A 57671-nucleotide genomic window follows, 5' to 3' on the forward strand; every position below is an offset into this window, starting at 1 on the left:
ATCTTCCGGATTCGCTTTGATCACGCCGGTAACGCGCGGTACACCGTGCAGGTACAGCAAATCACTCATGCGCTTTCCGCCTTCACCAGCAACGCTACCGCTTCACAGGCAATGCCTTCGCCACGCCCGGTAAAACCCAGTTTTTCCGTGGTGGTAGCTTTAACATTGACCTGATCCATATGACAGCCAAGATCTTCGGCGATATTCACCCGCATCTGCGGCACATGCGGTAACATTTTCGGAGCCTGGGCAATGATGGTGACGTCGACGTTACCGATGCGGTAACCCTTCTGCTGAATACGACGCCAGGCCTCACGCAGCAGCCCACGGCTGTCTGCACCTTTGTATGCCGGATCGGTATCAGGGAACAATTTGCCGATATCCCCCATCGCCACCGCACCCAGCAGCGCATCAGTCAATGCGTGCAGGGCCACATCGCCATCAGAATGGGCAATAAAACCGTGTTCGAAGGGAATACGCACCCCACCAATCACCAGAGGCCCTTCGCCTCCAAAGGCGTGGACATCAAAGCCGTGACCGATACGCATCATGCGCTCTCCTTTAACTGAATCTGGGTAAGATAAAAGGCCGCCAGAGCCAGGTCTTCTGGCCGCGTCACCTTAATGTTATCACTGCGGCCACTCACCAGTTCGGGATGATAGCCGCAGTATTCCAGCGCCGAAGCCTCATCAGTGATAGTCGCGCCCTCAGTTAGAGCGCGCGTCAAACAGGAAGTCAGCAGCGCATGGGGGAAAAATTGTGGCGTCAGCGCGTGCCATAAATCCTCGCGCTCGACGGTATGCGCAATAGCAGCTTTACCCGGTTCAGCGCGCTTCATGGTATCGCGCACCGGTGCCGCCAGAATCGCGCCCACTTTGCTGTGCTGGCGCACCGCCAGCAGACGCGCTAAATCATCCGGATGCAGACACGGACGTGCCGCGTCGTGTACCAATACCCATTCGCTCTGCGTCACCGCCTGCAAACCTGCCAGCACCGACTCAGCCCGCGTCTCACCGCCGGTGACCCGCAGCACGCGTGCGTCCTGTGCCAGCGGCAGGGCATCAAACCAGCCATCATCAGGGCTGATAGCGACAATCACCTGTTTGACAGCAGGATGCGCCAGCAGGCGGGCAACGCTATGTTCGAGAAGGGTGAATTGACCGATGGTCAGATATTGTTTTGGGCAGGCAGCCTGCATGCGGCTGCCAATACCGGCAGCGGGCACTACGGCGATCACATCCGCAGAGAAAGAGTGGTTGTTCATGGTTTATCGTTGTTGATTTTGCGCAGCTTGTTGCGCGTTACGTTTGCTCTGGTCCGGCACCAGGCGATAGAAGGTTTCACCAGGCTTGATCATGCCCAGTTCATTGCGTGCGCGCTCCTCGATAGCCTCAGAACCGCCGTTGAGATCGTCAATTTCGGCGAACAGCTGATCGTTACGCGCTTTCAGTTTAGCGTTATTCGCCTGTTGTGACGCAACATCATCATTGACGCGCGTATAGTCGTGTATCCCATTCTTGCCCAGCCACAACGAATACTGAAGCCAGCCGAGCAAAACGAGTAGTAATAGCGTCAGTTTTCCCATCCCAGCCCCCTGAAAAACGGCTCAATCATCCCATAACTTCGCGCCGGACTCCACTCCAGCAGCGAAAATGCCGTTCACGGACGATTGTCCGTACAAATAATGATTCACTGGTGCGGAAATCTGCAGGTAAAGTTTTGTAACCTGCCGACGCGTTTGCACATCAGGCACGGCCTACCAGCCGGAGAGAAATGAGAAGAGTAGCCAGAACAGACACACCACCACGATCGCCGTCACCACCCCGCTCCAGAACAGATGGCCACGCATCATCAGGCTGAGGACAATGCCAATCAGCACCGAAACCGGCAGCAAAGCAAGGAAGAACGGCCAGGTATAGAGGAAGAAAAACAGCGTATTGGAACCGTAGAGCAGGAACGGAATTGCCAGCGCACACCAATACGAGAGAAAACCAATCACACCACCCGGTAGCGACGAGCGAGACTCATCCTGGGTGTGTTCATCTTTGCGTGCCAGCATAGGGGTAACGTTCTGCATAGAGTTCCTGTTGACGCTAATCGCGGCAAACCATAACGATTTGCCGCTGTCTATTCAGGATCTGATGATATCGCGGTGGCGCAGCAGGTCTAACAATTGGGCGGTCAGTTTTGTAACCAATTGTTCACCATCAAGGTGGATTTCCGGCGTCTCTGGCGCTTCATAAACGCTGTCGATGCCAGTGAAATTACGCAGTTCTCCGGCACGCGCTTTTTTATACAATCCTTTCGGATCGCGCGCTTCACACACCGATAGCGGCGTGTCGACAAACACTTCAATAAACTGTCCTTCCGCCAGCAGGTCACGCACCATCTGACGCTCGGCGCGATGCGGTGAAATAAAGGCGGTCAACACCACCAGCCCGGCATCCACCATCAGCTTTGCCACTTCACCGACACGACGAATATTTTCCTTACGATCGTCATCGCTGAAGCCAAGGTCACGGCACAGGCCGTGACGCACATTGTCACCATCCAACAGATAGCTGCTGACGCCAACCCGATGCAACGCTTGCTCCAGGGCACCTGCCACTGTGGATTTACCGGAGCCAGACAGCCCGGTAAACCACAACACCACGCCCTGATGGCCATGCTGCTGCTCACGCTCAGCGCGCGTCACCGGATGGTCGTGCCACACCACGTTTTCATCGTGTTGCGCCATTACTGACCACCCAACAGATCGCGTGCATTCCAGTGCGGGAAGTGACGACGAATCAACGCATTCAGCTCCAGCTCGAACTCACTGAACTGGCTCGCCTGGGCGCGGTTGGCGGTTTGCGGTGCTTCAATCAATCCGGCACCCACGGTGACATTGCTCAGGCGATCGATAAAGATCATGCCACCGGTCACCGGGTTGTCACGATATTTGTCCAGCACCATCGGCTCATCAAAGGTGACTTCCACCAGACCGATACCGTTGAGCGGCAGGCTGTCGGCGCTGCGTTTTTCCAGCGTGTTGATGTCGAACTGATGGATCACTTTTTCCACCCGACCACGCGCTTTCTTACCGGCAATCTTCACGTCATAGCTCTGGCCCGGTTGCAGTGGCTGCTCGGCCATCCACACCACGTTAACCGTAGCGGATTGCACCGATTGCAGTTCGGCAGCAGCATCTACCAGCAGGTCACCACGGCTGATGTCGATTTCGTCTTGCAGCACCAGGGTAATAGCTTCCCCGGCTGCGGCTTCCTGCAGATCGCCATCAAAGGTCACGATACGCGCAATCGTTGATTCCACGCCCGATGGCAGCACTTTCACGCGCTGGCCCACGGTTACCACGCCTGACGCCAACGTACCGGCATAGCCACGGAAATCGAGGTTCGGGCGGTTAACGTACTGCACCGGGAAACGCATTGGCTGATGATCCACCACGCGCTTCAGTTCCACGGTTTCCAGCACGTCGAGCAAGGTTGGACCGCTGTACCACGGCATGGTCTCGCTCGGCGACGCGACGTTATCCCCTTCCAGCGCCGACATCGGCACGAAGCGAATATCGAGGTCTTCCGGCAACTGTCCGGCGAAGTCGAGGTAGTCCTGTTTGATCTGCTCAAAAATGTCCTGTTTATACGCCACCAGGTCCATTTTGTTGATCGCCACCACCAGATGCTTGATCCCCAGCAGCGTGGAGATAAAGCTGTGGCGGCGGGTCTGATCCAGCACGCCTTTGCGCGCATCAATCAACAGGATCGCCAGGTCACAGGTAGACGCGCCGGTCGCCATATTACGCGTGTACTGCTCGTGTCCCGGCGTATCCGCGATAATGAATTTGCGCTTCTCGGTCGAGAAATAACGATAGGCCACGTCAATGGTGATGCCCTGCTCGCGCTCGGCCTGCAAACCATCCACCAGCAGCGCCAGATCGAGTTTCTCTCCCTGGGTGCCATGACGTTTGCTGTCGTTGTGCAGCGAAGAGAGCTGATCTTCATAGATCTGGCGGGTATCGTGTAGCAAACGGCCAATCAGCGTGCTTTTGCCGTCATCAACGCTACCGCAAGTGAGGAAACGCAGCAGGCTTTTGTGTTGTTGCGCGGTCAGCCAGGCTTCCACGCCGCCCTGATCGGCAATCTGTTGTGCAATAACGGTATTCATCTGCGTCTCCTTAGAAATAACCCTGACGTTTCTTCAGTTCCATCGAACCGGCCTGGTCGCGGTCAATCACACGGCCCTGGCGTTCGCTGGTAGTGGAGACCAGCATCTCTTCAATAATTTCCGGCAACGTTTGCGCTTCGGATTCCACCGCACCCGTCAGCGGCCAGCAGCCGAGGGTACGGAAACGCACCATCCGTTGTTTGATCACTTCACCCGGTTGCAGGTCAATACGGTCATCATCCACCATCATCAACATGCCATCGCGCTCCAGTACCGGACGCGGTGCCGCGAGATACAGCGGCACAATCTCGATGTTTTCGAGGAAGATGTACTGCCAGATATCCAGTTCAGTCCAGTTGGAGAGCGGGAACACGCGGATGCTCTCACCTTTATTAATCTGGCCGTTGTAGTTGTGCCACAGCTCCGGGCGCTGGTTTTTCGGGTCCCAGCGGTGGAAGCGGTCGCGGAACGAATAAATACGTTCTTTGGCGCGAGATTTCTCCTCGTCGCGACGTGCGCCACCAAAAGCGGCATCAAAGCCGTATTTGTTCAGCGCCTGTTTCAGACCTTCGGTTTTCATGATGTCGGTATGTTTAGCGCTGCCGTGCACAAACGGGTTGATGCCCATTGCCACCCCTTCCGGGTTGCGGTGCACCAGCAGTTCCGCGCCCATTGCTTTGACGGTGCGATCGCGGAATTCGTACATTTCACGGAATTTCCAGCCGGTATCAACATGCAGCAGCGGAAATGGCAGCGTGCCTGGATAAAAGGCTTTACGTGCCAGATGTAGCATTACCGAGGAGTCCTTGCCGATGGAGTACATCATCACCGGATTACTGAACTCGGCCGCCACCTCGCGGATGATATGGATACTCTCTGCCTCCAGCTGGCGCAGATGAGTGAGTCGATTTTGGTCCATAATTTTTCCTCAAGCCAAATTGACAACGGCGGACTCGCGAGTCCCCTGCTGTGCTGAATGTTGAAACCAGGCGAGTTGCCCGTGCAAATTCACAACTTCACCAATCACCAGCAAGGCTGGCGTCGGCGCGACGGCGGCCAGCGCCTCCAACTGGTCTAAGGTGCCGGTCAGCACCTGTTGATCCTGGCGCGTACCGCGACCAATCACCGCGACTGGCGTCGCCGGATCGCGTCCGTGTTCAATCAGTCCGGCAGCAATTTCTGCCGCCTTCACCGTACCCATATAGATCGCCAGCGTTTGGCGCGCGCGCGCCAGCGACGGCCAGTCGATACCGCTGCTGTCTGCCCGGCACTGACCAGTAATAAACATCACGCTTTGCGCATGGTCACGGTGGGTTAAAGGGATACCCGCATAGGCGGTCGCACCGGCTGCGGCGGTAATGCCGGGCACCACCTGAAAAGGAATGCCCGCAGCTTTCGCCGCCTGCAGCTCTTCGCCGCCACGGCCAAAAATGAAGGGATCGCCGCCTTTCAGGCGAACCACGCGTTTACCTTCCTGCGCCAGTTGCACCAGCAGTCGATTGGTCTCTTCCTGCGGCACAGAATGCGCGCCAGCCCGTTTACCGACACAAATACGGTCAGCATCGCGACGCACCAGTTCCAGCACCTCGTCGCTGACCAGATGGTCATATAGCACCACATCGGCCAATTGCATCACCTGCAAGCCACGCAACGTCAGCAATCCGCTGTCACCAGGACCCGCGCCCACCAACGTGATTTCCCCTTGATTGTCGCTGTCATTCTCCAACTCGCGATCAAGGGTGCGACGCGCTTCATTAATGTTTCCCGCCGCCATCTGGCTGGCGAACAGGCCGTTAAAGGCACGCTCCCAGAAACGGCGGCGTTCTGACATCTGGCGGTAACGCTGTTTCACTTTGTCACGCCACTGCCCGGCAACCTCGGCCATTTGCCCAAGGTTAGCCGGCAGCAGCGCTTCAATTTTTTCCCGCAGCAGACGTGCCAGCACCGGCGCAGTGCCGCTGGAAGAGATCGCCACCACCAGCGGGGAGCGATCGACAATCGAGGGGAAGATAAAGCTGCATTTCGGCTGGTCATCCACCACGTTCACCAGCTTGTGACGCGCGTTGGCGGCCTCGAAAACCTGGCGGTTGAGCGCGTTGTCATCGGTGGCCGCAATCACCAGAAATACGCCATCCAGCTGCACCGCATCAAAGGTCTGGGCAATCCACTCAATCGCCGCAATCTGATGCAGCGCCTGCAACTCATGGCCCAGCTCACGCGCAGCGACCCGCACACGTGCACCGGCACGCCGCAGCAGTTCGATTTTGCGCGCAGCGATGTCGCCACCGCCGACAACCAGCACCGGACGGTTTTTGAGATCGGCAAAAAGAGGCAGATAATCCACGTTAACCTTGTCAGTTTTACAATAAGTTAACGCGACTATACGTCCCTGCCTTCTGGCAGATGAAATTACGAATTGGAATGAGTAGTTACCGAATGGAATAACGACCCAGGATTACTGAGAACATTTTGTGCTTAGCAAATGATATTGCTGGCGTTTCGGAGCAATTCAAATTGTGTAATAGCGGTCACAGTTTCATACTAAAGCAGATTTTTTTTAGCATGACGGGATGTCAGAAAAGGACACACTATGTTTGCCACCCTCCGCCGCGCCCTGCTGGTCGCAGTGATAGCGAGCGGTTTTCCTCTCCTTGCTCAGGCGACGAACAACGTACCGGGGCAGTTTGCCGAACAACAATTGCGCCATATCGCAACCTATTTCCCTGGCCGCATGAGCGGCAGCCCGGCAGAGCTGATGACGGCGGATTATCTGCGTCAGCAGTTCACCCAGTTGGGTTATCAGAGCAATACCCGTCAGTTTAATACCGGCTATAACTGGCGGGAAAAACAGGGCCAGATGCGCTGGCATAAAGTCACTGCTACCTCGGTGATCGCCGCGCGTGCCGGTAGCGCACCGCAGGAGATCCTGATTGTCGCGCATCTCGATACCTGGACACCGCTCAGCAGCCGTGAAGCCGACAACAACCTCGGCGGCCTGCGTTTACAGGGCGTGGATGACAACGCCTCCGGCCTTGGTGTAATGCTGGAGCTGGCACAGCAGCTGAGCAAAATGCCGCTGCATTATGGCGTGCGCTTTGTGGCGTTAAGCGCCGGTGAGACTGGGCTGCACGGGATGGATGATTATCTGTCGCGTATGGATGCCAAAGAGAAGAAAAACACCCTGCTGGTGATTGATCTGAACAGTTTGATCGTGGGCGATCATCTCTACTTTAACAGCGGGATGAACACCCCCTCAGCCGTGCGTAAGCAAACCAGCGTTCGCGCACTCCAGCTGGCGCATCATCAGGGGATCTCCGCCGCAACGCATTTGCTGACCGCTCGTGATTTTCCGGGTGAAAATCCTTTCGATAAAGCAGGTATGCCACTGCTGGATGTGACTGCCAGCAACTGGGCGCTGGGTAATAAAGATGGTCAGCAGCAACGTGCACGCAGCCACCACTTCCCGGATGGAACCGTTCGCCACCAAACCGAACGTGACAGTCTGAACTATCTCGACCACTGGCTACCAGGACGCATCACTCAACGCACGCGTGATAGCGTGAAAATTCTGTTGCCACTGCTCAACGAGCTGGCGAATCCGACAACCTGAGGAATTGATATGTACGTGGTTTATCTGAACTATTTCCGCCCGGTGGCAGAAGTGGAAACGCTGCTCGCACCACATATTGCATGGCTGGATCGCTATTTCGCCAGCGGCGCGTTTATTGCCGCCGGACGTAAAGATCCGCGCACTGGTGGCATGGTGCTGGTGAAGGATATGGAACGCGCTGAGTTGGATGCGATCCTTGCGGAAGATCCCTTTGTGGCAGTAGCAAACTACGATGTGACCAAGGTGAATGTGACGCGTGCGGGTGAAGCGTTTGCGGCGTTAACCGGTATTTAATCAGATCCGTAACGGCACGATAAATCGGGCCGTTACGGGTGAAAAGATTAACCTTCGTGCAGACCGCACTCGCGCTTCAGACCAAAGAAACGCGTCTCTTCTTCCGCCATCCCCGGTTCCCACTTCTTAGTGGTATGCGTATCGCCGACGGACAGATAACCTTCATCCCACAGCGGATGATATTTCAGACCATGCTGTTTAAGGTACTGATGCACCTGGCGATTATCCCAGTCGATAATCGGCAGCACCTTAAACACGCCACGCTGAATCGCCAGCACCGGCAGATGCGCACGGCTGCCGGACTGATCGCGCCGCAGGCCAGCAAACCAGGTTTGCGCTCCCAGCGTTTCCAGTGCGCGGTTCATGGGTTCCACTTTGTTGATCTGGTTATATTTCTCGATCCCTTCAACACCTTGTTCCCACAGCTTACCGTAGCGCGCTTCCTGCCAGGCCGGAGAAGTTTCAGCACGGAACACCTGGAGATTCAGGTTGAGCTTCTCGGTCAACTCATCGATAAAACGATAAGTTTCCGGGAACAGATAACCGGTATCAGTGAGGATCACCGGAATATCTGGCTGTTGCTGGGTGACCATATGCAACAACACCGCCGCCTGGATACCAAAACTGGACGACAGCACAAACGCGCCTGGCAGTTGCTTTAGCGCCCAACCCAGGCGATCTTCTGCCGATTGTTTTTCCAGCTGCGCATTGGTTTCCGCCAACGCCATGACACGATCAATTTTTGCTAAATCATTCAGTGCTGCGAGATCGAGTACCGTCATACTGCCTCCGGGTCCCAAAAATCACGGGCGGGATCAACCACTGGCTTCACGACGCCCGTGCGAATCACGAAGTCGCCAAAACCTTCTTCACCCTTACGCTCTTTCGCCCAACGCCCTACCAGCTCATCAATGCTGGCGAGGATCTCCCCTTCCGTGATGTTCTCACGATACATACGCGGAATACGGGTGCCGATGCGGTTGCCACCAATATGCAGGTTGTAACGTCCTGGTGCTTTGCCCACCAGACCGATTTCGGCCAGCATGGCACGGCCACAACCGTTAGGACAACCGGTAACGCGTAACACTATGTGCTCATCACCGACGCCATGGCTGTGCATAATCTCTTCGACTTTAGTCACAAACGATGGCAGGAAACGCTCAGCTTCGGCCATTGCCAACGGACAGGTCGGGAAGGAGACGCAGGCCATCGAGTTTTCACGTTGCGGCGTCACCTGCTCCATTAAACCGTGTTCACGCGCGATAGCTTCAATCTGCGCCTTCTGCTTCTCCGGTACGCCCGCCACAATCAGGTTCTGGTTGGCGGTAAGGCGGAAATCACCCTGATGCACTTTGGCGATTTCGGCGATGCCGCGCTTCAGCGGACGGCCCGGATAATCCAGCAGACGGCCGTTTTCAATAAACAGCGTCAGGTGCCACTTCTTATCGACGCCTTTGATCCAGCCAATGCGATCGCCACGGGTGGTGAATTCGTACGGACGCGTCGGGCCGAAAGTAATACCGGCACGTTTTTCCACTTCGGCTTTGAAGGTTTCCACGCCCACGCGTTCCAGCGTGTATTTGGTTTTGGCGTTTTTACGATCGGTACGGTTGCCCCAGTCACGCTGAGTGGTCACCACCGCCGCCGCGACGTCAAGGATCTTCTCCACCGGCAGGAAGCCAAATTCGCTGGCGGTACGTGCGTAAGTGGCTTTGTTGCCGTGGTCGATCGACAGACCTCCGCCCACCAGCAGGTTAAAGCCCACCAGCTTGCCCTTCTCAGCGATAGCGATGAAGTTGAGATCGTTGGCGTGCAGATCCACGTCGTTATGCGGAGGGATCACCACCGTAGTTTTGAACTTACGTGGCAGGTAAGTTTCACCGAGGATCGGTTCCTCATCAGTAGTAGCAACCTTCTCCTGATCCCACCAGATCTCGGCATAGGCGCGCGTCTTCGGCAACAGATGCTCCGACAGTTTCTTCGCCCACTCGTAAGCTTCCTGGTGCAGCGCCGACTCCACCGGGTTCGAGGTGCACAGCACGTTACGGTTGACGTCATTCGCAGTCGCCAAGGCGTCGAGGCCAACTTCATGCAGCATCTGGTGCGTTGGCTTCACGTTCTTCTTCAGAATGCCGTGGAACTGGAACGTCTGACGGTTGGTCAGGCGAATGCTGCCATAAATGGTTTTATCGGTAGCAAATTTATCAATCGCCAGCCACTGGGTTGGCGTGATAATGCCGCCCGGCAAACGGCAGCGCAGCATCATGGCATGACGCGGTTCGAGTTTCTGCGCCGCACGTTCCGCACGGATATCGCGGTCATCCTGTTGGTACATGCCGTGGAAACGGATCAACAGGAAGTTATCGCCGTTAAAGCCACCAGTCAGCCCATCGTCGAGATCTTCGAGAATAGTGCCGCGCAGATAATTGCTTTGTTTTTTCAGACGCTCGGCGTCAACAAGTTTGCCTTCAACGACCAGCGGTCCAGGGTGTTTTTCACTCATTAGTAAACGTCTCGCTGATAACGGCGCTCAATGCGCAGCTCACTTAAAAACTCGTCAGCCGTTTCACGATCCATTGCACCGTGCTCGACCACCACATCCAGTAATGCCTGCTCAACGTCTTTCGCCATGCGATTGGCGTCGCCGCAAACATAAAGGTGCGCGCCCTCTTCAATCCAGCGCCACACTTCCGCGCCTTTCGCACGGATTTTATCTTGTACGTAAATCTTCTCAGCCTGATCGCGCGACCAGGCAAGGTCGATGTTGGTCAGCAAGCCGTCTTTGACATACTTCTGCCACTCAACCTGATACAGGAAATCGTCGGTGAAGTGCGGATTGCCGAAGAACAACCAGTTTTTACCACCTGCGCCATCATTATCACGCTGCTGCATAAAGGCGCGGAATGGCGCGATACCGGTACCCGGCCCGATCATAATGACCGGCGTTTCCGGGTTGGCAGGCAGACGGAAGTTGTCGTTATGTTCGATAAACACCCGGATGTCGCTGTCTTCTTCCAGACGATCCGCCAGCCAGGTGGAAGCACCGCCACCACGCTGACGATCATCGATCTCGTAACGCACCGCGCCAACCGTGATATGCACTTCGGTCTCGGTCTCAGCCTGTGAGGAGGCGATGGAGTAAAGACGCGGTGTTAAAGGGCGCAGCAGGCTGGTCAGCTGTTCCGCATTCAGTTCGGTCGGAGCCTGACGCACCATATCGACAATCGGCAGGCTTTGCGCGTAGTGCTGGAGTTTCGGTTTATCGCCGACCAACGCCAGCAGCGCATCATTACGTGACAAGGCAGCATATTGTTCGACGATCTGCGGTGTGTTGACCGTCAGCTCAAAATGACGTTGCAGCGCCTCCGTCAACGACAAGGTTTCACCGTGGATCGCCACTGGCTCATCGCCTTTCAGCCACAGCAGTTCCAGCAGCTCTTTGACCAGCGCCGGATCATTTTCAAACCACACGCCAAGCGCATCACCCGGCTGGTAACGCAGCCCAGAATCGCCGAGATCGATTTCAATATGGCGCACGTCTTTGTCGGAATCACGGCCGGTAATCTTCTGGTTTACAGCAAAACTGGCGGTCAGCGGCGCTTCTTTGCTGTACGGGCTGCTGTGAATTTCATTGACGCTTCCCGCAGCGGTGGCTACCAACTGGACTGGCGCTTCGCTCGGTACACGCGCTTTCAGGATGTCGGTGATCTGCTTACGCCAGGCGCTTGCCTGCTCCGCATAGTCCACATCAGCATCGACGCGATCCAGCAGACGTTCGGCCCCCAGTTCTGCCAGGCGGCTGTCGAAGTCCTTACCGGCTTTGCTGAAGAATTCGTAGGAGGTATCGCCGAGGCCGAACACGGCAAAGGCCGCGCCATTCAGAGTGGGCGCTTTTTTCGACATCAGGAATTTGTGCAACGCTACCGCCTCTTCTGGCGGTTCACCTTCACCCTGGGTGGAGGTCACCACCACCAGCAGCTTTTCCTGACCGATTTGTTTGAATTTGTAGTCGCCAGCGTTCACCAGATTGACGTTCAGTTTTGCTGCCAACAGGTCATCACGCAGTTGTTCCGCCAGGCGACGTGCATTGCCGGTTTGCGATGCGGAGATCAACAGGATGGTCGGCACGTCGGCCTGCACCGGTGCCGGTGTGGCGACGGCACCTGGCGTCTGGTTAACCATTCCCCAGAAATAACCCGAAAGCCATGCCATTTGGGTGGTAGAGAAATCGGTAGTCGCCGCCTGTAGGCGCGCGAGTTGCTCCGGGGTTAGCGGCAGCAGTGAACCTGGGGGTGCCTGAGTCGTCATCGCGTTAAAAATTCCAGTATCAGAAGTCCGGACCGTAAAATGGCGGAAGAGTGAATAGGTTACCGGCCCGTATATTAACGATTAAATAAAGCTTCGACATAATAAATAACCAAAATGACTAAGTGGTTTTTCGGGTAATGCTAACCAGCAAAAGTGGTAAATAAAGCAATTTATATTCAATGAGTTAATTTATCACCTCATCAGGCTGAGTGCGTAAAATGCCCTGTTCAGCGGTAACGGGTGCTAAAAATCTGCATTTCAGGTAGACTTCAGCGGATTTTATTTTGAGGCCACTATGTCTACCACGTTGTTTAAAGAGTTCCAGTTTGAAGCGGCGCACCGCTTACCCCACGTGCCTGAGGGGCATAAATGCGGTCGTTTGCACGGCCACTCCTTTCTGGTGCGGCTGGAAATTACCGGGGAAGTGGATGCCTATACCGGTTGGGTTATGGATTTTGCAGAGTTGAAAGCGGCCTTTGCACCGCTCTATGACCGCCTCGATCACCACTATCTGAATGACATTCCCGGTCTGGAGAATCCCACCAGTGAAGTGCTGGCGAAATGGATTTGGGATGAGATGAAGCCGATTCTGCCGGAATTGAGTGCGGTGATGATCAAAGAAACCTGCACCGCAGGCTGTGTCTATCGCGGATAACGCTCCGCATCGTAGCGGCGCGATTTATCGCGCTGTTGTTTTGGTGCTGTCGCTAAAAAGAGCGCGATAAATCGCGCCGCCACAAAATGCAGGCGTCAGGCAATATTCAAATATTTGTGGGTCTGCATCGACAAGCGCCAGTTACGGGCGATGCAAGTTTCAATGCACAGTTTGGTCGCCGCATCACCACGGCTGATCGGCTGCAACGCGATGATCCGCGCTTTCTCGTCATCCAGTCCCGCCAGCAGCGCATCCAGCGCTTCAACATCACGCATACGTGCCACCGGATGTTTGATCTCATCCGCCCGCTGCAACGCCTGCGGCAGCACATCATAACCACCACGCATATTCACCTTGGGTGAAACCGTCACCCAGGTGGTGTCGGAACAACGAATTTCATGGGTGCCACTGGTTTCAATCTGGCAGGCAAAGCCCGCCGCTTCCAGCGCGTTGGTGAGCGGACGTAAATCGTAAATGGCCGGTTCACCTCCAGTGATCACCACGTGGCGCGCGGTCCAGCCCTGACGTTGGATCGTGTCAATCAGCATCGCCGCATCGGCATTGCCCCAGGCATCGCTTTCGACGGTTTTGATCAGAATGTCACCGAGCGAGGTTTCCCGATCTGCCAGCTTGTCCCAGGTATGTTTGGTATCACACCAGCTACAGCCGACCGGACATCCCTGCAAACGGATGAACAACGCCGGAACGCCCGTGTAAAAACCTTCGCCCTGTAGTGTCTGGAACATTTCGTTAATCGGGTAGTACATTTTTTACTCACTTTACTCATTTAAGGCGCAGATTATGGCAGATCTGTCACCGGTAACAACAGCGGCTTTACGTCAAAAATGCAAAAGCCCCGCACGAGGCGGGGCTTAGCATCAGGCGATACCGCTTTATGGCAGCATCAACAGGCGATTACGCCTGGCCTTTAACTTCTTTCAGACCGTTGAAAGGTGCTTTCGCGCCCAGTGCTTCTTCGATACGAATCAGCTGGTTGTACTTAGCAACGCGGTCAGAACGGCTCATGGAACCGGTTTTGATCTGGCCAGCCGCAGTACCGACCGCCAGGTCAGCGATGGTCGCATCTTCGGTTTCACCTGAACGGTGAGAGATCACCGCGGTGTAGCCTGCATCTTTCGCCATCTTGATAGCAGCCAGAGTTTCGGTCAGAGAACCGATCTGGTTGAATTTGATCAGGATGGAGTTAGCGATGCCTTTCTCGATACCTTCTTTCAGGATCTTGGTGTTGGTTACGAACAGATCGTCACCAACCAGCTGGATTTTGTCGCCCAGCACTTTGGTCTGGTAAGCGAAGCCCGCCCAGTCAGACTCGTCCAGACCGTCTTCGATAGACACGATCGGATACTGTTTGGTCAGGTCTTCCAGGAAGTGGGTGAACTCTTCTGAAGTGAACGCTTTGTTGCCTTCACCCGCCAGCACGTATTTGCCATCTTTGTAGAATTCAGACGCTGCGCAGTCCATCGCCAGGGTGATGTCTTTGCCCAACTCGTAGCCTGCTGCTTTTACCGCTTCAGCGATAACCGCCAGAGCTTCGGCGTTAGAACCCAGGTTCGGCGCGTAGCCACCTTCGTCACCCACCGCGGTGTTCATGCCTTTGGCTTTCAGTACTTTTGCCAGGTGATGGAAAACTTCAGAACCCATACGGATGGCTTCTTTCACCGTTTTCGCGCCAACCGGCTGAATCATGAATTCCTGGATGTCGACGTTGTTGTCGGCGTGCTCACCACCGTTGATGATGTTCATCATTGGCAGCGGCATAGAGTATTTGCCTGGGGTGCCGTTCAGTTCAGCGATGTGCTCATACAGCGGCTGACCTTTAGAGGCAGCAGCTGCTTTCGCCGCAGCCAGAGAAACGGCCAGAATGGCGTTTGCACCGAAGTTGGATTTGTTCTCAGTACCGTCCAGCTCGATCATGATCTTATCGATGTTCGCCTGGTCTTTGGCATCTTTGCCTTTTACCGCGTCAGCGATCGGACCGTTAACCGCCGCAACCGCTTTGGTCACGCCTTTGCCCAGGAAACGAGATTTGTCACCGTCACGCAGCTCCAGCGCTTCGCGAGAACCGGTTGATGCACCTGATGGCGCAGCAGCCAGACCAACGAAACCACCTTCCAGATGCACTTCTGCTTCTACAGTCGGGTTGCCACGGGAGTCGATAATTTCGCGACCGATGACTTTTACGATTTTGGACATTCGATTTTCCTCAGTACAAGTTAGTCAATCCTAAGACAAACAACGCGCGAAAACCTCGCGCGCTGCTCGTGAAACTTACTTCGCTAACCGCTTCTGGTATTCCTGTGCCGCTTTCACAAAGCCAGCAAACAGCGGATGACCATCACGCGGGGTCGACGTGAATTCCGGGTGGAACTGACAGGCCACAAACCACGGATGGTTTGGAATCTCAATGATTTCGACCAGTTGATCGTCACCGGAACGGCCCGCAATACGCAGACCCGCCGCTTCAATCTGCTTCAACAGCATATTGTTTACTTCATAACGGTGGCGGTGACGTTCAGTGATCACGTCTGAGCCGTACAGCTGGCGTACTTTGCTCTCCGGCGTAAGCTGGCACTGCTGGCTACCCAGACGCATGGTGCCGCCCAGATCGCTCTGCTCGCTACGCATTTCGACATTGCCTTCTTCATCACGCCATTCGGTGATCAGCGCAACCACCGGGTACTTACAGTCTGGCACAAATTCAGTTGAGTTGGCGCCAGCCATACCCGCCACATTGCGGGCAAATTCCATCAGCGCAACCTGCATTCCCAGGCAGATGCCGAGGTAAGGCACGTTGTTTTCACGCGCGTATTGCGCGGTCATCAGTTTGCCTTCCACACCACGGTAGCCAAAGCCGCCAGGGATCAGAATAGCATCCAGATCTTTCAGTAATTCGACACCGCGAGTTTCAACATCCTGCGAATCGATCAGCTTGATGTTAACGGTGACGCGGTTTTTCAGGCCGCCGTGTTTCAGTGCTTCAATCACGGATTTGTAGGCATCCGGCAGTTCGACATATTTGCCGACCATACCGATGGTCACTTCGCCGCCCGGATTGGCTTCTTCGTAAATTACCTGCTCCCACTCGGCCAAATTGGCTTCCGGGGCATTCAGGTTGAAGCGTTTGCAGATGTAGTCATCCAGACCCTGCGATTTCAGCAGGCCCGGGATCTTGTAAATGGAGTCGACATCTTTCAGTGAAATAACCGCTTTTTCCGGTACGTTACAGAACAGCGCGATTTTGGCGCGTTCGTTAGCCGGAACGGCGCGGTCAGAACGGCAAATCAGCACATCCGGCTGAATCCCGATGGAAAGCAGTTCTTTTACCGAGTGCTGCGTTGGCTTGGTCTTCACTTCGCCTGCGGCAGCCATGTACGGCACCAGTGTCAGGTGCATATACATGGTGTGTTCACGGCCCACATCGACCGCCATCTGGCGAATCGCTTCGAGGAACGGCAGAGACTCGATATCCCCGACGGTGCCGCCGATTTCCACCAGAACGACGTCGTGACCTTCGCCACCTTCAATGATGCGTTCTTTGATGGCGTTGGTGATGTGTGGGATCACCTGGATGGTCGCGCCCAGATAGTCGCCGCGACGCTCTTTGCGCAGCACTTCTGAGTAGATTCGGCCAGTAGTAAAGTTGTTGCGGCGCGTCATTTTGGTGCGGATGAAGCGCTCGTAGTGACCCAAATCCAGATCGGTCTCGGCCCCGTCATCGGTAACGAAAACTTCACCGTGCTGAGTTGGGCTCATGGTACCCGGATCGACGTTGATGTACGGATCGAGTTTCATGATGGTCACATTCAGACCACGTGCTTCAAGGATGGCTGCGAGGGAGGCTGCGGCAATGCCTTTCCCCAGAGAGGATACGACCCCGCCGGTCACAAAAATATAGTTCGTTGTCATGCTGAACCTGAGAGTTTAGGTTTAAAGACGATGGAATAACCAGGACGGGAAAACAGTATACCTGAAGTCGTCACCTGCCACAATTGATCAATCACCACCCTCTCCTCCTACGCAGTGCAGCGGGTAACATAGCGGATAGCCAGGGATGAAATGTTGATGCACGTCACAAAGTTGCCGCATGGCTGAATCGAGTAAGCTCAAGCGGCGATTTTATGCGCACTGCTGGAATAATCAACAAATCGTCAGTGTTCGCGTTAGTCCTTGTTCTCGCTAACTTTCACCTGCTGCCAGGCTTCTTCCATCTGTTCCAGTGTGGCATCCGTCATCGCCATGCCCTGCGCGCTAATCAAGGCTTCCACCTGACGAAAACGACGTTCAAATTTATCATTAGCCTTCTGAAGCGCCACCTCGGCTTTGCTACCCAGATGACGCGAAAGATTTACCGTCGCGAATAATAAATCGCCGATTTCTTCCTCAAGTTTGGCGCTATCGACCACCGCCTGCTGCGCTTCGTGCATCACTTCGTCAATCTCTTCATGCACTTTATCCAGCACCGGGCCAAGGTTATTCCAGTCGAAACCAACATTACTGCATCGCTTCTGGATTTTGTGCGCACGCATCAACGCGGGCAGAGCTTTAGGGATATCATCCAGTGCCGAATGCTGGGCTTTTTCTGCCCGCTCGCTGTGTTTGATTGCCTCCCAGTTCTTCAGCACTTCCTGCGCATTTTCTGCTTTGGCATCGCCGAAGATATGCGGGTGACGGCGTTCGAGTTTATCGCTGATAGCATTGCAGATATCATCAAAGTTGAAGCGTTGCTGCTCGCTGGCCATTTGGGCGTAAAACACCACCTGGAACAGCAGATCGCCCAATTCTCCGCGCAGATCGTCAAAATCTTCACGCTGGATGGCATCAATCACTTCATAGGTTTCTTCCAGCGTATAAGGCGCGATGGAGGCAAACGTTTGTTGGCGATCCCACGGGCAGCCACACTCAGGATCGCGCAGAGTTTGCATGATGGTGAGCAGGCGTTGAAGGGCATTCATGGGCAGGTCCTTTGGGAATATTTCGTCGCGGCGCGATAAATCGCACCGCGACGGTATGGGCATGGGGTTTAATGCAGACGGCGCGCGTCGATAATATCCGGCACCTGATTCAGTCGGGCGAGCACGCGGCCCAGCACCTGCTGGTTATAGATTTCAATATCCATATCGATGGTCGCCAGCTGCTTACGGGTATCGCTGCGGCTGGAGACGCCCAGCACATTCACCTTCTCATTCGCCAGAATGGTGGTGATATCGCGCAGCAGGCCGCTGCGGTCGTTCGCCGTGACGCGCACCACCAGCGAATAACCGCTGGAATAACTTTCGCCCCACACCGCATCAACGATACGCTCCGGCGCGTGGGAGATCAGTTCCGCCAACTGGTCACAATCCGCCCGGTGAATTGAAATGCCGCGTCCCTGGGTAATAAAGCCGACAATATCGTCGCCCGGAATCGGCTGGCAGCAACGGGCGATATGGTGCAGCAAGTTGCCGACACCTTCCACCACCACGCGCCCGCTCTCTTTGCGCGCCGATGGCGTATAGGATTTCTGCGTCAGTTGGCGCAGCGCTTCGCGATCTTCCTCCTCGGCGCTTGGCTTATTCAGCTTACCTTGCAGGAAGTTGACCATCTGGTTGAGGCGAATATCACCACCGCCAATCGCCGCCAGCAGTTCCTCCAGCGACGTGACGTTATAACGCGGCAGCAACAGCTTCTCCGCCTCGCGCAGGCTGATATCCAACTGGGTCAATTCAGTATCGAGAATCTGACGACCGGCGATAATATTCTTGTCGCGATCCTGTTTACGGAACCAGTTGTGTATTTTGGAACGACCACGGCTGGTGGTGATATAGCCGAGGTTCGGGTTAAGCCAGTCGCGGCTTGGGTTCGGCTGCTTCTGGGTGATGACCTCAACCTGATCCCCCATCTGTAACTGGTAGGTGAACGGTACGATGCGTCCGCCAATTTTCGCGCCGATGCAACGGTGGCCGATATCGCTGTGAATGTGGTAAGCGAAATCGAGCGGCGTTGAACCTGCAGGCAGGTCCACCACATCGCCTTTCGGGGTAAAGACATACACGCGGTCGTCAAACACCTGGCTGCGGACTTCTTCCAACATCTCGCCAGAATCGGACATCTCTTCCTGCCAGGTGATCAACTTACGCAGCCAGGCTATACGTTCTTCATGGCCCGCAGCACCACGCGTGCTGCTGCTGGTCGGCCCCTCTTTGTATTTCCAGTGCGCCGCGACGCCCAGTTCGGCATCTTCATGCATCTGGCGGGTACGAATCTGGATTTCGACCGTTTTGCCCTGCGGCCCCAATACCACGGTATGGATGGACTGATAACCGTTGGGTTTCGGGTTGGCGACGTAGTCATCAAACTCGCTGGGCAGGTGGCGATACAGGGTATGCACCGTACCGAGCGCACCATAGCAATCTTGCAAACGTTCCGCCACGATGCGTACCGCGCGCACGTCGAATAACTCGTCAAACGCCAGCGATTTTTTCTGCATCTTGCGCCAGATGCTGTAGATGTGTTTCGGACGGCCATACACCTCGGCACGCACGCCCTCTTTCTGCATCTCTTTACGCAGGTTATCGACAAAGTTATCGATGTACTGTTCACGATCGATACGCCGCTCATGCAGCAGCTTGGCGATACGTTTGTATTCATCGGGATGGAGATAGCGGAAGCAGTAATCCTCCAGCTCCCATTTGAGCTGACCGATGCCGAGGCGGTTAGCCAGTGGCGCATAGATATTGGTGCTTTCTTTCGCGGCGAGGACGCGCTCATCTTCCGGCGCGTCTTTCATTTCACGCAGGTGAGCGATACGCTCCGCCAGTTTGATCACCACGCAGCGAAAATCTTCCACCATCGCCAGCAACATGCGGCGCACGTTATCGACCTGCTCGGAGGCCATCGAGTCGTTATGGATCGCCTTCAGCTGACGGATCGCATCCATATCGCGCACGCCATGCACCAACGAGACAATGCCTTTGCCAACGGTCTGCTCCAGTTCTTCTTCGCTGACCACATCGGCATTTGCCAATGGGAAAATCAGCGCGGCGCGCAGACTGTCGATATCCATACTCAGCATTGAGAGGATTTCCACCATCTCAATACCGCGCCACAGCAGCTGTGCCTGATCAGGATGGTCGTGCGTTTCGGCTTCACAGTAGCGCCAGGTGTCAGCCAGACGCTGACAGGATTGCGGGTTGGCAATGCCTAAACTGGCAATCCACTGGTCGAGGGCAAATTCCCCCGCCGTATTTAAATGCGCACTTCTAACCGCAACCATATCCTCTCCTGCCACAGCGACTTAGGTGTCGCTTATGTTTTGCTGAACAGCACCATGGATTCGAGATGACTGGTATGAGGGAACATATCCAGCATCGCGACCCTTTCCAAATGGTAACCCGCCGACAGTAATGTCTGACTGTCGCGGGCAAGTGTTGTTGGGTTACAAGAAACATAGACCACGCGTTCCGGCGCAAGTTTAACAATGTGCGACATCACGCCTGCCGCCCCGGCACGCGCCGGGTCCAGTAACACCTTATTAAATCCCTGCGCAGCCCATGCCTGGCGCGCAACGTCTTCTTCCAGGTTATGCTGGAAAAAGCGGACATTTTTCAGATTATTCAGGTCTGCATTATACGCTGCCTGCCGTACTAATGCTGCAACGCCCTCCACACCAACGGCATTTTCTACGAACTTTCCTACAGGTAAGGTAAAGTTTCCCATACCGCAAAACAGATCCAACACCCGGTCCTGTGGCTGTAAGTCAAGCCAGTCAATGGCTTTCGCCACCATCTGCTGGTTTACCCCATCATTCACCTGAATGAAATCTTGTGGGCTGAAGGTCAATTGCAGGTTGAATGAACGATAAAACGGCGCATCGGGCTGCAAGGTCGTCAGATCGTCGCTGCCGTCAGCGAGATACAGCATCACATCATGTTCATGCGAAAAGCGTTCCAGTTTTGCACGATCGTCAGCGGACAATGCATCAAGATGGCGCAATACCATCAGCGGACCATTATCCGCCAGCACCAGCTCAACATGGCCCAGACGCTTCACCGTATTTAAACCACTGAGGCAGCGGTGCAGCGGCAGCAACAACGCTTCAAGTTCGGGCGCCAGAATAGGGCATTGCGTTAACTCCACCAGATCGTTACTGGCCGCTTTGCGAAACCCCATCTGTAAACGCTGCTGTTTTGGCTGCCACTGCAACCCCAGACGGGCGCGACGACGGTAACCCCAGGCATGACCACTGATGATTTCATCAACACGTACCGGTAAAGGCGCGTCACGGCTTAGCATCCGTTCCAGCGCTTTAGCTTTGCTTTGTTCCTGCAACGCCACCGAAACATGCTGCTGCTGGCAACCGCCGCAGACACCAAAGTGCGGGCAACGCGGCGTCACCCGCTCCACACTGGGGTTGGTAATGCGCGTGGCTTTAGCACGCACGTACTGGCGTTTATCTTCCAGCACCGACACCTCAGCCTGCTCACCGGGTAATGCGCCGCTGACAAACATCGCTTTGCCATTATGGCGCGCAACACCTTGTCCAAAGGGATCAAGGTCTTCGATGGTGACGGTAATACGCTGTCTGGTCGTCACCCGCTGTTTTGCGGAGTAAAATTGCGCCATAGTGTTGTAAATTCTCTATTCTGAATGGGTTGTGCCGTTTGCACAGGGATAAACTTGCCAGGAGTCGCCAGGCCTTACTATGACCAAATACAGCCTGCGGGCGCGAATGATGATTCTGATACTGGCGCCAACGCTGATGATTGGCCTGTTGCTCAGTACTTTTTTCGTGGTTCACCGCTATAACGAATTGCAGCATCAGGTCCAGGATGCGGGTGCGAACATTATCGAGCCGTTGGCGGTTTCCGCCGAATATGGCATGACATGGCACAACCGCGATGCGATACGCGAACTGGTCAGCCTGCTGCATCGCCGCCATTCCGATATTGTCCGTGCGATTACCGTTTTCGACAACAACAATCACATCTATGTCACTTCAAATAACAACCAGAATCTTAGCCTGGTGCAGAAAGAGGATATCTCCACCCTGGGGGATGGCGTCTCGGTTGAACGCCGTGGCAACCTGATGGTCCTGCGCACTCCGATCGTGGCAGAGCGTTATTCCGTCGATGAACTGCCGCAGGAAGATGCGAAACCTAACGGCAATCCGCTAGGATATGTGGCGATTGAGCTGGATCTGCAATCGGTACGTCTTGAACAGTACAAAGAGGTGTTTGTTGCCACCCTGCTGCTGCTGTTTTGTCTGTGTATCGCCATGTTGTTTGCCTATCGCCTGATGCGCGACGTCACCGGTCCGATTCGTAATATGGTGACCACCGTCGACCGCATTCGTCGTGGTCAGCTCGACAGCCGTGTCGAGGGTTATATGCTGGGCGAACTTAGCATTCTGAAGAACGGTATCAACGCTATGGCGATGTCGCTGACCGCCTACCACGAAGAGATGCAGCAGAATATCGACCAGGCGACTTACGACCTGCGTGAGACGCTGGAGCAGTTGGAGATCCAGAACGTCGAGCTGGACCTGGCGAAGAAGCGCGCCCAGGAGGCGGCACGCATCAAATCCGAGTTCCTGGCCAATATGTCGCATGAACTGCGCACGCCATTAAACGGCGTCATCGGCTTCACCCGCCAGATGCTGAAAACCGGTCTCAGCACCAATCAACGTGATTATATGAGTACCATCGAACGCTCTGCCGCCAACCTGCTAAGCATCATCAATGACGTGCTGGATTTTTCCAAGCTGGAAGCGGGCAAACTGGTGCTGGAGTCGATCCCCTTCCCCCTGCGTGCCACGCTTGATGAAACCCTGGTGTTGCTGGCCCCATCGGCACACGAGAAAGGGTTAGAGATGACCGTTTGCCTGGAAAAACAAGTGCCAGACAACGTGATTGGCGATCCGCTGCGCCTGCAACAGATTTTGATTAACCTGATCGGCAATGCCATCAAATTCACCGAGCAGGGACATATCGACCTGCGCGTTGAGCTGCGCCATATCAACACCATGCGCGTCGCACTGGAGATTCAGGTGCACGACACCGGCATTGGTATCTCCGATCAACAACAAACGCAGCTGTTCCAGGCTTTTCGTCAGGCCGATGCCAGCATTTCGCGCCGCCACGGCGGAACCGGGCTTGGGTTGGTCATCACCCAGAAACTGGTACATGAGATGGGGGGTGAAATCGCTTTTCACAGCCGCCAGGGCGAGGGGTCGACCTTTTGGGTGCATATCCAATTGGATCTCAATCCGAATGCGCCGCCGCTGCCGCGTGCACTGGAGGACTTGCGATCATCGCAGTTGGCCTATGTCGAGCCACACCCGGCGGTGGCAAAGACGGTGCTGGAGATGCTGAGTGGCACGCCGTTGCAGGTACAGCACGCCGCCACGCTGGAGGAGTTGGGCGATACCCACTTCCCGCTGTTGCTGATGGGACTGCCGGTGGAGAGCAAAACCTCTCCCACGTTACCTGATGAGATGATCGCACACCTGCTGAACCGCGCCGACTCGGTGCTACTGGCGCTACCCAGTGAAATGATGTTGCATGCTGATGAATTGCGCGCACGTGGCATTGCCGGTTGCCTGACTAAACCGGTATCCCTGACGCGCCTGCTACCCATGCTGCTCGATTTCCACAGTCGACAACGCGAAGCCTTGCCGCGCGGGACACGCCAGCCGCTGACGGTGATGGCGGTGGATGACAATCCGGCCAACCTGAAGCTGATCGGTGCACTGCTGGAGGAACAGGTTGAACACATCATTTTGTGTGACAACGCTGAACAGGCGATTCGCCAGGCACGTCTGCGCCCGCTGGATGTGATTCTGATGGATATTCAGATGCCGGAGATTGACGGTATCCGCGCCAGCGAGATTATCCGCAGCCTACCGCTACATGCAGCCACGCCGATTGTAGCGGTCACTGCCCATGCGCTGGATGGCGAGCGTAAGCAGTTGATCAATGCCGGTATGAACGATTATCTGGCGAAGCCAATTGATGAAGACAAACTCAGCCAGCTATTGCAGCGTTATACACCGCGCAACGTCGTAAGCCACCTGGCCGCACCGACGGTAGCCCCTTCACTGGATTGGGCATTGGCTTTACGCCAGGCGGCGCATAAGGAAGACCTTGCTCGCGATCTGTTGCAAATGCTGTTGGATTTCCTGCCCGAGGTGGCGCAACACGTGGAATCTTGTATGGAAAACCACGATGTGACCGGCTTACGTGAAATTATTCACAAACTGCATGGCAGCGCCAGCTACAGCGGCGTACCGCGTTTGAAAGAATTGTGTCGGCAACTGGAAAAGAGCCTGCATCAGGAGAGTGATATTGCCGCGCTGGAGCCTGAATTGCTGGAGCTGAGCGACGAGATGGACAATGTCGCGCGCGAAGCCCGCACGTTGTTGCAGTCATAATTCCCCCGTACCACGCAACTCCATGCGCGATACGGGAAAAACCGGCGCGATAAATCGCGCCACTACAGGCTGTTGCCAACCTTAATCGTTGCCGCTACGTTACGTGCCGTCAGGCGCACGTTCCGCGCGGCATTCGCCAGCGCTTCTTCCAGCGAACAGATGCCAAACAACACGCTGAACACCGCATCCAGCCCGTGCTCATGCACCACACCCACATCTGCCGTCAGACTGCCCGCAATGCCAATCACCGGCTTGTTAAATTGTTTCGCCACCTGCGCCACACCAATCGGCACTTTGCCGTTGATGGTCTGGCTGTCGATACGCCCTTCACCGGTAATCACCAGATCGGCATCCTGCACCTGTGCGGCGAGGCCCAACGCTTCGGTAACGATCTCGATACCGCGACGCAATTCAGCCTGGCAAAACGCGTGCAGCGCTGCCCCCATCCCACCTGCCGCACCACCGCCAGCGATATGCAGCACATCAATATCCAGGTCGCGATGAATAATATCGGCGTAGTGCGCCAGCGCCTGATCCAGCTGTTGTACCAGCTCCGGCGTTGCGCCTTTCTGCGGGCCAAACACCGCCGAGGCCCCTTGTGCACCCGTGAGGGGATTGGTCACATCGCAGGCCACTTCGAAACGGCACTGTCGGATGCGTTGATCTAAGCCATCGATTTCAATCCGTGCCAACTGCGGCAAGGCTCCGCCACCGTAAGCAATCTCGTTGCCCTGCGGATCCAGCAAACGTGCGCCGAGCGCCTGCATCATGCCAGAACCGCCATCATTGGTGGCGCTGCCGCCAATACCAATAATGATATGCCCAACCCCACGATCCAGCGCGTTCTTGATCAGTTCGCCTGTACCAAAGGAGGTAGTAATCAGCGGGTCGCGACGCGACGTTGGCACCAGTTCCAGACCACTGGCCGCCGCCATCTCAATAAACGCGGTGCGGGTGTCACCCGACAAACCATAAAACGCATCAACAGGCTCCCCCAACGGTCCGGTGACCGTCAGCCTGACAATGCTTCCCTGCGTTGCCGCCACCATCGCTTCTACCGTGCCTTCACCACCATCGGCGACCGGTATTTTTACGTAGTCAGCTTCAGGGAAGATGTCGCGGAATCCCGCTTCTATCGCTGAAGCTACTTCAAAGGCGGATAAACTCTCTTTATATGAATCCGGTGCGATAACGATTTTCATAGGCAATCCGAGCGCGGTTGATGACGGAAATCCGTCCTGCTAAGGCAACCTGGCCGTCCGGTATCCTGCGATACCGGACGTGCGAGCTACCGGGTAATCTCAACTTTCGCTAATTTTTCATAATAGCAGGCTAGCGCGCTGTGGTCGGCGGTGCCCAGACCGTCGGCCTTCAGCGCCTGCATCATCTCCATCACCGCGGCAGTCAGCGGCAACTGTGCACCCACGCCATGTGAGGTATCCAGCGCGTTAGCCAGATCCTTGATGTGCAGATCAATGCGGAAGCCCGGTTTGAAGTTGCGATCCAGCACCATCGGCGCTTTAGCATCCAACACCGTGCTACCTGCCAGACCACCACGAATCGCCTGATAGACCAGTTCCGGATTCACACCCGCTTTGGTCGCCAGTGACAGCGCTTCGGACATCGCCGCAATATTCAGCGCCACAATCACCTGGTTCGCCAGCTTGGTCACGTTGCCGGCACCGATGTCACCGGTGTGCACCACCGAACCTGCCATCGCTTTCATGATGTCGTAGCACTGGTCAAACACCGCTTTATCACCACCCACCATCACTGACAGCGTACCTTCAATCGCTTTTGGCTCACCGCCGCTGACCGGCGCATCCAGCATTTTGATGCCTTTCACTGCCAGTGCGTCGTGGACTTCGCGACTGGCCAGCGGCGCGATTGAACTCATGTCAATCACGATCAGGCCCGGTTTCCCACCATCAATGATGCCGTTCTCACCCAGACACACTTCTTTCACCTGCGGTGAGTTCGGCACCATGGTGATCACTACATCCACCTGTTGTGCCACTTCTTTTGCGCTTTTCGCCGTCAAAGCGCCCAGCTCAACCAGCTCGGCTTCGCTTGCCGCGTTGTTGTCACGTACCACCAGCGAATATCCCGCTTTCAGCAGGTTTTTACTCATCGGTTTGCCCATGATGCCCAGGCCGATAAATCCAATTTTCATTACGTTGCCCCTTGATCAGTTACTTCTTAAATTTGTCGCACAGCGCCTGAGTGGCGTTGCGGAAAACACCCAGATCGCTGCCGACGGCAACAAAACTGGCTCCCCATTCCAGATAACGGCGGGCGTCGGCTTCTACCGGAGCCAGAATACCGCTCGGTTTACCCGCCGCTTTGGCACGTTCAAAAATGTATTTAATGACCTTCAGCACTTCCGGATGAGCAGGCTGACCGAGATACCCCAGCGCAGCAGAGAGGTCGCCCGGTCCAACGAAGATACCGTCTACGCCTTCCACGGCAGCAATGGCATCAATGTTGTCCACCGCCAGCTGGGATTCGATCTGCACCAACACCGTGATGTTGTCATTGATGGTGGCGTTATAATCCGGCAGCGTGCCGTACATGTTGCTGCGGTGCGAGACCGATACACCGCGAATCCCGGCCCCTGGATAGCGGGTTGATGCCACCGCACGCGTGGCTTCTTCTGCGGTTTCAACGAACGGAATCAGGAAGTTATAGAAACCGATATCCAACAGGCGCTTGATGATGATCGGTTCGTTGCAGGGGGGGCGTACCACCGGTGCGCTATGGCTCCCCTTCAGCGCCATCAGTTGCGGAATAAAGGTGGTGATGTCATTAGGTGCGTGTTCGCCATCCAGCACCAGCCAGTCAAAGCCCGCCAGGCCCAGTACTTCGGTGGTGATCGGATTGGCCAGCGCGCACCAGCTGCCAATCAGGGTTTCTCCTGCCAGCAAACGGCGACGAAAAGCATTCGGCCAGGCTGTATTGCTCATTATCTTGACTCCTGTAACGGAAAAATTAGCGCACCAGGCACGGACGTTTGTTATCAAAGGTCCAGTTGGGCACAAGGAATTGCATCGCCTGAGCGTCATCGCGCGCGCCCAGGCCGTGTTTCTGATACAGCGCATTGGCCTGCATCACCTGATCCATATCCAGCTCAACGCCCAGACCCGGTTTCTGCGGCACCTGCACCATGCCACCTTTGATCTGGAACGGTTCTTTAGTCAGGCGCTGGTTGCCTTCCTGCCAGATCCAATGGGTATCGATGGCGGTGATCGCGCCCGGTGCCGCCGCCGCCACGTGGGTGAACATCGCCAGCGACACGTCGAAATGGTTGTTGGAGTGCGAGCCCCAGGTGAGGCCAAAGTCGTGACACATCTGCGCCACACGCACCGAACCTTGCATGGTCCAGAAGTGGGGATCGGCTAACGGGATATCGACCGATTGCAGTGACAGGGTATGCCCCATCTGACGCCAGTCGGTGGCGATCATATTGGTGGCGGTGGGCAGCCCGGTGGCACGACGGAATTCCGCCATCACTTCACGCCCGGAATAGCCCTGCTCAGCACCGCACGGGTCTTCGGCATACGCCAGCACGCCCTTCAGTTGTTTGCCGAGCATAATCGCCTCATTCAGCGACCAGGCACCGTTGGGATCGAGGGTAACTCGCGCCTGTGGGAAACGCTTCGCCAGTGCAGTGACCGCTTCAGCCTCTTCACCACCGCGCAGCACGCCACCTTTCAGCTTGAAATCATTGAAGCCATATTTTTCATACGCCGCTTCTGCCAGGCGTACCACGGTATCCGGCGTCAACGCCTCTTCATGACGCAGGCGATACCAGTCGCATTTGTCGTTTTCCTGGTTCTGGTACAGCAGCGAAGTTTTCTTACGATCGCCGACGTAGAACAGATAGCCGAGCATTTCCACGCGATCGCGCTGCTGGCCATCGCCCAGCAACGACGCAACATTGACGCCCAAATGCTGGCCAAGCAGGTCGAGCAGTGCGGCTTCAATCCCGGTGACCACATGGATGGTGGTGCGCAGGTCAAAGGTCTGGGTGCCACGGCCGCTGGAATCACGATCGGCAAAGGTACTGCGCACCAGGTTAAGGATGTTTTTGTATTCACCGACGGTTTTATGCACCACCAGCGCCGCAGCATCCTCCAGCGTCTGACGAATTTTCTCGCCGCCCGGAATCTCCCCCACACCGGTATGTCCCGCATTATCTTTAATGATGACGATATTGCGGGTGAAGAAAGGCGCATGCGCACCGCTCAGATTGAGCAACATGCTGTCGTGACCGGCTACCGGAATGACCTGCATGGATGTAATTTTCGGTGTCTGACTCATTTCCTGCTCCTTATACTTTGCTGCGACCGAAGGCCGGACGCTTACGGTCGAACGACCAACCGGGAACCAGATATTGCATCGCCGTGGCATCATTACGTGCTCCCGCCGGCAGAGATTTGTACAGCGCATTGGCTTGTTGCAGGCGATCCCAGTCCAGCTCAATGCCAAGGCCGGGTTTATCCGGTACGGCGATTTTGCCGTTGCGAATTTGCAGCGGTTCTTTGGTCAGGCGCTGGTCGCCCTCCTGCCAGATCCAGTGGGTATCAATCGCGGTGGGTTTACCGGGTACGGCCGCACCAACATGGGTGAACATCGCCAGCGAAATGTCGAAATGGTTGTTGGAATGACAACCCCAGGTGAGTCCCCAGTCGTCACACAACTGCGCCACGCGTACCGCGCCGCTTAGTGTCCAGAAATGCGGGTCTGCCAGCGGGATATCGACAGCATTCAACATCACCGCATGGTTCATCTCGCGCCAGTTGGTGGCAATCATATTGGTGGCTACCGGCAGGCCAGTGGCGCGACGAAATTCCGCCATCACCTCGCGGCCTGAGTAGCCTTGCTCGGCACCGCAGGGATCTTCCGCATAGGTCAGGACATCCCCCATGCCTTTACACAGGCCGATCGCTTCATCAAGCAGCCAGGCCCCGTTGGGGTCAACGGTGATACGCGCGTCAGGGAAACGTTTTTTCAACGCCACCGCCGACGCGATTTCCTGTTCACCCGGCAACACACCGCCTTTCAGTTTGAAATCTTTAAAGCCGTATTTATCCTGCGCCGCCTCGGCCAGACGCACCACTGCGTCCGGTGTCAACGCCTCCTGATGGCGCAGGTGATACCAATCATGGCTGGCAGCGTCGCCGCTCAGGTACGGCAGATCGGTTTTACGACGATCGCCGATGTAGAACAGATAACCGAGCACAGTCACTTCATCACGCTGCTGACCGGGGCCGAGCAGCTCCGCCACCGGGACGCCCAGGCACTGGCCAAGCAAATCCAGCAGCGCTGCTTCCAGCGCGGCCACCGCGTTGACACGCAGTTCAAACGTCCAGGCGCCTTTGCCAAAGGTGTCGAAATCCGCCGACTGATTGCCTTTGTGCACCTGCTGCACCAGACGGTTCATGCGCGCCACTTGCTGCCCTTTCACTTGCGGAATCGCCTCGACCAGCGTCTGATAAATGGTCTCACCACCTGGCGCTTCACCGACGCCGGTATGTCCGGCACTATCAGTCAGCACCACAATATTACGGGTAAAACAGGCGCTGTGCGCACCGCCGATGTTGAGCAACATGCTGTCGTAACCGGCAACCGGAATCACCTGCATATCGGTGATGACAGGGGTACTTTGCGTATTCATGCTCTGTCCTTATGCCCGATGTTTCAATTCGACACGTTTGATATCCCCGGCAATCACCAGGAAGCTGAACGCGGCGACGAAAGCGTGGATACCGACATAAATCAGTGCCCCTTCAAAAGAACCGGTGGTGGCGATGATGTAGCCAATGGCGATCGGGGTGACAATGCCGGAGAAGTTACCGAACATATTGAACAGACCGCCGCTCAGGCCACTGATCTCTTTCGGCGCGGTATCTGCCATCACTGCCCAGCCCAGCGCCCCGATGCCTTTACCAAAGAACGCCAGCGCCATAAAGAACACCACCACCCACTCAGTTTGGGTGTAGTTACACATCACCATACTGATGGACATCAGCATGCCGACCACAATCGGCGTTTTACGCGCAATGTTCAAAGATCCGGTTTTACGCATCAGGTAATCGGAGATCACCCCTCCCAATACGCCACCCAGGAAGCCGCACACCGCCGGAACTGAAGCGATAAACCCGGCTTTCAGAATCGACATGCCACGCGCCTGCACCAGATAAACCGGGAACCAGGTAATGAAGAAGTAAGTTAAGGCGTTGACGCAGTATTGACCGAGGTAAATACCCAGCATCATGCGGGAAGTCAGCAGTTGTTTGATTTGATAGAACTTTTCACTCCAGCTGACCTTATGCTCGGCCTTTTTGGCATCCATATTGATCAGCGCACCACCCTGCTCCATATATTCCAACTCGGCTTTATTAACGCCAGGATGGTCATTGGGATCGTGGATGACTTTCAGCCAGATAAAACTGATGATGATGCCCAGTCCGCCCATAAACCAGAACACATGCGCCCAGCCCACTTCTGAGGTCAACCAGCCCATAATCGGCGCGAAAATTACCGTGGCGAAGTATTGAGCGGAGTTGAAGATAGCGACTGCCGTACCACGTTCCTGTGCCGGGAACCAGGCTGCAACGATACGGCTGTTACCGGGGAACGACGGTGCTTCAGCCAGCCCCACGAGGAAGCGCAACATAAACAACGAAGCCACAATGCCGAAGCCGCTGAACAGATCGACGAATCCTTGCAGGAAGGTAAACAGCGACCAGGTGAAGATGCTCCAGAAGTAGACACGTTTCGATCCGAAACGGTCGAGCAACCAGCCGCCAGGGATTTGTCCGATAACATAAGCCCATGAGAATGCTGAGAAAATATATCCTAAACCGACCGAATCAAGGCCGATATCCTTGGACATGGCAGAACCGGCAATCGAAATCGTTGCGCGGTCCCCGTAGTTGAAAGAGGTGACGATAAATAACATCACCACAATCCAGTAACGGGCGTTGGTGCGCTTTTGCACCGCTTCCGCTGTCTGGCTAAAACTATTCATGATGCACTCCTGAAATATAGCGGTAGCTACATTCACTCTGACTGCATACACATCGCGTTGGGTATCAGAATGATGTTCGGTTAAACACGGCGATTTTTATATTGGCAATACGATGATGCGTCGTGACGAATAACCTAACGTTGGATAACGAGAGCCAGTATAAGAACAGGCGGGGAGCGAAACACTGGAAGAAAGCCCGATGATTTCATCACCAGGATAGGCATTTTATGGCGTTTGCACATAACGCTGCGGCATGGCTCACGGAACCATCAAAATCGCCCCAACAATGGTCAATTAACGTACAGCTTTCTACCGCTTTGTGAGTCCCTTCACTTGCGTTTGGTTAAACGTACCAAACTGACGCAATAAAATTGCTGAAAGCCAGTCAGTTGCACAATGTATTGGGGAATACCCCTGCATATACTAAGGCTGGCAAAAAAAAGATGGCGTGACGGAAGCAATCAATGACACCGCGTTGCCATGTACAGCGCGGCAGAATGGAAGGTGAGCAATGAACCGACCTCTAAGCGAGAAACCGCTTTATATTAAAGTTCACGATAGCGATAACGTCGCCATCGTGGTGAATAACCAGGGGCTGCCTGCGGGCACCCGCTTTGACGATGGGCTGCAGTTGACTGAGCATGTGCCGCAAGGCCATAAAGTCGCGCTGGTTGATATTCCCTTGCAGGGTGCGATTGTGCGCTACGGTGAGGTCATCGGCTACGCACTGCGTCCCATTGCCCAGGGCAGCTGGATTGAAGAGTCACTGGTGGCGCTGCCCGAAGCGCCCCCCCTCGCCAGCCTGCCGCTGGCGAATAATGTCCCACCTGATTTACCACCACTTGAGGGTTATACCTTCGAAGGTTACCGCAATGCCGATGGCAGTGTAGGAACCCGTAATCTACTCGGTATCACCACCAGCGTGCATTGTGTCGCAGGTGTAGTGGATTATGTGGTGAAAATTATCGAACGGGATCTGTTGCCTCGTTATCCCAATGTGGATGGTGTAGTAGCACTCAATCATCTTTATGGTTGTGGCGTGGCGATCAACGCCCCTGCGGCGGTAGTACCGATTCGTACCATTCATAACCTCGCGCTGAACCCCAATTTTGGCGGCGAAGTGATGGTGGTTAGCCTCGGTTGTGAGAAATTGCAGCCCGAGCGCCTGCTGACCGGCACGCCCGATGTGCAGGCCATCTCGCTGGATGATAACGACATTGTGCGTTTGCAGGATGAACGTCTGGTCGGCTTCGGTGCGATGGTGGATGAGATTTTGCAGGTCGCCGAACGCCATCTGAAGCGGCTGAATCAACGTAAGCGTGAAACCTGCCCGGCTTCTGAGCTGGTCATCGGTATGCAATGTGGTGGTAGCGATGCGTTTTCCGGCGTCACCGCTAACCCGGCTGTGGGCTTTGCTTCTGATCTGTTGGTACGTTGCGGCGCGACAGTGATGTTTTCCGAAGTGACCGAAGTGCGTGATGCTATCCATCTGCTGACGCCGCGCGTGGTCAATGAGGCGACCGGCAAACGCCTGCTGGAGGAGATGGCGTGGTATGACGACTACCTCAGCCTCGGGCAAACCGACCGTAGCGCTAACCCCTCGCCCGGCAACAAGAAAGGCGGCCTGGCAAATGTGGTGGAAAAAGCGCTGGGATCAATTGCCAAATCGGGTCGCAGCCCGATCGTTGAGGTGTTGTCACCGGGACAGCGGCCCACCAAACGCGGTTTGATCTATGCGGCGACGCCCGCCAGCGATTTTGTCTGCGGTACTCAGCAGATGGCATCCGGCATTACGTTGCAGGTATTTACCACCGGTCGCGGTACGCCATATGGTCTGGCGGCAATTCCGGTGATCAAGATGGCGACGCGCAGCGCACTGGCTGAACGTTGGCATGATTTGATGGATATCAATGCGGGCACCATCGCCACCGGCGAGGAGAGTATCGAGCAGGTAGGCTGGCGGTTGTTTGAACTGATTCTGGATATTGCCAGCGCACGCAAGCAGACATGGTCAGATCGCTGGGGCATTCGCAATCAGCTGGCGGTGTTTAATCCGGCGCCAGTGACCTGATCCCCTGATACGTCGCGGCGCGATAAATCGCGCCGTGACGGAATTACAACAACTTACCCCAATTTTCCACCCAGGGTGTGGTCACGGATTCCGGTTCCGGATCTTCCGTCGCATCCACCGTTAACAGATCACCGACGCGTTTGGCACTCTGCTCCTGCAACAGCGCATCAAAGGTCTTACCCGCACCGCAGAAGTTATCGTAGCTGCTGTCGCCCAGCGCAATCACGCCGTAACGCAAGTCAGGTTGATAACCGAGTTGATCTTTCACCGCGTGGTATAGCCCGGCGATACTATCGGGAAAATCGCCCTGTCCGGTGGTGGAGGTAATAATCAGCACCACATCCTGCTGATAGTCCTGCCACTGCGCCAGCGATGGGTCCTCAAATACCTTCACCTCATGGCCCTGCGCCTGCAACACCGGCTCCGCCTCTTCCGCTACCAGCAACGCATTGCCGTAAACTGTACCTACAAAAACACCAATCTTTGCCATCAAGCCGCTCCTTATTCTGTTGGCTTATCCTGGACTGCCTCATCGGCAAACTCAACCCTGGGAACATCAGGGATCTGATCCTGCCAGCCAAACTGGTGCAGCATCTGCTGCCAAACAGAGTCCAGCCCGGCGCGAATCACCAACGGTTCCCCGGTCACTGGATGATCCAGGCTCAGCGCGCTGGCATGCAGCATCAAACGATCAAGGCCAAAATTTGCCGCTGCGCCACGGTTCTGGCGCAGATCACCGTGCGTGGTATCACCAATGATCGGATGGCGCAGATGCGCCATATGGCGGCGCAGCTGATGTTTGCGACCGGTACGCGGCTGCATCTCCACCAGGCTGTAACGCGCGGTGGCATAACGACCAATTGGCACTGGCATCTCGGCGTGTGCCAGCATCTGAAATTCGGTGACGGCCGGTTGCGGCCCGCGCGGTTCGGTAGCGAATTTATCGGCGATCTTATCGAGCTCTTCGACCAACGGATAATCCAGCGTGCCGCTCTCCATCAGCCAGCCACGTAACACCGCATGGTAGGTTTTGCGGATTTGATGTTGCTCGAACTGTTGTGCCAGCAGACGACCAACCTCACTCGACAGGCCCATCAGCAAAACGCCTGAGGTCGGGCGATCCAGTCGGTGTGCGGTAAAAACGTGCTGACCTATCTGATCACGCACCGTTTGCATCACCACCACTTTTTCTTTGCGATCGAGCCAGCTACGGTGCACCAGCCAGCCCGCAGGTTTATTGACTGCGACCAGCCATTCGTCCTGGTAAATAATGTCCAGCATCAGGCGGCAGGTTCCGAAAATAAGGCATCAAGCTGGCGTAACGTCAGCAGCAACATGGGGTGGCCCGGTGTGCCGGGAGGAAGCGCCATTTCATAATAATGCGCGACGGCGAAGTTTTGCGGCAATGGTGCATCAGCGGCAATCAACGCCTGCATACGCGGGATCAATACCCACTGTAACCACTCAAGGGGAGCCAGCGTATCAAGGCAAAAGGGTTGGGTGCTGGCAAACGCTGCCACATCAGGGGATTGCGTCTGCCAGTGGTCGTGTTCGCGCATCACCGCTTCGACCTGCTGTAGCCGCTGCAAAATAAGTTGTTGCGACGACATGCGCCACCTCCAGAGAAAAATCGGGCGGCAAGCATATCACTTGTCGGGCGATGCTCAAAAAACGCATAAAAAAAGGGGAGCACTGTGACTACAGTGCTCCCGGTTCGTTTGCAGCAATCCCGCCACCGCTGTGCTCCCTGCTCATCCGTGACAACTTTTCCTGTGCTTTCCTTCGCTTGTCATCCTGACATTGATCCTTAGCATCCTGGCCCGCCACATCCTGCGTGGCTCTCATTCTCCGTCCTGGAGGTGTCCCTGACTCACTCCTGAGTGTCCTGCTTCATCCTGAAGCCTTCCTTGTGCCGTAAACTCCGTTACGCTCCAGCCCTTGGCTGATATTCTCCTGAACATCACTTAATCCGTGGCTTCCTGCCAGTGGTGACTATTCTGGCAGAAACTATCGCGTAAACAAGATACTAAAAGCCGTTACATCAGTCAGTTATCGAATAATTTTCGGACTGTTGCCATAAACTCATGATTCACAATATTTTTACAAGCCAGACTTCTCAAATTCTTCAGTACAATTTGCCGATCTCTCACACATCATGTGAGAGATCTCTTACACAAAGACGAGCCAAAGTCTGCAATCTACTCGCTAACCGGTTGTAAGTTATTAAGAAATATCTTAATTTCTGGGGATAATACTTCGCGCTTTTTGCTACCAGGATGCTCAAGAATCACTTCACCCGTAAGATTACACAGGGAGATGACATCCTGCTCAGAATCGGTGGTAGCGATAAATAAGGTTGGGCTTTGTTTCAGACGGCGCTTCATGACCAGATGGCCAATCAAATTCTCCTGTAAACGCATGAAGTCATCTTCACTCCAGACCTGTAGCAAAGTGATGTCCAAATGCTGAAAACGGGCGGTCATATCACCGGCAAACTGGGTGGTGTAAAACGCAGTGATATCCGGCTGAAGCTCCAGCTCCAATGCGCGCTCAACGGCAGCCAGCGTGGCGGGTAAGGTAAACGGCTGCGGTCGCCACAGCACGCGATCATCCAGCGTGGTCTGGATACAGGGAGAGGGAACGCCAAACAGATCACTGCTTGCGGGTAAGTGTCCGGTGCGCTGCTGCCACTCATCACAATAACGGGCGGTAAAATCGCGCAGGGCATCCACGGTTTGCTGCATCATTCATCTTCTCGCTTCTGATAGGTTACACTTAGCCACTTTGATGGATTTTAGTGGTAACCGTTATGTCTACTGAACAACAGGATCAGGTATTAAGTGGCCTGACCTTGGGTAAACCCACGGCGTATGTCGACCATTACGACAACTCGCTGCTACAGGCCGTACCGCGCAGTCTCAATCGCGAACCCTTGGGGCTGTTTCCCGATAATCTGCCCTTTCACGGTGCCGATATCTGGACACTGTACGAACTCTCGTGGCTGAACAGCAAAGGCGTGCCGCAGGTGGCGGTGGGCGAGGTGGTGCTGAACGCCGCGAGCCGTAATCTTATCGAGTCAAAGAGCTTCAAGCTCTATCTTAACAGCTTTAATCAGACAGTTTTCGCCGACTGGGGTGAAGTGCGCCAGACGCTGGAACGCGATCTCAGCGCCTGTGCGGAAGGTGAAGTCAGCGTGGCGCTGTTTCGCCTCAGCGAAATCGAAGGCCAGCCGATCGGTCATTTCACGGGTGAGCTGATCGATGAACAGGATATTGAGATTCACGACTATGCGTTTAATGCCGACCACCTGGCGCAGGCCGCCGGTCACGACATTATTGAAGAAACGCTGGTCAGCCATGTTCTGAAATCTAACTGTCTCATCACCCATCAACCTGACTGGGGTTCAGTGATGATTCGTTACAAAGGCCCGCGCATCGATCGTGAAGCACTGCTGCGTTATCTGGTCTCTTTCCGTCAGCACAATGAGTTTCATGAACAGTGTGTTGAACGCATTTTCAATGATATTCAACGCTTTTGCCAACCGGAAGCCTTGACGGTCTATGCTCGTTACACGCGTCGTGGTGGATTGGATATCAACCCGTGGCGTAGCAACGTGCCCTTCTCTCCGGGATTTTCCCGTCTGGTACGTCAGTAACAGATTGCGAGACACCTCGCAGGCCGCGGCATGGATGCGCGGTTCCACTTGAGCATTCACCGCAGACAAGGCTACTCTGTCAAAGGCGCGGGCGGCCAACCGTGCGCGACCAGGGATATTCGTCGCTGTGCTCAGGAAGTTAAGCACAGCGTCATCAGTCACGCGCTGCGTGTAAAGGAGTTCTCTTGATTACTCATATTAGCCCTCTTGGCTCGATGGATCTGCTCTCCCAGTTGGAAGTCGATATGCTGAAACGCACCGCCAGCAGCGACCTGTACCAACTGTTTCGCAACTGTTCACTCGCGGTGCTCAATTCAGGTAGCCAGACCGACAGTAGTCATGAACTGCTTTCCCGCTTTGAAAGCTTTGACATCAACGTGTTGCGTCGAGAACGTGGCGTTAAACTCGAACTGATCAACCCGCCGGAAGAAGCCTTTGTTGATGGTCGGATTATCCGCTCATTGCAGGCTAACCTGTTTGCCGTGCTGCGCGACATCCTGTTTGTTAACGGCCAGCTTTCCGCTGCCGAACGCTTTCAGAATCTGGATGCCGAGGACTCAGCACATATCACCAACCTGGTCTTTTCCATCCTGCGTAACGCCCGTGCGCTACACGTAGGCGAATACCCCAATACCGTGGTGTGCTGGGGCGGTCACTCGATTAACGCGGTGGAATATCAGTACTGTCGTAACGTGGGCACGCAGCTTGGCCTGCGCGAACTCAATATCTGCACCGGTTGTGGTCCTGGGGTGATGGAAGCGCCGATGAAAGGTGCGGCAGTCGGTCATGCACAACAACGTTATCGCGACAGCCGTTTTATCGGCCTGACTGAACCCTCGATCATTGCCGCTGAGCCACCGAATCCACTGGTCAACGAATTGATCATCATGCCGGATATCGAAAAACGTCTGGAAGCCTTTGTACGTATTGCGCATGGCATCGTGATCTTCCCCGGCGGCGTCGGCACCGCAGAAGAATTGCTGTATCTGCTCGGTATTTTAATGAATCCGCACAACAGCGATCAGGTATTGCCGCTGATTCTGACTGGTCCGCAGGAAAGCGCCGATTACTTCCGCGTGCTGGATGATTTTATTGTCAGTACGCTGGGTGAAAGTGCGCGCAAACATTACAAAATCATTATTGATGATGCCGCCGAAGTGGCGCGCCTGATGAAGAAAGCCATGCCGCAGGTGAAAGAGTATCGTCGTGAAACCGGCGATGCTTATAGCTTTAACTGGTCAATTCGTATCGTGCCGGACCTGCAACTGCCGTTCCTGCCCACCCACGAAAACATGGCTAACCTGAATCTGTACACCAACCAGCCCGCAGAAAAACTGGCGGCGGATTTGCGCCGTGCTTTCTCAGGCATAGTCGCCGGTAACGTAAAAGAAGTCGGTATCCGCGAAATCCGTGAAAAGGGGCCGTACAAACTGCATGGCGATCCGGACATTATGCACCGCATGGATGAACTGCTGCAGGGCTTCGTCGCCCAGCACCGCATGAAACTGCCGGGCACCGCCTACATCCCCTGCTACGAAATCATCAAATAACTCAGGAAGGCAGCCTGCGGGCTGCCGCTATCATCATGTCTTTTCATCTCCTTATTGTTGATGCCCTGAACCTGATCCGTCGTTTGCATGCCGTTCAGGGATCACCATGCCGCGATGCCTGTGTGGCGGCGCTGCATCAGTTACTGGGGCATACCCGGCCAACACACGTGGTAGCGGTGTTTGACAGCGCCACACGCCAGCCAGGCTGGCGTCATGCGTTGCTGCCGGACTACAAAGCCGGTCGTCCACCGATGCCGGATGATTTACAGCGGGAAATGCCCGCGATACAGCAGGCATTTCAGGCCGCAGGTTTCAGCTGCTGGATTGCCGATCAGGACGAAGCCGATGATCTGGCCGCGACGTTAGCGGTCAAAATGGCAGATGCCGGACATCAGGCGACCATCGTCTCGACCGACAAAGGCTATTGTCAACTGCTGGCACCGAACATCAGGATTCGCGATTACTTCCAGAAACGTTGGCTGGACGTCCCGTTTATCGAACAGGAGTTCGGGGTGACACCTGTGCAACTCGCGGATTACTGGGGATTGTGCGGTATCAGCAGTAGCAAGATTCCAGGCGTGGCGGGCATCGGTCCGAAAAGCGCTCGAGAACTGATTGGACAATTTGGCTCTCTGGAAGCCATTTACCAACAGTGGGATCAGGTGCCGTCGAAGTGGCAGGGAAAATTGCAATCACAACGTGATATGGCGGAGATTTGCCGCCAGGTCTCGACACTAAAGCGAGACCTGGTGTTGCAAGGCAATCTGAATACGCTGCGGTATAACCCGTAGCATTGAGCTTTAATCCGCCAAAATAATTTGTGCTGCAGGAAGGCGGCAAGTTCGCGAATCCCCAGGAGCTTACATCAGTAAGTGACTGGGATGAGTGAACGCAGCCAACGCACCTGCAGCGCAAAGTATGACGGAGGATTAGCGTTCGTCGCGACGTCCACCCACGGCGGCCCAGATACGGCGCACGTGCACCGTCACTTCTTCACGATCGTGGTACAGCTGACGCGCCTGAATCTGGGCATTGATACCTTGCTCTTTCAAGGTGGCATCGATCATCGCCAGATTTTGCGTCACCTCTTCATAACGCTTTTTCATCGGCAACTTGAGGTTGAAGATTGCTTCGCGACACCAGCCATTGACCAGCCACTCGCTCATCAGACTGGCAACGCGCACCGGTTTTTCCACCATATCGCACACCAGCCAGCTGATGTTGTTACGTGGTGGACGGAAACGGAAGCCATCTTCACGGCAGTGCGTAACCTGTCCGGTATCCATCAGGCTTGGTGCCATTGGACCGTTATCGACCGCGTAAACCATCATGCTGCGTTTCACCAGCTGATAGGTCCAGCCGCCGGGACAAGCGCCCAGATCCACCGCCCACATTCCGCTTCCCAGACGCTCATCCCATTCATCAGCCGGGATAAAGACATGAAATGCCTCTTCCAGTTTCAGGGTGGAACGGCTCGGTGCGTCTGAAGGGAATTTCAAACGCGGGATGCCCATATAAAACGGTGAGTTATTCTGCGGCAGCGAGTAGCCAACATAGCAGGTGCCGGGCGCAATAAAGAACACATGCACCACCGGACGCTTCGGGCTTTCGTAGTTCAGCAGAATTTTATTTTCACGCAGGCTGGCACGCAGCGGCACAGTAAACTTGCGGCAAAATTTGGTCAGCTCTTTGGCTTCGTTGGTGTCCGGCACTTCAACACGCAATTCACCGCCTTTCTCGACGACCCCCGTCAACATTCCGACGATCGGCGAAATACGGTCTTCAGGCGGCAAGTCACGCAGCAATTCACCTACCACCAACATCTGGCGGGCAAAAATCAGTTCAGCAAACGGCAGTTGGCTGATCAGTTTCTCCGCATCTTCCTGTTGGTAGCATTCAAACAACACATAACCAGCATCGTCTTTCACCCGCGGGAATCCATAGATTTCACGCTCGGCGGCTTTCGCACTGATCTCCGCCGCACACTCTTTCTCAAAGCCTGGGCGGCAATAGAGTAAAACTTTATTCATGGCGTTCTGCCTTTCGTTTCAGACGCAGTGCGCCAATCAACATCAAAAACCAGCCAATCAGGAAGCAAAGGCCACCGACTGGCGTTACAAATACCCAAAACTTCAGGTGCGACAGCGCCAGGCAATAGAGGCTGCCGCTGAACAATACGGTTCCCAACGCCAGCATGGCGCTACTCCAGTAAAACCATATATTGGCACGACGCAACATGGCCGATGCGAGGCCAATAATCGCCAGCGTATGATACGCCTGATACTCCAGGCCGGTATGTATCCACGCCATCTCGGCCGGGCCGAGGGATTTGCTCAGTACATGGGCACCAAAAGCACCAAAAGCCACCAGCGTGAAGCCGCTGATGGCTGCAAAAATAAACATGGCACGACTGGACATCTAACAATCCTCAGAGTGAATACGCACGTCACTGTGCAACAATCAACGCGTTAGTGATCGTAGCGAAAACGAAATTTCTCTTGTTCGGTTGCGGCTTTGGCCAGGATCCACTGTCGAAAGGCGGCTATTTTACCCAGTTCTGCCTGACTGTCATGACAAACCAGATAAAAAGCATTTTTACTGACCAATACGTCATTAAAAGGACAGACCAGACGGCCAGCTTCAATTTCGCTCTGCGCCATCACATTATTTGCCAGCGCTACACCCTGGCCGTGAATCGCCGCCTGTAAAACCATCGCACTGTGGCTGAAAATCGGTCCCTGCTGCACGTTAATGTGCTGCAAGCCTAGTTGACGGATATAGGATTGCCAGTCACGGCGCGAGGCATCATGCAGCAGCGTGAAGTGTGCCAGATCAGCCGGAGACTTCAACGGATGGTCGCCCGTCAGCAGCAGCGGCGAGCAGACCGGCAACAAATATTCTGCGTAGAGTTTTTCCACCCGTAGGCCCGGCCAGTTGCCACGACCATAGAAAATTGCCACATCAACGTCATCTGCCAATTTCTCCTCATCACGGTCAACAGCCTGGATACGGACATCAATGCCCGGATAAGCTGTATTAAAGCTGGAGAGACGTGGCACCAACCATTGAATGGCGAAGCTCGGCAGCAGGCTAACCGTCAATGCGCCTTTGGCACTGCGTGCCTGTAATTTACGCGTTGCGTCATTCAGTGCGGAGAAAATTTCCTTGATATCCAGATAGTAGCTTTGCCCTTCTTCCGTCAGCAAAAGCGAACGATTCCTCCGGCGAAATAGCTTAAGACCGAGAAAATCTTCCAGAGATTTAATCTGATGGCTGACAGCTGCCTGGGTAACAAACAGCTCCTCAGCAGCTTTGGTAAAGCTCAAATGGCGTGCCGCAGCATCAAAGACGCGTAAAGCATTCAGCGGGGGAAGGCGTTTTGACATGGTTTTCCGTATCCGGATCAACAGAGTAATACTGCAACTTATAACAAGTCATACGGTATTAGTTTTTTTAATCCGAGACATTATAAATTGTCCGTTGAGGAAGCTCCAGCAAATACCTATAGTTGCCGCACTTCCTAAGCCGGAACGAAAAGATTTCTGGAAATGTGCGTTAGTTCGCAGACTTTTGGAGAGCTTTTGGCTTGTGGTCGTGATGTTGTGTTTGCATTTTGATCTGACGATTGCAGATCAAACTTTTAATTCCTGTAGATTTACCCTGTCTGTCCAAAGTGATTTACATAGCACCGCAATTTGCGGTGCTTTTTTTTATCTGTCGTTTACTGGCCCATCTCAACCATCTCTTTGACATCTGAGCGGTTAATCTGCTGCTGGTTGCCATTGGCATCTTTATAGCTGATCATACCGGTATCATCGTCTACTTTAGGTTTGCCAGAAGCAACAATGGTGCGACCATCATTGGTATGCATCACGTAATTGCTGGAACAGGCAGCCAGGGTAAAGGCCATGGTACACACGGCCAGCACTGCGGCGAGTTTTTTCATTTTCTATCTCCTTGCAGATTGATTGCATCAAACCACCCGCACACCGCTGACCAGAGGCAGCTGAAAAAGCAGAATCGACTGATAAAGGTCGATTTATAATGCGGGTTTTGGTTTAAACCTTGCAATAATTAGCATAACGCGCTTTCCCAGCTTTGCCAGGTATCAGACCGACTTTCAGTCTGGTCCTAAAAACTCATCACAACAGGCCGGATATGACCATTTTTACGCCCACCGCTTTTCGCCAGCAGTTTCCCGCGCTGACCGATGCCGGTGTCTATCTCGACAGTGCCGCCACCACCCTGAAACCGCTGGCGGTGATTGAGGCCACGCAACAGTTCTACTCCCTGAGTGCCGGAACGGTTCATCGCAGCCAGTTCGCCGCCGCTCGCGCCCTGACAGAACAATATGAACAGGCGCGCGGCCTGGTGGCCCGCTGGTTGAATGCTGCTGATGATCGACAAATTATCTGGACGCGTGGCACCACCGAAGCCATTAATCTGGTGGCAAACAGCTGGCTGGCAACGCGCCTGCAACCCGGCGATGAAATTGTGGTGAGCGAGGCGGAGCATCACGCCAATCTGGTGCCCTGGCTGATGGTGGCGCAAGCATCAGGCGCAAAAGTGGTAAAATGGTCGCTGGGCGCGGATCGCTTGCCCGATATGCAGCAACTGCCCAACTTACTGAATTCTCGTACGCGTCTTCTGGCGATCGGTCAGATGTCAAATGTCACCGGCGGCTGCCCGGATTTGGCACAGGCGATTCAGCTGGCGCATGCCGTCGGTGCCAAAGTGATGGTCGATGGCGCACAGGGCGTGGTGCATTGCGCACCGGATGTGCAGGCCGAAGATATTGATTTTTATGCTTTCTCCGGCCATAAGCTGTACGGGCCTATGGGCATCGGTGTGTTGTATGGCAAAGCTGAATTGCTTGAAGCCATGTCACCGTGGCAAGGCGGCGGCAAGATGCTGACCCAGGTGGATTTCACCGGTTTCACCCCGCAGCCGGTGCCGTGGCGCTTTGAGGCGGGAACGCCCAACGTGGCAGGGGTGATTGGCTTAAGCGCCGCCCTGCGCTGGCTCAGCCAGCATAACGCTGAAAAGATGGAGATGTGGAGCCAGCAACTGGCCAGTCTCGCCGAAGAACAGCTGAGTACCCTGCCCGGTTTTCGCAGTTTTCGCTGCGGCAGCAGCAGTCTGCTGGCATTCGAAATCGCCGGTATTCATCATAGCGATATCGTGACACTTCTGGCAGAGCATGGTATCGCGCTGCGCGCCGGCCAGCATTGCGCGCAGCCGCTGATGGATGCGCTGGGTGTGAGTGGCACGCTACGCGTCTCATTCGCCCCCTATAATAATTTGCAGGACGTGGATGCGCTGGTGCGCGCCATGCATAGCGCCGTAGATTTACTGAGTGAGTAACACAATGAGCACAGCCCTTCTCGCCCCGCACCCGTTTGGCGATCTGATCACCGAGGCCAGCCTGACGGAAAAATTCGCCCATTTTCATCAGTGGGAAGACCGCTATCGTCAGTTGATCCAGTTGAGTCGTCAGTTGCCAGCTTTAGCCGAGGAACTGAAAACGGCGGAGATTGAACTGAGCGGCTGTGAGAACCGCGTCTGGCTGAGCAGTCAGCTGCAAAGTAACGGTACGCTGCATTTCTATGGCGACAGTGAAGGACGTATCGTACGTGGCTTGCTGGCGGTGCTGTTGACCGCAGTGGAAGGGAAAACGCCAGCCACCCTGTTGCAACAGGATCCACTGGCGCTGTTTGATACGCTTGGTCTGCGTGCGCAGCTTAGTGCCTCACGCAGCAGCGGTTTGCAGGCGCTGGCCGACGCGGTACAGCGTGCTGCACGCCAGCACGCTTAATTCTGGCGTGCTACGCGCGCGAGGAATTTCTTCAGCGCGTGCGAAACCGCGATAAAACCAAAGGTAGCGGTCACCATAGTGGCGGCACCAAAACCTGCCGCGCAGTCCATACGCTTCGGACCTTCGGCAGTGCTACGTGACGCACACACGCTGCCGTCCGGCTGCGGATAGACCAGCGCCTCAGTAGAAAAGACGCAATCGATGCCCAGCTTGCCTTTGCTGTTTTTCTTCACGCCGAAATCGTTCTTCAAACGCTCACGTAATTTCGCTGCCAGCGGATCCTGGATGGTCTTCGCCAGATCGCTGACCTGGATCTGCGTCGGATCAATCTGTCCACCAGCACCGCCAGTGGTGATCAACGGAATCTTGTTGCGTCGACACCAGGCAATCAGCGCAGCTTTGGGTCGTACGCTATCGATCGCATCGATCACATAATCGAAGCCAACCGGCAGCAGTTCAGCGGTATTGTCTGGGGTGATAAAATCATCGATGCAGATCACCTCGCATTCCGGGTTAATCGCGCGAATGCGCTCCGCCATCACCTCGGTTTTTGCCTGGCCTACTTTCCCCTGCAATGCATGAATCTGCCGGTTAGTATTGGTGATACAGACATCGTCCATATCGATCAGGGTGATTTTGCCGATACCGGTACGCGCCAGCGCTTCCGCCGCCCAGGAACCCACACCGCCAATACCAATCACGCAAAAATGCGCGTCAGCAAAACGCTGTAACGCGTCCTGCCCATACAAACGCGCCGTGCCGCCAAAACGTTGCCGCCAGGCGTCGCTAACCACTGTCATAACAAACCTTTTGATCGTGCGGGCCGCTCAGCCCGCAGAGAAAAATTAATTAGAACCTAATAACAACGAACCATTATCACCACTTTGGGTGTTGCTGAACAGCTGTTGTCCGGCTCCCGGTGCGGCTTTCAACACCCAGACACGGCCATAATGATTGTAGAAACCGGCCAGATGGGCGGCATCCGGGCCGACGCCCTGATAGATATCAAAATGCTGGCCTTTAATGGCCCCACCGACATCCAACGCCACCATCAGACGCATTTCGTATTTACCGTTAAACTTGCCCTTCTCATTTAACTGCGGCACTTCCGCCAGCAGTGCCGTGCCGGCAGGGATCAGCGAACGGTCAGAGGCCACTGAGGCTTTAGCAATCAGCGGCACTGCGCTGGCACCTCGCACCGGTACATACTCTTCCGGTTTGAAGAACACGAAAGATTGGTTGGTTTCCAGCAGCGCTCGTACCTCAGCCGGTGAATGCTCCTGCGCCCATTGGCGAATCGCCTGCATCGACATATCTTCCCGCTTCACTTCACCACGATCGATCAATTCTTTACCGATGCTGTGATAAGCCCAGCCATTTTTACCGCCGTAGCCGAAGAAGCGCAATGGACGACCATCGCCAAAGTCCACATAGCCACTGCCCTGCACATCCATCATAAAGTTGTCGATCAGCGAGTTGCTGTAAGCGATGATGTAACGGTCGTCGAGACCACCACTATAGATAGAAGCGCGGCTGGGTAACTTCTGTCCATTTCTGCGTGGCGGCATACGGTAAATCGGGTACTGGAACTCGCCCTGGCGGGTATAGCGCGCTTCGACGACCGGCGTATAGTAACCGGTGAACTGCACATTGCCGTAATTATCAGTACCTTCCATCTGATAAGCATTAAGGCCGAACTGCCGCAGCTGGCGGGTATCGCCGCCCGACATCAGCCAGCTTTCAATTGCGCTGTAGGTACCAGTATTACGGCCATACAACCCGGTAGAGGCAGTCTGAATCTGGCGAACCTGATCGCCAAAATCCCGGCCATTGACTGGACGCCCTTTAGCATTCGGCTGGTTCACCAGACCCAGCGGCTGATCCAGCTTGCCATCAATATATTGCTGACCCCGATCCGTAGGTTTGGAGCTACAACCCGCCAGCAGCGCGAGAAATGCGCCTGTAAGTGCATACTTCACACGATTTGCTTTCATGACCTTCTCTTTTTATCGATAGTTTGCACGGCGACGATAGCAAAGGGGCAGACAGAATGAAATCCACTACCGAACGCAGCGTCCACAGCTGTACATTTAATAACCTTTCAGCAGTTTTGTTCACCAACTGACTGTAAATTTTGTGCTTTCTGTCAAAAAGAGGTTGCATCATAGCGAGCGCAGCGTATAGTGCGCATCCACGGACGCGGGGTGGAGCAGCCTGGTAGCTCGTCGGGCTCATAACCCGAAGGTCGTCGGTTCAAATCCGGCCCCCGCAACCAATTCTTCTGTAATGAAGAAACACAATGTGAAAAGTCGCACAGCGACAGACGGACGCGGGGTGGAGCAGCCTGGTAGCTCGTCGGGCTCATAACCCGAAGGTCGTCGGTTCAAATCCGGCCCCCGCAACCAATTCTTCTGCAATGAAGAAACACAATGTGAAAAGTCGCACAGCGGCAGACGGACGCGGGGTGGAGCAGCCTGGTAGCTCGTCGGGCTCATAACCCGAAGGTCGTCGGTTCAAATCCGGCCCCCGCAACCAATACAAATCAGCACCTTAACGGGTGTTTTTTTGTTTTTGTCGTCTGGAAAATGGCGGCTTCCTTGCCGCGATCATCAGCGATGCGCCAGCACCGCGCCTTGCTCAAAATACGCTTTGATGCCATGCAAAATGGCTTCCGCCACCTGGTGCTGGTAACGCGCCGTGCGCAGCTTCCTCTCTTCTTCCACATTACTGATAAACGCCGTCTCCACCAGAATCGACGGGATATCCGGCGCTTTTAGCACCGCAAATCCAGCCTGATCAACCGTACGTTTATGCAGATGATTGATGTGCCCCATCCGCGACAGCACCTCTTTACCGAACTTCAGACTGTCGTGAATGGTCTGACGTTGCACCATATCGAACATGGTGTGATCGAGATAGCGATCACCGCTCATGCTGACGCCACCAATCAGGTCCGATTCATTCTGGGTTTGCGCCAGAAAACGTGCCGCAGCGGAGGTTGCACCGCTGGTCGAAAGCGCAAACACCGAAGAACCGCGCGCCGCCCGGCTGGTAAAGGCATCCGCATGAATCGACACAAACAAATCCGCACGCTGCTTACGTGCTTTTGCCACCCGCACGCGCAGTGGAATAAACACATCTTCGTTGCGCGTCATATAGGCTTTCATATTTGGTTGTTTGTCGATCAGCGCCTTCAGATAGCGTCCCATCTTCAACACAATATCTTTTTCACGGGTTTTATATTTACCATGCGCACCGGGATCCTCCCCACCATGCCCCGGATCGATCATGATAATAATTGGACGATCACGCCCGGCTTTGCCCGGTAGTGGTGCCTGCGCAGGTTGATCGCGATCCAGATCGCCCTGGTTGTAATCCTGGAGTAACGCCAGTAAGGGATCCTCTTCCGGCGCCCGCTGGCTGGGATAGAGATCGACTACCAGCCGGTGCTTAATGCCTGCGACCGGATCGAGGGTGAAGCTGCGAGGCGCTACGCTGCGCTTCAGTTCCAGCACAATACGCACCGTATTGGGATCGAACTGCCCCACGCGTGCGGTTTTGATATAGGGATCATCAACCCGCACCAGTTTATCGACACCTTTTAGCACCGGATTGATATGCAGATTGTTGATGTCGATAACCAGGCGGTCGGGATTGCTGAGAGTGAACTGTTTGTAGTGCAAGGGAACGTTAGATTCCAGCGTAACGCGCGAGTAAGTCGACGAAGGCCAGATACGCACGGCAACAATATGCTGACTGGCCGCCAGCCCGCTGCGCGTCACGCTCAGCAACCATAAAGCGCCAGCCCCCTGTAACAATCGTCGGCGTGAAAAAAAAGGATTTACGTCAAACATGCCTCTCCAGTTACTGTGTAATGTCTAAAATATCGCCAGTTGAGTAAAAGAAGATGAAAACTTTATCCAGTCCCTGGTGCCTTCTCACTTCGGAAAAACCAGATAATGCAGGCTGTTAGCACAGGTTGCATCAGAAAATTCGTAAAGTAACGTCAGGTTCACCGCTTGCATTACGGCGCAATAAAGCATAAAAATACAAAAATTTCGAATAATCATTCACAGAGGGTTTGCCGTGAAGGAGCGTAGTACTGAACTGGTTCAGGGTTTTCGCCATACCGTTCCCTATATAAATGCCCACCGTGGCAAGACCTTTGTCATTATGCTGGGTGGCGAGGCCATCGAGCATGAGAACTTCTCCAGCATCGTTAACGATATAGGCCTGCTGCATAGCCTCGGTATCCGTCTGGTGGTGGTATACGGCGCACGTCCACAGATTGATGCCAGTATGGCGCAGCAGCAGTTGGAGCCGACGTATCACAAACATACGCGCGTTACTGATGCACAGTCGCTGGAGCTGGTGAAACAAGCGGCGGGTCGCTTACAACTGGATATCACCGCGCGTTTGTCGATGAGCCTGAACAACACCCCATTGCAGGGCGCGCATATTAATGTGGTCAGCGGCAACTTCATCATCGCCCAGCCTCTTGGCGTGGATGATGGGGTGGATTACTGCCACAGCGGACGTATTCGTCGTATCGATGAAGAGGCAATCCATCGTCAGCTGGATAACGGGGCGATTGTGTTGCTTGGCCCGGTTGCCGTTTCCGTTACCGGTGAAAGTTTTAACCTGACTTCGGAAGAAGTTGCCACCCAGTTGGCGATCAAACTGAAAGCAGAAAAAATGATTGGCTTCTGTTCCGAGCAGGGCGTGACTAACCGCGACGGCGATATCATTTCCGAGCTGTTCCCGAACGACGCCCAAGTGCGTATTGACGAAATGGAAAGCGAAGGTGACTTCCTTTCTGGCACGGTGCGTTTTCTGCGTGGTGCAGTCAAAGCCTGCCGCAGTGGCGTGCGTCGCAGCCATTTAATCAGCTATCAGGAAGATGGCGCGCTATTGCAGGAGTTGTTCTCCCGTGACGGTATCGGTACGCAGATTGTGATGGAATCCGCCGAGCAGATTCGCCGTGCCACCATCAATGATCTCGGCGGTATTCTGGAACTAATCCGCCCGCTGGAGCAGCAAGGGATTCTGGTACGTCGCTCACGCGAGCAGTTGGAAATGGAGATCGACAAGTTCACCATTATTGAACGCGATAACCTGACCATTGCCTGCGCGGCGCTTTACCCATTCCCGGATGAGCAGATTGGCGAGATGGCTTGCGTGGCGGTCCACCCGGATTATCGCAGTTCGTCACGTGGCGAAGCACTGCTGCAACGTGTGGCATTGCAGGCCCGGCAGATGGGACTGAAGAAACTGTTCGTGCTGACGACCCGCAGCATTCACTGGTTCCAGGAACGTGGCTTTACGCCGGTGGATATCGAGTCGCTGCCGGAAAGTAAGAAGAAGATGTACAACTATCAGCGCCGTTCAAAGGTGCTGATGGCGGATTTGCGTTAACCTGGGGACAAGAAGGCTAATCCCCTCAGCCGTAGCGGCGCGATTCATCGCGTAATGTCGTGCGCGATGTCGATAAAAACCCGCGCGATAAATCGTGCCGCTACAATCTCTCCAGCAACCCGCTTCTGCGCTGCGTACGTAGCTGCACCGCACGACGAAACACCCCTTCATCGCTATACAACGTCAGTTGATGGCGCGCACGCGTAATAGCGGTATAAATCAGTTCACGGGTCAGCACGGGTAAAAACTGCGCCGGAATGACCAGCGCGGTATGATCAAACTCCGAACCCTGAGATTTATGCACTGTCATCACCCAAGCCGTGTCATGTGCCGGTAAGCGGCTGGGCTGCACGGCTTTGATGGTGCCATCCGGTAATGGGAAAAAGACTTTCAGCAGCCCTTCCTCGTCTAATAAGGTAATCCCAATGTCACCATTAAACAGCCCCAGAGCGCTGTCGTTACGCGTCACCATCACCGGTCGGCCCTGATACCAGCGGCTGCCACCGGTCGGACGACGGATAAGTTGCAACTGAATCAGTTTTTGTTCAATACGTTGATTCAGCCCCTGCACGCCAAAAGGGCCTTCACGTAACGCACACAGCAGTTGGTAACGACCAAAGGCATGAATAATCGTGGCCGGGTCGGCTCGTGCGGCAACCTGGTGCAGGTAAGGTCGGTATCCCTCTGCCACCTGTGTCAGCATCGCCTGATACGCCTCCGCATCGTTCAATGACTGGCGCGAGATATCGCTAAAACCTGCCCCAAACACGCGCTCAACCGCAACGGCATCGCCCTGATTGACCGCTGCCGCCAGCTGACCAATACCTGATTGGGCGTCAAAGCGGTAACTTTTGCGTAGCAGACAGATCGCATCACGCACCAGCGGCGCGTTAGCATCCTCCCTGCCCGTCACCATACAGCCAGTGAGTTGGCTCAACAGCGCCGCCCGTGCCGGGCTGTAACCGGCTTCGCTACAGCGACAGATATCACCCAGCACCGCCCCCGCTTCTACTGATGCCAGTTGATCACGATCGCCAAGGAAGATTACCCGTGCCTGCGGCGGCAGCGCGGCGATCAGATTCGCCATCATGCCAAGATCAACCATTGAAGCTTCATCCACCACCAGCACATCCAGATGCAAGGGATTACCAGCGTGATAGCGCAGACGCTGCGTTTCTGGCTGAGCACCCAGCAGGCGATGCAGAGTGGTGGCTTCTGTCGGAAAGCTGAGTCGTTCTTCGTCGCTGACGTCAAGTTGCCGGAGCGCTTTACCAAGAGACTCGGTCAGGCGCGCAGCGGCTTTACCGGTCGGTGCAGCCAGTTGAATGCGCAGTGGATCGTTGCTCAGTCGAATGAGCGCTGCCAGCAGTTTTGCCACTGTGGTGGTTTTACCAGTGCCAGGTCCACCAGAAATCACCGCCGTTTTCTGCGTCAATGCCACCGCTGCGGCGATCTTCTGCCAGTCCTCCGGTTGCATACCAAACAGCTGGTCGAGTACCTCACGCACGCTTTCTGGCGCGAATTGCCTCGGTGCCACATCGGTGCGGAAAAAGCCTGCGACCTGCCCTTCGTTCTGCCATAACCGATGCAGATAGAGCCGTTGCTGGTTCAGGATGATGGGGGTAGCCTGCGCGCCATCACTGAGCGCGTGCCAGTCATGAAACACCGCCTGCCAGTCCTGGGGGACACCCGCAGCCTGCCAAATAGCCTGAGCCAATTCAGGATGGCGACCATTAAATAATCCCTCAAGCGTCAGCTGTGATAACGGTAAGCAAACGTGGCCTTCACCGGCTTCCGCGCTGAGGCAGGCCGCCGCCAGCAAGCGTGCCGGTTGATGGTCATCAGCTAACAGGCAGGCAAACTGGATATCCAGAGGGCGCAGCAAACGCAACGCCATCGCCTGAGACAGCAGCGCGGTCATGCTACTCATGATGTCGCTCCTTCGCCGCGAAACAGGTCATCCAATTGCGTAATGAATGCGTGAGATGGCCGGGTATGGAACACGCCGTTAACAGGTGAGCTACCATCCATTCCGCGTAAAAACAGATAGAACACACCGCCAAAATGCTGCTCATAATCGTAATCCGCCAGGCGGTGGCGCAGATAACGGTGCAACGCCAGACTATACAGCTGATACTGCAAATCGTAGCGGTGGTCGATCATTGCCTGTTCCATCGCCTGCGGCGTGTAGGCCTCATGGCTGTCACCCAGCCAGTTGGATTTATAATCCAGCAGATAATATTTACCCTGCCAGCGGAACACCAAATCGATAAAGCCTTTTAGCATGCCCTGTACCTGACGGAAATCAAGAGGTGGGGCCCTGCGGGATAAGACGTCATGTTTTTTTACCAGCGCATCCATTTTTTCGGCCTGCAACACCCCTTCAATCGGCAGAAAAAATGCCATCTCCACCAGCCGGTCCCGGGGCTGAACCTCTGCCAAATGAATACCCCGAGCATCGAGCGGAGTACTCACCACCCTGGCAATCCAGTCACTCAACATCGGTTGCCAGTGCAGCGGATAGCCATTCTGTTGTAGATGCTGCGCCAGCGCTTCTTCCGTTGGTGACTGAGTGAAATCCAGCGACTCAAAGAGTTCGTGCAGAAAAGTGCCCGGTGCGGCACCACGCGGGAAATGGTGGGGTGTTAACGCGGAAAGCTGTGGATCACCCGGTTCATCACCGGATGCATCCACATCAAACCCCGGCATCACTTCCAGCAAACGGCTGCTGCCGTGTTGTTGTAAACCTGAATAGCTGGTGACGCGCCAGGGTTCAGCCAACATACGTGTCACTTCACGTGCGCTTAAGGTCTCTTCACTGATAGTCTGTGCCTGCCAGCGCATGGCGTCAGATTCACTGGCGAGTACCACTTCAGTACCGTCCGCGTTCATCTCCGCCAACAACGCCGCCAACTGCGAAGCGGTTGCCGCTTCACCGCGTTGCAGCAGATAACCGAGTGCGCTTTTATGCAGGTCACTGGCCCCCTCTTTCTTACGCGTGCCGCGAAACAGCGGGGCTACGCCGACGCTACAGTGATACACCGAACGCGTCAGCGCTACATATAACAGGCGTAAATCTTCCGCCAGACGCTCCTGCTCCGCCAGCGCCAGGCTGGCTTCATCGTTTTGCAGATCGAGCACCGCACCGAAGTTTTCCCGGTCGTGATACAGCGCAGTATCCGCCTCACGGAAACCGGCAGCAAACGGCAGCCACACCAATGGGTACTGCAATCCTTTCGATTTATGGATGGTGACGATCTGCACCAAATGGCGATCGCTCTCCAGACGCAACTGCTGGCTGGCCGCCTGGCTGTCCGGGCGGGCAATCTGCTGCGCCAGATGACGTACCAGAGCATGAGGACTGTCGAGCTGACTGGCCGCTTCCTGCAACAATTCACCCAGGTGCAACAGATCGGTCAGACGTCGCTCACCATTTTCGGATGCCAGTAGATTTTCCGCCAGCTGACGCTCCAGCATCATCTCACGTAGCATAGGTAGCACGCCGCGTTGCTGCCACACCAGTTGCCAGCGGGCAAAGGTATCCACCAGTTGATCCCAACCGCGTTCATCCTGATCGAGTGCATCCAGTTGCGCCGCATCAAAGGCAAACAATGACGTTGCCAGCGCGGTACGCAACATACGTTCCTGCTCAGGTGCCAGTACCGCCTGCAGCAGCCACAACAACTCACGCGCTTCCGGTGTGGTATATACGCTGTCGCGGTTCGATAGATACACTGACGGGATTGCCAGTTGATTCAGTGCTTCACGGATAAGATTTGCTTCGTTGCGGCTACGTACCAGTACGGTAATGTCGGATGCCTGAACCGGTCGCAATGCCGTGGCTTTTCCCAGCAAAGCACGCTGTTCCTGGCCTGCCTGCAACCAGCGGCTGATATCTGCCGCGCACTGCTGCGCCATCAACTGCTGGTAATCACCCACGCTGCACCCTTCACCGGGCTGTAGCCAGAAGCGCAGCGCCGCTTGCGGTTGTTGATCGAGATTGAGCGTCAGCGCCTGATTTGGTGCTGCAAAGTTAACCGCCAGGAAAGGAATATCAGCAAACAGGAACGGCGCGTCGAGCCGCGAAAACAACTGATTGACGCTGGTCACCATTGGCGGTGACGAGCGCCAGTTGGTGTCGAGCGTATAGTGGGCGTTCACATCATTACGGGCGCGGATATAGGTAAAAATATCCGCCCCGCGGAAAGCATAAATGGCCTGTTTGGGATCGCCGATCAACAACAACGCGTGCTCAGGCTGATGAACGTACAGCGTGCTGAAAATACGATATTGCAGCGGGTCGGTATCCTGAAATTCATCAATCAGCGCCACCGGAAAACGCTGACGGATGGCCTGCGCCAGTTGCGCGCCTCCGGGTTGTTGCAGCGCTTCATCCAGACGACTCAGCAGGTCATCAAAACCGAGCAACGCATGCAGGCGCTTTTCTTTACGCACCGCCGCCCGAACTTCGGTTAGCGCTCGGGCGATGACCAGATCGCGCAGCGAAATTGGCTGCGCCAGGAAGAGGTCAATCGCGGCAAACAATGCATGATGCGGCGCTGCACCTTTTTTGGTTTTCTCATCCAGCACCTGTTGGCCAAAACGCGCCAGTTCAGGCGGCACCTGATAGTCACGCGTCTCACTTTGCGCCCACAGCGACACTTTACTCACCCATATGGGGAGATTTTTACTGCTGTAGCTGCGCTTATCGACACCGGAATCGCTGATGAGGCTAACAATGTCGTCACCCACCGCAGCCCAACGCGCCTTGATATCCGCAATACGCGCCAGGTTCTGCGCATGACGCGCTGCCAGCGTTTCCCCAACTGCCGGAGGGGATTGTAAGGTGGGCGTTTCGCCCTGTAGCCAGGGGCGCAGGGTGGCCAGCAATTGCTCCGGACCACTCCATTCCGCCACGATGGCTCGTGCCACGTCCAGCGTCAGGGGATAACAGTGGCGTCGCCAAAAATCGGCGGTGGCCTGTTTCTGCAGTTGTTGTTCGTCTTCAATCAATTGCTGTTCAAACAACATGCCCGATTCAAACGCATTGAGGTTGAGCATGCGCTGACAAAAACCGTGAATGGTGAAAATCGCCGCTTCGTCCATCTGCCGTTCCGCTGCCAGTAGCAGGGAAGCGGCATCTGCCGGTTGCGGAATCTCCATCAGCAGATGCGCCAGCATCGGATTGCTGCTGTGGCCACGAATACAGGCCAGTCGCAATTCGTGGATATTTGCACGAATACGCCCGCGTAATTCAGCCGTCGCGGCTTCGGTGAAGGTCACAACCAGGATCTCTTCTACCGAGAGCGGGCGAGTATAAGCCCGCTCTCCCCCTAGCCCGAGCAACAAGCGCAGATAAAGCAGACCGATGGTGAAGGTTTTCCCGGTGCCTGCGGATGCCTCAATTAATCGCTCGCCACGCAACGGCAACGTTAGCGGATTGAGCGATTCCGGGCGCAGACTCATTGGGCGTCACTCTTAACCGGCAGCGATTGTTGCAACTGGGAAACCTCCTGCCAGGTGGTCCAGTCAGGAAGTTTGGCATAATCATCTTTCACTGTGCCGTCGTGGCTGCCATCGATTTGCGAAATCATTGCCATACCCTGCTGCGCCAGCACCGCCTGCTGGAAGAAATCGGCCAGACTCGCCGGGGTCAGCTGCTGAATTTGGGCAATGACTTTTTCACGGGTATCAAAGGCAAAATTCTGCCGGTTGAAATCACGATTATAGCGATTAGCTTCCTCGTCCAGCGTTTGCGGGCGTTGTTGCAGATCGTTAATCATCGCCTGTTGATACTGCGCAAACTCCTCCGGCTTCATGCTGCGCAAACGCTGCTCAGCCTGTGGATAGAAAGCCTGGAAGCGTTGCAGCAGGAAAGCGGGTTGTTTGCTGTTGCTTTGCAGCAGGAAACCAATGCCCCACTGACGACCGACCGGCATCTGGAACGCAAATACCGCATAGCCCAGTTGCTCTACGGTGCGCAGTTGGTTGTAGAACCACGGCTGTACGATTTGGCTCAGCATGGAGCTGTTTGCCATGCTTTGATATTCGCTGTAACCCAGCGGCACATAGAGAGCGGCCAGCGCCGAATCGGTGCTGCTGCCCGCTTTCTGCAGATTGGCTTTGACCGGTTTCTCAATCGCCACATAGTTACTGTGCCAGTAGCTATGACCATCACTCTGCAACTGCTGCTTCAGGTCTTCACCCAACTGTTTAACCCGGTCGGCCGGAAGGTTGCCTACCACGATCATCTCTGGCGTGGCATGGTGGATCAGCGCATCACGGTAGTCGGTTACCTGTTTCAGGGTAATGTCCTTCACCAGCTTACGACGGACTTCTCGCTGGGTATAAGGCAGCTGCGACAGCATCTGCATTGGCTGAATCGCCAACTCAAAGGCTTTGCCTTTGTCGGCGGATTCCAGTTGATCGAGATACCAGGATTTAGCCTGCTCCAGTTGCTGCTCTGTCGGTGTAAAGGTGGCATAGCCTTCCACCAGCTTTTTCAACAGCTCCGGCAAACGCTGGGTAAAGCCGCTGGCGTTGAATTCCAGCCCATCATTTTCCCCGGTGGAGAAACTGATACCCCCGACTGATGCCTGTGAGTTCAGCTGATCCAACGCCAGACTGGAGAGATAATCATTCAGGCCAAACAACACTTGTTGCTGTGCATCACTGATCGCCGCTTTATTACGCAGCGCCAGGGTAATGGCGGCTTTAGGTTCGCTGGCGTAGAACTGGCTCGGCATCCAGAAAATGCGCATGCTGTCGCCCGTGGTCAGCGCCACCGGATGGGTATAGGTTTTACCATCGGACGGCATGATCGAGAAATCTGACGGGATATAAGGGTTAAGCGTCGGCAGCGACAGCTGGATATCAGCCGCACGCTGCTGCCAGTCACTGAACTGGGCATCGCTGATTTTATCCACCTGATAAGGCGCATTAACAAAGTAGGCTTCTTTGTTATGCGGCTCCTGCGGACTGATGTACCAGATACGTGCATTTTGCGGTGTCATCTCCGCCAGACGCGCTTTAATAGCCGCTGGATCATAATCATCGGCCAGGTATGGCGCATCCAGCGCATGCTCGATAGGCACGCGCAACATAGTATCAACCAACCATTCGATGTAATCCATATCACGGGTGATGGAGGGATAACGGAAATCCAGCGCCAGCACATGGGAAACTTCATCGAAATAGGCTTTATCGATGCCTTTATTGCGCAACATATCGAGGTAACTGAAGATTGCCGCCACCACCTCATCACGCTGCGCCAGGCCTTTGTCGGTCAGAGACACGGTAATGGCAAACACGCCGCTGGTACGTTCGGTCATCGGATCGGCCCCGGCGTTAACACCATCCGCCAGTCCCTGCCGTTGCAGCCAGTCATTCAGGGTGTTTTTGCTACGATTTCCTAGCAGGTAACTGATCAACGTATCCGTTTTGCTTCGAAAGCGGTCGCTATTGTTGGCAATGCGGAACTCAATTTTCAGTTGCTTGCGCGGCTGGGCTGGCACGTAATGAATGATGATGCCTTTTTGTGCATCGGTCACCACCGGTACAGTGATATCCGGGACTTTAGCCTGATGATTGGCGACGCGACCAAAGGTTTTCGCCGCAATATCCGCCATTTCGGGTAAAGGTTTGTTGCTGTAAATCACTGCTTTCATCAGGTT

The 57671-nt window shown here is 55.0% G+C and carries 49 protein-coding genes and 3 tRNA genes (2 of these 52 running past the window's edge); 14 read left to right on the top strand and 38 right to left on the bottom strand.

Annotation, left to right across the window (positions count from 1 at the left end; translation table 11 throughout):
* The 9 genes from truD to cysG all read right to left on the bottom strand — a co-directional run.
* Positions 1-69: the start of a tRNA pseudouridine(13) synthase TruD gene (gene truD / locus AC6I8W_RS16295; protein WP_497835839.1), read on the bottom strand. Its footprint begins 975 nt before the window's first position; only the first 69 of its 1044 coding nucleotides appear in the window; the start codon lies at positions 67-69; the stop codon falls past the left edge of the window.
* Positions 66-548 (bottom strand): 2-C-methyl-D-erythritol 2,4-cyclodiphosphate synthase, encoded by a 483-nt coding sequence (ispF, locus tag AC6I8W_RS16300; protein ID WP_497838213.1) that lies wholly within the window; start codon positions 546-548, stop codon positions 66-68. The genes truD and ispF overlap by 4 nt, the downstream gene beginning before the upstream one ends.
* Positions 548-1264 carry a 2-C-methyl-D-erythritol 4-phosphate cytidylyltransferase gene (ispD, locus tag AC6I8W_RS16305; RefSeq protein WP_497835840.1) on the bottom strand — a complete coding sequence of 239 codons (717 nt, stop codon included), beginning with the start codon at positions 1262-1264 and terminating at the stop codon, positions 548-550. Before ispD ends, ispF begins: the two co-directional genes overlap by 1 nt.
* A 3-nt stretch (positions 1265-1267) precedes the next feature.
* Entirely contained in the window at positions 1268-1585 is a 318-nt protein-coding gene (gene ftsB / locus AC6I8W_RS16310) for a cell division protein FtsB (RefSeq protein ID WP_036626556.1), read from the bottom strand.
* 171 nt (positions 1586-1756) lie between these two features.
* The gene (locus AC6I8W_RS16315; RefSeq protein ID WP_497835841.1) at positions 1757-2077 is read right to left on the bottom strand and encodes a DUF3561 family protein; all 321 of its coding nucleotides are present in this window, start codon (positions 2075-2077) and stop codon (positions 1757-1759) included.
* A gap of 54 nt (positions 2078-2131) precedes the next feature.
* Positions 2132-2737: an adenylyl-sulfate kinase gene (gene cysC, locus AC6I8W_RS16320; protein WP_497835842.1), complete on the bottom strand. Its 606-nt coding sequence runs from the start codon at positions 2735-2737 to the stop codon at positions 2132-2134.
* The gene (cysN, locus tag AC6I8W_RS16325) at positions 2737-4164 is read right to left on the bottom strand and encodes a sulfate adenylyltransferase subunit CysN (protein ID WP_497835843.1); all 1428 of its coding nucleotides are present in this window, start codon (positions 4162-4164) and stop codon (positions 2737-2739) included. Before cysN ends, cysC begins: the two co-directional genes overlap by 1 nt.
* A 10-nt stretch (positions 4165-4174) precedes the next feature.
* Positions 4175-5083, bottom strand: coding sequence for a sulfate adenylyltransferase subunit CysD (cysD, locus tag AC6I8W_RS16330; RefSeq protein ID WP_021184526.1), 909 nt, complete (start codon positions 5081-5083; stop codon positions 4175-4177).
* 9 nt (positions 5084-5092) lie between these two features.
* Positions 5093-6508, bottom strand: coding sequence for a siroheme synthase CysG (cysG, locus tag AC6I8W_RS16335; RefSeq protein WP_497835844.1), 1416 nt, complete (start codon positions 6506-6508; stop codon positions 5093-5095).
* Between the two features lie 246 nt (positions 6509-6754).
* On the opposite strand from cysG, the gene AC6I8W_RS16340 reads away from it, so the two are divergent.
* Both AC6I8W_RS16340 and AC6I8W_RS16345 read left to right on the top strand, forming a co-directional pair.
* Positions 6755-7774 (top strand): aminopeptidase, encoded by a 1020-nt coding sequence (locus AC6I8W_RS16340; protein ID WP_497835845.1) that lies wholly within the window; start codon positions 6755-6757, stop codon positions 7772-7774.
* A gap of 9 nt (positions 7775-7783) precedes the next feature.
* Positions 7784-8068: a YciI family protein gene (locus AC6I8W_RS16345; protein ID WP_497835846.1), complete on the top strand. Its 285-nt coding sequence runs from the start codon at positions 7784-7786 to the stop codon at positions 8066-8068.
* A 47-nt stretch (positions 8069-8115) separates the two neighbouring features.
* On the opposite strand, the gene AC6I8W_RS16350 is transcribed toward AC6I8W_RS16345, so the two are convergent.
* The 3 genes from AC6I8W_RS16350 to cysJ are packed head-to-tail and all read right to left on the bottom strand — an operon-like array spanning position 8116 to position 12376.
* A complete protein-coding gene (locus AC6I8W_RS16350; RefSeq protein WP_497835847.1) occupies positions 8116-8850 on the bottom strand; it encodes a phosphoadenylyl-sulfate reductase in 735 nt (244 codons plus the stop codon).
* A complete protein-coding gene (cysI, locus tag AC6I8W_RS16355) occupies positions 8847-10571 on the bottom strand; it encodes an assimilatory sulfite reductase (NADPH) hemoprotein subunit (RefSeq protein ID WP_497835848.1) in 1725 nt (574 codons plus the stop codon). The genes AC6I8W_RS16350 and cysI overlap by 4 nt, the downstream gene beginning before the upstream one ends.
* Positions 10571-12376, bottom strand: a complete 1806-nt coding sequence (cysJ, locus tag AC6I8W_RS16360) for an NADPH-dependent assimilatory sulfite reductase flavoprotein subunit (protein ID WP_497835849.1) — start codon at positions 12374-12376, stop codon at positions 10571-10573. Before cysJ ends, cysI begins: the two co-directional genes overlap by 1 nt.
* 295 nt (positions 12377-12671) lie before the next feature.
* Between cysJ and queD the strand changes: the two genes are divergently transcribed.
* Positions 12672-13031: a 6-carboxytetrahydropterin synthase QueD gene (queD, locus tag AC6I8W_RS16365; RefSeq protein ID WP_013510240.1), complete on the top strand. Its 360-nt coding sequence runs from the start codon at positions 12672-12674 to the stop codon at positions 13029-13031.
* Positions 13032-13126: 95 nt separating this feature from the next.
* Here queD and queE read toward each other — a convergent pair whose 3' ends face one another.
* The 6 genes from queE to rlmD form a co-directional block, all read right to left on the bottom strand.
* Positions 13127-13798: a 7-carboxy-7-deazaguanine synthase QueE gene (gene queE, locus AC6I8W_RS16370; RefSeq protein ID WP_497835850.1), complete on the bottom strand. Its 672-nt coding sequence runs from the start codon at positions 13796-13798 to the stop codon at positions 13127-13129.
* 148 nt (positions 13799-13946) lie between these two features.
* Positions 13947-15245: a phosphopyruvate hydratase gene (gene eno, locus AC6I8W_RS16375; RefSeq protein WP_480365381.1), complete on the bottom strand. Its 1299-nt coding sequence runs from the start codon at positions 15243-15245 to the stop codon at positions 13947-13949.
* 75 nt (positions 15246-15320) lie between these two features.
* Positions 15321-16958, bottom strand: a complete 1638-nt coding sequence (gene pyrG, locus AC6I8W_RS16380; protein WP_013510244.1) for a glutamine hydrolyzing CTP synthase — start codon at positions 16956-16958, stop codon at positions 15321-15323.
* 254 nt (positions 16959-17212) lie between these two features.
* Positions 17213-18004, bottom strand: coding sequence for a nucleoside triphosphate pyrophosphohydrolase (mazG, locus tag AC6I8W_RS16385; RefSeq protein ID WP_497835851.1), 792 nt, complete (start codon positions 18002-18004; stop codon positions 17213-17215).
* 68 nt (positions 18005-18072) lie between these two features.
* Entirely contained in the window at positions 18073-20304 is a 2232-nt protein-coding gene (gene relA, locus AC6I8W_RS16390) for a GTP diphosphokinase (protein ID WP_497835852.1), read from the bottom strand.
* Between the two features lie 32 nt (positions 20305-20336).
* Positions 20337-21653, bottom strand: a complete 1317-nt coding sequence (gene rlmD, locus AC6I8W_RS16395) for a 23S rRNA (uracil(1939)-C(5))-methyltransferase RlmD (RefSeq protein WP_497835853.1) — start codon at positions 21651-21653, stop codon at positions 20337-20339.
* A 79-nt stretch (positions 21654-21732) separates the two neighbouring features.
* Between rlmD and barA the strand changes: the two genes are divergently transcribed.
* Positions 21733-24459: a two-component sensor histidine kinase BarA gene (barA, locus tag AC6I8W_RS16400; RefSeq protein WP_497835854.1), complete on the top strand. Its 2727-nt coding sequence runs from the start codon at positions 21733-21735 to the stop codon at positions 24457-24459.
* Positions 24460-24521: 62 nt separating this feature from the next.
* On the opposite strand, the gene AC6I8W_RS16405 is transcribed toward barA, so the two are convergent.
* From AC6I8W_RS16405 to AC6I8W_RS16430, 6 genes are all read right to left on the bottom strand, one after another.
* Positions 24522-25661, bottom strand: coding sequence for a glycerate kinase (locus AC6I8W_RS16405; RefSeq protein ID WP_497835855.1), 1140 nt, complete (start codon positions 25659-25661; stop codon positions 24522-24524).
* Positions 25662-25747: 86 nt separating this feature from the next.
* Complete coding sequence (garR, locus tag AC6I8W_RS16410; RefSeq protein WP_497835856.1) at positions 25748-26632, bottom strand: 2-hydroxy-3-oxopropionate reductase; 885 nt, start codon at positions 26630-26632, stop codon at positions 25748-25750.
* Positions 26633-26651: 19 nt separating this feature from the next.
* On the bottom strand, positions 26652-27422 hold the full coding sequence (gene garL / locus AC6I8W_RS16415) for a 2-dehydro-3-deoxyglucarate aldolase (protein WP_021184542.1): 771 nt from the start codon (positions 27420-27422) through the stop codon (positions 26652-26654).
* Positions 27423-27447: 25 nt separating this feature from the next.
* Positions 27448-28779, bottom strand: coding sequence for a glucarate dehydratase (gene gudD, locus AC6I8W_RS16420; RefSeq protein ID WP_497835857.1), 1332 nt, complete (start codon positions 28777-28779; stop codon positions 27448-27450).
* A gap of 10 nt (positions 28780-28789) precedes the next feature.
* A complete protein-coding gene (locus AC6I8W_RS16425) occupies positions 28790-30136 on the bottom strand; it encodes an enolase C-terminal domain-like protein (RefSeq protein ID WP_497835858.1) in 1347 nt (448 codons plus the stop codon).
* 9 nt (positions 30137-30145) lie between these two features.
* Positions 30146-31492: an MFS transporter gene (locus AC6I8W_RS16430; protein ID WP_497835859.1), complete on the bottom strand. Its 1347-nt coding sequence runs from the start codon at positions 31490-31492 to the stop codon at positions 30146-30148.
* Between the two features lie 511 nt (positions 31493-32003).
* Between AC6I8W_RS16430 and garD the strand changes: the two genes are divergently transcribed.
* Entirely contained in the window at positions 32004-33563 is a 1560-nt protein-coding gene (gene garD / locus AC6I8W_RS16435; RefSeq protein ID WP_497835860.1) for a galactarate dehydratase, read from the top strand.
* A gap of 43 nt (positions 33564-33606) precedes the next feature.
* Here garD and AC6I8W_RS16440 read toward each other — a convergent pair whose 3' ends face one another.
* From AC6I8W_RS16440 to syd, 4 genes are all read right to left on the bottom strand, one after another.
* A complete protein-coding gene (locus AC6I8W_RS16440; protein WP_497835861.1) occupies positions 33607-34053 on the bottom strand; it encodes a flavodoxin in 447 nt (148 codons plus the stop codon).
* A gap of 11 nt (positions 34054-34064) precedes the next feature.
* Positions 34065-34844 (bottom strand): tRNA pseudouridine(65) synthase TruC, encoded by a 780-nt coding sequence (truC, locus tag AC6I8W_RS16445; RefSeq protein ID WP_497835862.1) that lies wholly within the window; start codon positions 34842-34844, stop codon positions 34065-34067.
* Complete coding sequence (locus tag AC6I8W_RS16450) at positions 34844-35173, bottom strand: YqcC family protein (protein WP_480365406.1); 330 nt, start codon at positions 35171-35173, stop codon at positions 34844-34846. The genes truC and AC6I8W_RS16450 overlap by 1 nt, the downstream gene beginning before the upstream one ends.
* Positions 35174-35761: 588 nt before the next feature.
* Positions 35762-36310: a SecY-interacting protein gene (gene syd, locus AC6I8W_RS16455; protein ID WP_497835863.1), complete on the bottom strand. Its 549-nt coding sequence runs from the start codon at positions 36308-36310 to the stop codon at positions 35762-35764.
* A 62-nt stretch (positions 36311-36372) separates the two neighbouring features.
* Between syd and queF the strand changes: the two genes are divergently transcribed.
* The 3 genes from queF (at position 36373) to xni (ending at position 39559) form a co-directional block, all read left to right on the top strand.
* Positions 36373-37218 carry an NADPH-dependent 7-cyano-7-deazaguanine reductase QueF gene (gene queF / locus AC6I8W_RS16460; protein WP_497835864.1) on the top strand — a complete coding sequence of 282 codons (846 nt, stop codon included), beginning with the start codon at positions 36373-36375 and terminating at the stop codon, positions 37216-37218.
* Positions 37219-37403: 185 nt separating this feature from the next.
* A complete protein-coding gene (gene ppnN / locus AC6I8W_RS16465) occupies positions 37404-38768 on the top strand; it encodes a nucleotide 5'-monophosphate nucleosidase PpnN (RefSeq protein WP_497835865.1) in 1365 nt (454 codons plus the stop codon).
* Between the two features lie 35 nt (positions 38769-38803).
* Positions 38804-39559: a flap endonuclease Xni gene (gene xni / locus AC6I8W_RS16470; protein WP_497835866.1), complete on the top strand. Its 756-nt coding sequence runs from the start codon at positions 38804-38806 to the stop codon at positions 39557-39559.
* Between the two features lie 138 nt (positions 39560-39697).
* Here xni and rlmM read toward each other — a convergent pair whose 3' ends face one another.
* The 4 genes from rlmM to AC6I8W_RS16490 form a co-directional block, all read right to left on the bottom strand.
* Positions 39698-40798, bottom strand: coding sequence for a 23S rRNA (cytidine(2498)-2'-O)-methyltransferase RlmM (gene rlmM / locus AC6I8W_RS16475; RefSeq protein WP_497835867.1), 1101 nt, complete (start codon positions 40796-40798; stop codon positions 39698-39700).
* Positions 40791-41186 (bottom strand): DUF423 domain-containing protein, encoded by a 396-nt coding sequence (locus tag AC6I8W_RS16480; protein ID WP_480365418.1) that lies wholly within the window; start codon positions 41184-41186, stop codon positions 40791-40793. The genes rlmM and AC6I8W_RS16480 overlap by 8 nt, the downstream gene beginning before the upstream one ends.
* Before the next feature lie 50 nt (positions 41187-41236).
* On the bottom strand, positions 41237-42154 hold the full coding sequence (locus AC6I8W_RS16485; RefSeq protein ID WP_013510265.1) for a transcriptional regulator GcvA: 918 nt from the start codon (positions 42152-42154) through the stop codon (positions 41237-41239).
* Positions 42155-42489: 335 nt separating this feature from the next.
* Positions 42490-42714, bottom strand: coding sequence for a YgdI/YgdR family lipoprotein (locus tag AC6I8W_RS16490; protein ID WP_013510266.1), 225 nt, complete (start codon positions 42712-42714; stop codon positions 42490-42492).
* A 212-nt stretch (positions 42715-42926) separates the two neighbouring features.
* On the opposite strand from AC6I8W_RS16490, the gene csdA reads away from it, so the two are divergent.
* Both csdA and csdE read left to right on the top strand, forming a co-directional pair.
* A complete protein-coding gene (csdA, locus tag AC6I8W_RS16495; RefSeq protein WP_497835868.1) occupies positions 42927-44132 on the top strand; it encodes a cysteine desulfurase CsdA in 1206 nt (401 codons plus the stop codon).
* 4 nt (positions 44133-44136) lie between these two features.
* Positions 44137-44583 (top strand): cysteine desulfurase sulfur acceptor subunit CsdE, encoded by a 447-nt coding sequence (gene csdE / locus AC6I8W_RS16500; protein ID WP_497835869.1) that lies wholly within the window; start codon positions 44137-44139, stop codon positions 44581-44583.
* Here csdE and tcdA read toward each other — a convergent pair.
* Positions 44580-45383 (bottom strand): tRNA cyclic N6-threonylcarbamoyladenosine(37) synthase TcdA, encoded by an 804-nt coding sequence (gene tcdA / locus AC6I8W_RS16505; protein ID WP_497835870.1) that lies wholly within the window; start codon positions 45381-45383, stop codon positions 44580-44582. The two genes, csdE and tcdA, sit on opposite strands and share 4 nt — an antisense overlap.
* 45 nt (positions 45384-45428) lie before the next feature.
* A complete protein-coding gene (gene mltA / locus AC6I8W_RS16510; protein ID WP_497835871.1) occupies positions 45429-46577 on the bottom strand; it encodes a murein transglycosylase A in 1149 nt (382 codons plus the stop codon).
* A gap of 204 nt (positions 46578-46781) precedes the next feature.
* On the opposite strand from mltA, the gene AC6I8W_RS16515 reads away from it, so the two are divergent.
* The 3 genes from AC6I8W_RS16515 (at position 46782) to AC6I8W_RS16525 (ending at position 47118) form a co-directional block, all read left to right on the top strand.
* Positions 46782-46858 (top strand) — tRNA-Met (locus tag AC6I8W_RS16515).
* Positions 46859-46911: 53 nt separating this feature from the next.
* Positions 46912-46988, top strand: a tRNA-Met gene (locus tag AC6I8W_RS16520).
* 53 nt (positions 46989-47041) lie between these two features.
* Positions 47042-47118, top strand: a tRNA-Met gene (locus AC6I8W_RS16525).
* Positions 47119-47192: 74 nt separating this feature from the next.
* Here AC6I8W_RS16525 and amiC read toward each other — a convergent pair.
* Positions 47193-48437: an N-acetylmuramoyl-L-alanine amidase AmiC gene (gene amiC, locus AC6I8W_RS16530; protein ID WP_497835872.1), complete on the bottom strand. Its 1245-nt coding sequence runs from the start codon at positions 48435-48437 to the stop codon at positions 47193-47195.
* 232 nt (positions 48438-48669) lie between these two features.
* On the opposite strand from amiC, the gene argA reads away from it, so the two are divergent.
* Positions 48670-49998: an amino-acid N-acetyltransferase gene (argA, locus tag AC6I8W_RS16535; protein ID WP_480365432.1), complete on the top strand. Its 1329-nt coding sequence runs from the start codon at positions 48670-48672 to the stop codon at positions 49996-49998.
* 100 nt (positions 49999-50098) lie between these two features.
* Here argA and recD read toward each other — a convergent pair whose 3' ends face one another.
* The 3 genes in view from recD to ptrA are tightly spaced (each overlapping or abutting the next) and all read right to left on the bottom strand, a layout consistent with a single transcriptional unit that may run on beyond the window.
* Positions 50099-51928 carry an exodeoxyribonuclease V subunit alpha gene (recD, locus tag AC6I8W_RS16540; protein ID WP_497835873.1) on the bottom strand — a complete coding sequence of 610 codons (1830 nt, stop codon included), beginning with the start codon at positions 51926-51928 and terminating at the stop codon, positions 50099-50101.
* Positions 51925-55464, bottom strand: a complete 3540-nt coding sequence (gene recB / locus AC6I8W_RS16545) for an exodeoxyribonuclease V subunit beta (protein ID WP_497835874.1) — start codon at positions 55462-55464, stop codon at positions 51925-51927. Before recB ends, recD begins: the two co-directional genes overlap by 4 nt.
* On the bottom strand, positions 55461-57671 hold the 3' portion of the coding sequence (gene ptrA, locus AC6I8W_RS16550; RefSeq protein WP_497835875.1) for a pitrilysin. It continues 687 nt past the right edge of the window; the window shows 2211 of its 2898 coding nt (coding positions 688-2898); the start codon falls outside the window, past its right edge; the stop codon is at positions 55461-55463. Before ptrA ends, recB begins: the two co-directional genes overlap by 4 nt.

It is taken from the genome of Pantoea sp. X-Soil-TKNS-1211 (genome assembly GCF_059730495.1).

Bases quoted from the DNA above. Each gene is read 5' to 3' on its own strand.
- barA (WP_497835854.1), top strand. From the start codon at position 21,733: ATGACCAAATACAGCCTGCGGGCGCGAATGATGATTCTGATACTGGCG.
- AC6I8W_RS16425 (WP_497835858.1), bottom strand. From the start codon at position 30,136: ATGAATACGCAAAGTACCCCTGTCATCACCGATATGCAGGTGATTCCG.
- xni (WP_497835866.1), top strand. From the start codon at position 38,804: ATGTCTTTTCATCTCCTTATTGTTGATGCCCTGAACCTGATCCGTCGT.
- cysD (WP_021184526.1), bottom strand. From the start codon at position 5,083: ATGGACCAAAATCGACTCACTCATCTGCGCCAGCTGGAGGCAGAGAGT.
- relA (WP_497835852.1), bottom strand. From the start codon at position 20,304: ATGGTTGCGGTTAGAAGTGCGCATTTAAATACGGCGGGGGAATTTGCC.
- AC6I8W_RS16405 (WP_497835855.1), bottom strand. From the start codon at position 25,661: ATGAAAATCGTTATCGCACCGGATTCATATAAAGAGAGTTTATCCGCC.
- AC6I8W_RS16430 (WP_497835859.1), bottom strand. From the start codon at position 31,492: ATGAATAGTTTTAGCCAGACAGCGGAAGCGGTGCAAAAGCGCACCAAC.
- syd (WP_497835863.1), bottom strand. From the start codon at position 36,310: ATGATGCAGCAAACCGTGGATGCCCTGCGCGATTTTACCGCCCGTTAT.
- recB (WP_497835874.1), bottom strand. From the start codon at position 55,464: ATGAGTCTGCGCCCGGAATCGCTCAATCCGCTAACGTTGCCGTTGCGT.
- cysN (WP_497835843.1), bottom strand. From the start codon at position 4,164: ATGAATACCGTTATTGCACAACAGATTGCCGATCAGGGCGGCGTGGAA.
- AC6I8W_RS16480 (WP_480365418.1), bottom strand. From the start codon at position 41,186: ATGTCCAGTCGTGCCATGTTTATTTTTGCAGCCATCAGCGGCTTCACG.
- AC6I8W_RS16450 (WP_480365406.1), bottom strand. From the start codon at position 35,173: ATGTCGTCGCAACAACTTATTTTGCAGCGGCTACAGCAGGTCGAAGCG.
- queD (WP_013510240.1), top strand. From the start codon at position 12,672: ATGTCTACCACGTTGTTTAAAGAGTTCCAGTTTGAAGCGGCGCACCGC.
- garD (WP_497835860.1), top strand. From the start codon at position 32,004: ATGAACCGACCTCTAAGCGAGAAACCGCTTTATATTAAAGTTCACGAT.
- queE (WP_497835850.1), bottom strand. From the start codon at position 13,798: ATGTACTACCCGATTAACGAAATGTTCCAGACACTACAGGGCGAAGGT.
- AC6I8W_RS16345 (WP_497835846.1), top strand. From the start codon at position 7,784: ATGTACGTGGTTTATCTGAACTATTTCCGCCCGGTGGCAGAAGTGGAA.
- AC6I8W_RS16340 (WP_497835845.1), top strand. From the start codon at position 6,755: ATGTTTGCCACCCTCCGCCGCGCCCTGCTGGTCGCAGTGATAGCGAGC.
- pyrG (WP_013510244.1), bottom strand. From the start codon at position 16,958: ATGACAACGAACTATATTTTTGTGACCGGCGGGGTCGTATCCTCTCTG.
- AC6I8W_RS16350 (WP_497835847.1), bottom strand. From the start codon at position 8,850: ATGACGGTACTCGATCTCGCAGCACTGAATGATTTAGCAAAAATTGAT.
- rlmD (WP_497835853.1), bottom strand. From the start codon at position 21,653: ATGGCGCAATTTTACTCCGCAAAACAGCGGGTGACGACCAGACAGCGT.
- tcdA (WP_497835870.1), bottom strand. From the start codon at position 45,383: ATGACAGTGGTTAGCGACGCCTGGCGGCAACGTTTTGGCGGCACGGCG.
- rlmM (WP_497835867.1), bottom strand. From the start codon at position 40,798: ATGAATAAAGTTTTACTCTATTGCCGCCCAGGCTTTGAGAAAGAGTGT.
- csdA (WP_497835868.1), top strand. From the start codon at position 42,927: ATGACCATTTTTACGCCCACCGCTTTTCGCCAGCAGTTTCCCGCGCTG.
- truC (WP_497835862.1), bottom strand. From the start codon at position 34,844: ATGCTGGACATTATTTACCAGGACGAATGGCTGGTCGCAGTCAATAAA.
- garR (WP_497835856.1), bottom strand. From the start codon at position 26,632: ATGAAAATTGGATTTATCGGCCTGGGCATCATGGGCAAACCGATGAGT.
- ftsB (WP_036626556.1), bottom strand. From the start codon at position 1,585: ATGGGAAAACTGACGCTATTACTACTCGTTTTGCTCGGCTGGCTTCAG.
- mazG (WP_497835851.1), bottom strand. From the start codon at position 18,004: ATGAATGCCCTTCAACGCCTGCTCACCATCATGCAAACTCTGCGCGAT.
- cysJ (WP_497835849.1), bottom strand. From the start codon at position 12,376: ATGACGACTCAGGCACCCCCAGGTTCACTGCTGCCGCTAACCCCGGAG.
- AC6I8W_RS16485 (WP_013510265.1), bottom strand. From the start codon at position 42,154: ATGTCAAAACGCCTTCCCCCGCTGAATGCTTTACGCGTCTTTGATGCT.
- AC6I8W_RS16315 (WP_497835841.1), bottom strand. From the start codon at position 2,077: ATGCAGAACGTTACCCCTATGCTGGCACGCAAAGATGAACACACCCAG.
- cysC (WP_497835842.1), bottom strand. From the start codon at position 2,737: ATGGCGCAACACGATGAAAACGTGGTGTGGCACGACCATCCGGTGACG.
- mltA (WP_497835871.1), bottom strand. From the start codon at position 46,577: ATGAAAGCAAATCGTGTGAAGTATGCACTTACAGGCGCATTTCTCGCG.
- ispD (WP_497835840.1), bottom strand. From the start codon at position 1,264: ATGAACAACCACTCTTTCTCTGCGGATGTGATCGCCGTAGTGCCCGCT.
- queF (WP_497835864.1), top strand. From the start codon at position 36,373: ATGTCTACTGAACAACAGGATCAGGTATTAAGTGGCCTGACCTTGGGT.
- ispF (WP_497838213.1), bottom strand. From the start codon at position 548: ATGCGTATCGGTCACGGCTTTGATGTCCACGCCTTTGGAGGCGAAGGG.
- AC6I8W_RS16440 (WP_497835861.1), bottom strand. From the start codon at position 34,053: ATGGCAAAGATTGGTGTTTTTGTAGGTACAGTTTACGGCAATGCGTTG.
- garL (WP_021184542.1), bottom strand. From the start codon at position 27,422: ATGAGCAATACAGCCTGGCCGAATGCTTTTCGTCGCCGTTTGCTGGCA.
- cysI (WP_497835848.1), bottom strand. From the start codon at position 10,571: ATGAGTGAAAAACACCCTGGACCGCTGGTCGTTGAAGGCAAACTTGTT.
- eno (WP_480365381.1), bottom strand. From the start codon at position 15,245: ATGTCCAAAATCGTAAAAGTCATCGGTCGCGAAATTATCGACTCCCGT.
- csdE (WP_497835869.1), top strand. From the start codon at position 44,137: ATGAGCACAGCCCTTCTCGCCCCGCACCCGTTTGGCGATCTGATCACC.
- recD (WP_497835873.1), bottom strand. From the start codon at position 51,928: ATGAGTAGCATGACCGCGCTGCTGTCTCAGGCGATGGCGTTGCGTTTG.
- AC6I8W_RS16490 (WP_013510266.1), bottom strand. From the start codon at position 42,714: ATGAAAAAACTCGCCGCAGTGCTGGCCGTGTGTACCATGGCCTTTACC.
- amiC (WP_497835872.1), bottom strand. From the start codon at position 48,437: ATGTTTGACGTAAATCCTTTTTTTTCACGCCGACGATTGTTACAGGGG.
- gudD (WP_497835857.1), bottom strand. From the start codon at position 28,779: ATGAGTCAGACACCGAAAATTACATCCATGCAGGTCATTCCGGTAGCC.